General features: G+C 60.0%; 59 protein-coding genes, 2 tRNA genes and 3 pseudogenes (2 of these 64 only partly in view). 47 read left to right on the top strand and 17 right to left on the bottom strand.

The features are described 5' to 3' along the window. The 15 genes from ruvC to ACF8GB_RS20520 all read left to right on the top strand — a co-directional run. A protein-coding gene (ruvC, locus tag ACF8GB_RS20590; protein WP_023536229.1) for a crossover junction endodeoxyribonuclease RuvC crosses the window boundary here: on the top strand, positions 1–471 show its 3' portion. The gene continues 54 nt to the left of window position 1, outside the view; only the last 471 of its 525 coding nucleotides appear in the window; the start codon falls outside the window, past its left edge; it ends in the stop codon at positions 469–471. Positions 472–579: 108 nt separating this feature from the next. Then, positions 580–1,197, top strand: coding sequence for a Holliday junction branch migration protein RuvA (ruvA, locus tag ACF8GB_RS20585; RefSeq protein WP_058604315.1), 618 nt, complete (start codon positions 580–582; stop codon positions 1,195–1,197). After that, positions 1,194–2,240: a Holliday junction branch migration DNA helicase RuvB gene (gene ruvB, locus ACF8GB_RS20580; protein ID WP_145254979.1), complete on the top strand. Its 1,047-nt coding sequence runs from the start codon at positions 1,194–1,196 to the stop codon at positions 2,238–2,240. The genes ruvA and ruvB overlap by 4 nt, the downstream gene beginning before the upstream one ends. Positions 2,241–2,364: 124 nt before the next feature. Further along, positions 2,365–2,817, top strand: a complete 453-nt coding sequence (ybgC, locus tag ACF8GB_RS20575; protein WP_058604314.1) for a tol-pal system-associated acyl-CoA thioesterase — start codon at positions 2,365–2,367, stop codon at positions 2,815–2,817. Positions 2,818–2,819: 2 nt separating this feature from the next. Further along, positions 2,820–3,515 carry a protein TolQ gene (gene tolQ / locus ACF8GB_RS20570; RefSeq protein WP_023536305.1) on the top strand — a complete coding sequence of 232 codons (696 nt, stop codon included), beginning with the start codon at positions 2,820–2,822 and terminating at the stop codon, positions 3,513–3,515. A gap of 14 nt (positions 3,516–3,529) precedes the next feature. Next, positions 3,530–3,982 (top strand): protein TolR, encoded by a 453-nt coding sequence (gene tolR / locus ACF8GB_RS20565; protein WP_003254760.1) that lies wholly within the window; start codon positions 3,530–3,532, stop codon positions 3,980–3,982. Beyond that, the gene (tolA, locus tag ACF8GB_RS20560) at positions 3,982–5,103 is read left to right on the top strand and encodes a cell envelope integrity protein TolA (RefSeq protein ID WP_392527581.1); all 1,122 of its coding nucleotides are present in this window, start codon (positions 3,982–3,984) and stop codon (positions 5,101–5,103) included. The genes tolR and tolA overlap by 1 nt, the downstream gene beginning before the upstream one ends. 26 nt (positions 5,104–5,129) lie before the next feature. Then, positions 5,130–6,401, top strand: a complete 1,272-nt coding sequence (gene tolB, locus ACF8GB_RS20555; protein ID WP_058604312.1) for a Tol-Pal system beta propeller repeat protein TolB — start codon at positions 5,130–5,132, stop codon at positions 6,399–6,401. A 54-nt stretch (positions 6,402–6,455) separates the two neighbouring features. Then, positions 6,456–6,959 (top strand): peptidoglycan-associated lipoprotein Pal, encoded by a 504-nt coding sequence (pal, locus tag ACF8GB_RS20550; RefSeq protein WP_023536326.1) that lies wholly within the window; start codon positions 6,456–6,458, stop codon positions 6,957–6,959. 6 nt (positions 6,960–6,965) lie between these two features. Further along, complete coding sequence (ybgF, locus tag ACF8GB_RS20545) at positions 6,966–7,772, top strand: tol-pal system protein YbgF (RefSeq protein ID WP_058604311.1); 807 nt, start codon at positions 6,966–6,968, stop codon at positions 7,770–7,772. A 174-nt stretch (positions 7,773–7,946) separates the two neighbouring features. After that, the gene (queE, locus tag ACF8GB_RS20540) at positions 7,947–8,594 is read left to right on the top strand and encodes a 7-carboxy-7-deazaguanine synthase QueE (RefSeq protein WP_023536244.1); all 648 of its coding nucleotides are present in this window, start codon (positions 7,947–7,949) and stop codon (positions 8,592–8,594) included. A 15-nt stretch (positions 8,595–8,609) separates the two neighbouring features. Further along, positions 8,610–9,284, top strand: a complete 675-nt coding sequence (gene queC, locus ACF8GB_RS20535) for a 7-cyano-7-deazaguanine synthase QueC (protein ID WP_145254988.1) — start codon at positions 8,610–8,612, stop codon at positions 9,282–9,284. Positions 9,285–9,345: 61 nt separating this feature from the next. Then, positions 9,346–9,421 (top strand) — tRNA-Lys (locus tag ACF8GB_RS20530). A 427-nt stretch (positions 9,422–9,848) separates the two neighbouring features. Then, a complete protein-coding gene (locus ACF8GB_RS20525) occupies positions 9,849–10,316 on the top strand; it encodes a hypothetical protein (RefSeq protein WP_392527580.1) in 468 nt (155 codons plus the stop codon). A 22-nt stretch (positions 10,317–10,338) separates the two neighbouring features. Beyond that, complete coding sequence (locus tag ACF8GB_RS20520) at positions 10,339–10,716, top strand: hypothetical protein (RefSeq protein ID WP_058638501.1); 378 nt, start codon at positions 10,339–10,341, stop codon at positions 10,714–10,716. A 66-nt stretch (positions 10,717–10,782) separates the two neighbouring features. Here ACF8GB_RS20520 and ACF8GB_RS20515 read toward each other — a convergent pair whose 3' ends face one another. Continuing rightward, positions 10,783–11,556, bottom strand: a complete 774-nt coding sequence (locus tag ACF8GB_RS20515) for an alpha/beta fold hydrolase (RefSeq protein WP_058638500.1) — start codon at positions 11,554–11,556, stop codon at positions 10,783–10,785. Between the two features lie 225 nt (positions 11,557–11,781). Between ACF8GB_RS20515 and ACF8GB_RS20510 the strand changes: the two genes are divergently transcribed. Next, on the top strand, positions 11,782–12,567 hold the full coding sequence (locus ACF8GB_RS20510) for an EAL domain-containing protein (protein ID WP_058638499.1): 786 nt from the start codon (positions 11,782–11,784) through the stop codon (positions 12,565–12,567). Positions 12,568–12,577: 10 nt separating this feature from the next. Here the strand turns inward: ACF8GB_RS20510 and ACF8GB_RS20505 are convergent, their stop codons facing one another. Together ACF8GB_RS20505 and ACF8GB_RS20500 are read right to left on the bottom strand one after the other, a co-directional pair. After that, on the bottom strand, positions 12,578–13,537 hold the full coding sequence (locus ACF8GB_RS20505; protein ID WP_145254991.1) for a cation diffusion facilitator family transporter: 960 nt from the start codon (positions 13,535–13,537) through the stop codon (positions 12,578–12,580). A gap of 12 nt (positions 13,538–13,549) precedes the next feature. Beyond that, entirely contained in the window at positions 13,550–14,905 is a 1,356-nt protein-coding gene (locus ACF8GB_RS20500) for an APC family permease (RefSeq protein ID WP_392515659.1), read from the bottom strand. A gap of 431 nt (positions 14,906–15,336) precedes the next feature. On the opposite strand from ACF8GB_RS20500, the gene ACF8GB_RS20495 reads away from it, so the two are divergent. Together ACF8GB_RS20495 and nadA are read left to right on the top strand one after the other, a co-directional pair. Continuing rightward, a complete protein-coding gene (locus ACF8GB_RS20495; RefSeq protein WP_392527579.1) occupies positions 15,337–16,848 on the top strand; it encodes a YdgA family protein in 1,512 nt (503 codons plus the stop codon). 225 nt (positions 16,849–17,073) lie between these two features. After that, a complete protein-coding gene (nadA, locus tag ACF8GB_RS20490; RefSeq protein WP_058604303.1) occupies positions 17,074–18,132 on the top strand; it encodes a quinolinate synthase NadA in 1,059 nt (352 codons plus the stop codon). Between the two features lie 248 nt (positions 18,133–18,380). On the opposite strand, the gene ACF8GB_RS20485 is transcribed toward nadA, so the two are convergent. Further along, a complete protein-coding gene (locus tag ACF8GB_RS20485) occupies positions 18,381–19,817 on the bottom strand; it encodes a M48 family metalloprotease (RefSeq protein ID WP_392527578.1) in 1,437 nt (478 codons plus the stop codon). A gap of 121 nt (positions 19,818–19,938) precedes the next feature. On the opposite strand from ACF8GB_RS20485, the gene ACF8GB_RS20480 reads away from it, so the two are divergent. Then, on the top strand, positions 19,939–20,178 hold the full coding sequence (locus ACF8GB_RS20480; protein WP_058638494.1) for a sulfurtransferase TusA family protein: 240 nt from the start codon (positions 19,939–19,941) through the stop codon (positions 20,176–20,178). Positions 20,179–20,196: 18 nt separating this feature from the next. Next, on the top strand, positions 20,197–21,267 hold the full coding sequence (locus ACF8GB_RS20475) for an AI-2E family transporter (protein ID WP_058638493.1): 1,071 nt from the start codon (positions 20,197–20,199) through the stop codon (positions 21,265–21,267). Between the two features lie 42 nt (positions 21,268–21,309). Here the strand turns inward: ACF8GB_RS20475 and ACF8GB_RS20470 are convergent, their stop codons facing one another. Continuing rightward, complete coding sequence (locus ACF8GB_RS20470) at positions 21,310–21,783, bottom strand: peroxiredoxin (protein WP_078478139.1); 474 nt, start codon at positions 21,781–21,783, stop codon at positions 21,310–21,312. Positions 21,784–21,793: 10 nt separating this feature from the next. Then, a complete protein-coding gene (locus ACF8GB_RS20465) occupies positions 21,794–22,354 on the bottom strand; it encodes a glycine cleavage system protein R (protein WP_023536329.1) in 561 nt (186 codons plus the stop codon). Positions 22,355–22,613: 259 nt separating this feature from the next. On the opposite strand from ACF8GB_RS20465, the gene dapA reads away from it, so the two are divergent. The 5 genes from dapA to ACF8GB_RS20440 all read left to right on the top strand — a co-directional run bounded on the left by dapA (position 22,614) and on the right by ACF8GB_RS20440 (position 26,319). Further along, positions 22,614–23,501, top strand: coding sequence for a 4-hydroxy-tetrahydrodipicolinate synthase (dapA, locus tag ACF8GB_RS20460; RefSeq protein ID WP_058638491.1), 888 nt, complete (start codon positions 22,614–22,616; stop codon positions 23,499–23,501). Positions 23,502–23,516: 15 nt separating this feature from the next. Then, entirely contained in the window at positions 23,517–24,638 is a 1,122-nt protein-coding gene (gene bamC, locus ACF8GB_RS20455; protein WP_058638490.1) for an outer membrane protein assembly factor BamC, read from the top strand. Then, complete coding sequence (locus ACF8GB_RS20450) at positions 24,639–25,397, top strand: MBL fold metallo-hydrolase (protein WP_392527575.1); 759 nt, start codon at positions 24,639–24,641, stop codon at positions 25,395–25,397. A 29-nt stretch (positions 25,398–25,426) separates the two neighbouring features. Continuing rightward, the gene (gene purC, locus ACF8GB_RS20445) at positions 25,427–26,137 is read left to right on the top strand and encodes a phosphoribosylaminoimidazolesuccinocarboxamide synthase (protein ID WP_016498342.1); all 711 of its coding nucleotides are present in this window, start codon (positions 25,427–25,429) and stop codon (positions 26,135–26,137) included. Positions 26,138–26,229: 92 nt separating this feature from the next. Next, positions 26,230–26,319 (top strand) — tRNA-Ser (locus ACF8GB_RS20440). Between the two features lie 80 nt (positions 26,320–26,399). Here the strand turns inward: ACF8GB_RS20440 and ACF8GB_RS20435 are convergent. Then, positions 26,400–27,256 (bottom strand): annotated as a pseudogene (locus ACF8GB_RS20435) (IS5 family transposase). A 259-nt stretch (positions 27,257–27,515) separates the two neighbouring features. Between ACF8GB_RS20435 and ACF8GB_RS20430 the strand changes: the two are divergent. Continuing rightward, positions 27,516–28,685, top strand: a complete 1,170-nt coding sequence (locus tag ACF8GB_RS20430) for an AAA family ATPase (RefSeq protein ID WP_392527574.1) — start codon at positions 27,516–27,518, stop codon at positions 28,683–28,685. A gap of 60 nt (positions 28,686–28,745) precedes the next feature. Here the strand turns inward: ACF8GB_RS20430 and ACF8GB_RS20425 are convergent. Then, positions 28,746–29,012 (bottom strand): annotated as a pseudogene (locus tag ACF8GB_RS20425) (hypothetical protein); the annotation flags it as partial. Positions 29,013–29,016: 4 nt separating this feature from the next. Here ACF8GB_RS20425 and ACF8GB_RS20420 point away from each other — a divergent pair. From ACF8GB_RS20420 to ACF8GB_RS20355, 14 genes and pseudogenes are all read left to right on the top strand, one after another. Continuing rightward, positions 29,017–29,370, top strand: a pseudogene (locus ACF8GB_RS20420) (phage tail protein); the annotation flags it as partial. Then, positions 29,345–29,551, top strand: a complete 207-nt coding sequence (locus tag ACF8GB_RS20415) for a tail protein X (protein ID WP_392527573.1) — start codon at positions 29,345–29,347, stop codon at positions 29,549–29,551. The pseudogene ACF8GB_RS20420 and the gene ACF8GB_RS20415, both read left to right, overlap by 26 nt. A 58-nt stretch (positions 29,552–29,609) precedes the next feature. Next, a complete protein-coding gene (locus tag ACF8GB_RS20410; protein ID WP_392527571.1) occupies positions 29,610–30,653 on the top strand; it encodes a phage late control D family protein in 1,044 nt (347 codons plus the stop codon). A gap of 34 nt (positions 30,654–30,687) precedes the next feature. Beyond that, entirely contained in the window at positions 30,688–31,227 is a 540-nt protein-coding gene (locus ACF8GB_RS20405; protein ID WP_392527569.1) for a glycoside hydrolase family 19 protein, read from the top strand. Then, the gene (locus tag ACF8GB_RS20400; protein WP_392527568.1) at positions 31,224–31,784 is read left to right on the top strand and encodes a lysis protein; all 561 of its coding nucleotides are present in this window, start codon (positions 31,224–31,226) and stop codon (positions 31,782–31,784) included. Before ACF8GB_RS20405 ends, ACF8GB_RS20400 begins: the two co-directional genes overlap by 4 nt. Positions 31,785–31,937: 153 nt before the next feature. Beyond that, positions 31,938–32,732, top strand: a complete 795-nt coding sequence (locus ACF8GB_RS20395) for a DNA adenine methylase (protein ID WP_279925241.1) — start codon at positions 31,938–31,940, stop codon at positions 32,730–32,732. Between the two features lie 85 nt (positions 32,733–32,817). After that, entirely contained in the window at positions 32,818–33,057 is a 240-nt protein-coding gene (locus ACF8GB_RS20390) for a hypothetical protein (protein ID WP_279925240.1), read from the top strand. Positions 33,058–33,264: 207 nt separating this feature from the next. Then, entirely contained in the window at positions 33,265–33,540 is a 276-nt protein-coding gene (locus ACF8GB_RS20385; RefSeq protein ID WP_392527566.1) for a hypothetical protein, read from the top strand. Beyond that, entirely contained in the window at positions 33,540–33,860 is a 321-nt protein-coding gene (locus tag ACF8GB_RS20380; RefSeq protein WP_392527565.1) for a hypothetical protein, read from the top strand. The genes ACF8GB_RS20385 and ACF8GB_RS20380 overlap by 1 nt, the downstream gene beginning before the upstream one ends. Further along, positions 33,853–34,107 (top strand): hypothetical protein, encoded by a 255-nt coding sequence (locus ACF8GB_RS20375; protein WP_392527564.1) that lies wholly within the window; start codon positions 33,853–33,855, stop codon positions 34,105–34,107. Before ACF8GB_RS20380 ends, ACF8GB_RS20375 begins: the two co-directional genes overlap by 8 nt. Beyond that, positions 34,104–34,355 (top strand): hypothetical protein, encoded by a 252-nt coding sequence (locus ACF8GB_RS20370; RefSeq protein ID WP_392527562.1) that lies wholly within the window; start codon positions 34,104–34,106, stop codon positions 34,353–34,355. The genes ACF8GB_RS20375 and ACF8GB_RS20370 overlap by 4 nt, the downstream gene beginning before the upstream one ends. 295 nt (positions 34,356–34,650) lie before the next feature. Beyond that, the gene (locus tag ACF8GB_RS20365) at positions 34,651–35,568 is read left to right on the top strand and encodes a hypothetical protein (RefSeq protein ID WP_392527560.1); all 918 of its coding nucleotides are present in this window, start codon (positions 34,651–34,653) and stop codon (positions 35,566–35,568) included. A gap of 153 nt (positions 35,569–35,721) precedes the next feature. Continuing rightward, the gene (locus ACF8GB_RS20360; RefSeq protein WP_392527558.1) at positions 35,722–36,720 is read left to right on the top strand and encodes a hypothetical protein; all 999 of its coding nucleotides are present in this window, start codon (positions 35,722–35,724) and stop codon (positions 36,718–36,720) included. Between the two features lie 214 nt (positions 36,721–36,934). Beyond that, on the top strand, positions 36,935–37,480 hold the full coding sequence (locus ACF8GB_RS20355; RefSeq protein WP_392527557.1) for a hypothetical protein: 546 nt from the start codon (positions 36,935–36,937) through the stop codon (positions 37,478–37,480). A gap of 665 nt (positions 37,481–38,145) precedes the next feature. Here the strand turns inward: ACF8GB_RS20355 and ACF8GB_RS20350 are convergent. Beyond that, entirely contained in the window at positions 38,146–38,583 is a 438-nt protein-coding gene (locus tag ACF8GB_RS20350) for a GNAT family N-acetyltransferase (RefSeq protein ID WP_058638488.1), read from the bottom strand. Positions 38,584–39,340: 757 nt separating this feature from the next. Between ACF8GB_RS20350 and ACF8GB_RS20345 the strand changes: the two genes are divergently transcribed. From ACF8GB_RS20345 to ACF8GB_RS20335, 3 genes are read left to right on the top strand one after another with little or no spacing between them, the layout of a single operon-like run. After that, on the top strand, positions 39,341–40,201 hold the full coding sequence (locus ACF8GB_RS20345) for an SH3 domain-containing protein (protein WP_392527556.1): 861 nt from the start codon (positions 39,341–39,343) through the stop codon (positions 40,199–40,201). 8 nt (positions 40,202–40,209) lie between these two features. Beyond that, a complete protein-coding gene (locus ACF8GB_RS20340; protein WP_392527555.1) occupies positions 40,210–42,072 on the top strand; it encodes a hypothetical protein in 1,863 nt (620 codons plus the stop codon). A gap of 10 nt (positions 42,073–42,082) precedes the next feature. Beyond that, positions 42,083–43,297: a hypothetical protein gene (locus ACF8GB_RS20335; protein ID WP_392527554.1), complete on the top strand. Its 1,215-nt coding sequence runs from the start codon at positions 42,083–42,085 to the stop codon at positions 43,295–43,297. Between the two features lie 154 nt (positions 43,298–43,451). Here the strand turns inward: ACF8GB_RS20335 and ACF8GB_RS20330 are convergent, their stop codons facing one another. The 5 genes from ACF8GB_RS20330 to ACF8GB_RS20310 are packed head-to-tail and all read right to left on the bottom strand — an operon-like array spanning position 43,452 to position 46,151. Continuing rightward, the gene (locus ACF8GB_RS20330) at positions 43,452–43,886 is read right to left on the bottom strand and encodes a hypothetical protein (protein WP_182139794.1); all 435 of its coding nucleotides are present in this window, start codon (positions 43,884–43,886) and stop codon (positions 43,452–43,454) included. Positions 43,887–43,941: 55 nt separating this feature from the next. Next, complete coding sequence (locus ACF8GB_RS20325) at positions 43,942–44,262, bottom strand: AzlD domain-containing protein (protein ID WP_023536306.1); 321 nt, start codon at positions 44,260–44,262, stop codon at positions 43,942–43,944. Continuing rightward, positions 44,241–44,942: an AzlC family ABC transporter permease gene (locus ACF8GB_RS20320; RefSeq protein WP_027914243.1), complete on the bottom strand. Its 702-nt coding sequence runs from the start codon at positions 44,940–44,942 to the stop codon at positions 44,241–44,243. Before ACF8GB_RS20320 ends, ACF8GB_RS20325 begins: the two co-directional genes overlap by 22 nt. Continuing rightward, positions 44,939–45,421 carry an N-acetyltransferase gene (locus ACF8GB_RS20315; RefSeq protein ID WP_145129942.1) on the bottom strand — a complete coding sequence of 161 codons (483 nt, stop codon included), beginning with the start codon at positions 45,419–45,421 and terminating at the stop codon, positions 44,939–44,941. The genes ACF8GB_RS20320 and ACF8GB_RS20315 overlap by 4 nt, the downstream gene beginning before the upstream one ends. Next, a complete protein-coding gene (locus ACF8GB_RS20310; protein ID WP_392527551.1) occupies positions 45,405–46,151 on the bottom strand; it encodes a 2OG-Fe dioxygenase family protein in 747 nt (248 codons plus the stop codon). The genes ACF8GB_RS20315 and ACF8GB_RS20310 overlap by 17 nt, the downstream gene beginning before the upstream one ends. Before the next feature lie 195 nt (positions 46,152–46,346). Between ACF8GB_RS20310 and ACF8GB_RS20305 the strand changes: the two genes are divergently transcribed. Further along, entirely contained in the window at positions 46,347–47,207 is an 861-nt protein-coding gene (locus ACF8GB_RS20305) for a LysR family transcriptional regulator (RefSeq protein WP_144967166.1), read from the top strand. A gap of 239 nt (positions 47,208–47,446) precedes the next feature. Next, positions 47,447–49,087 carry a malate dehydrogenase (quinone) gene (mqo, locus tag ACF8GB_RS20300; protein WP_392527549.1) on the top strand — a complete coding sequence of 547 codons (1,641 nt, stop codon included), beginning with the start codon at positions 47,447–47,449 and terminating at the stop codon, positions 49,085–49,087. A 165-nt stretch (positions 49,088–49,252) separates the two neighbouring features. Here mqo and ACF8GB_RS20295 read toward each other — a convergent pair whose 3' ends face one another. Next, positions 49,253–49,588 (bottom strand): helix-turn-helix transcriptional regulator, encoded by a 336-nt coding sequence (locus ACF8GB_RS20295; protein WP_078478144.1) that lies wholly within the window; start codon positions 49,586–49,588, stop codon positions 49,253–49,255. A 48-nt stretch (positions 49,589–49,636) separates the two neighbouring features. Here ACF8GB_RS20295 and xenA point away from each other — a divergent pair, with 48 nt between their 5' ends. Then, the gene (xenA, locus tag ACF8GB_RS20290; RefSeq protein WP_027914248.1) at positions 49,637–50,728 is read left to right on the top strand and encodes a xenobiotic reductase XenA; all 1,092 of its coding nucleotides are present in this window, start codon (positions 49,637–49,639) and stop codon (positions 50,726–50,728) included. Between the two features lie 9 nt (positions 50,729–50,737). Here xenA and ACF8GB_RS20285 read toward each other — a convergent pair whose 3' ends face one another. Beyond that, positions 50,738–51,625 (bottom strand): LysR family transcriptional regulator, encoded by an 888-nt coding sequence (locus ACF8GB_RS20285; protein ID WP_392527548.1) that lies wholly within the window; start codon positions 51,623–51,625, stop codon positions 50,738–50,740. A gap of 141 nt (positions 51,626–51,766) precedes the next feature. Between ACF8GB_RS20285 and moaB the strand changes: the two genes are divergently transcribed. Next, the gene (gene moaB / locus ACF8GB_RS20280) at positions 51,767–52,282 is read left to right on the top strand and encodes a molybdenum cofactor biosynthesis protein B (RefSeq protein ID WP_078478147.1); all 516 of its coding nucleotides are present in this window, start codon (positions 51,767–51,769) and stop codon (positions 52,280–52,282) included. A 132-nt stretch (positions 52,283–52,414) separates the two neighbouring features. On the opposite strand, the gene ACF8GB_RS20275 is transcribed toward moaB, so the two are convergent. Next, on the bottom strand, positions 52,415–54,835 hold the 3' portion of the coding sequence (locus tag ACF8GB_RS20275; protein ID WP_392527547.1) for a dermonecrotic toxin domain-containing protein. 2,259 nt of this gene lie beyond the right edge of the window; the window shows 2,421 of its 4,680 coding nt (coding positions 2,260–4,680); its start codon lies off the right edge, out of view; its stop codon occupies positions 52,415–52,417.

Below are 54,835 nucleotides of genomic sequence, written 5' to 3'. Positions count from 1 at the left end.
GTCCGCCAGACCGCACGTGGTTGCGAGTACGTGGCCTCAGGCTGCATCCGCACAGGCAGTGGTGAACTGCACGAGCGCTTGCAGATCGTGTTTCGGGGGGTCAGCGAAGTCATCGGCCAGCACGGCCCGGTGACCATGGGCATCGAGCGGGTGTTCATGGCCCGCAACGCCGATTCCGCCCTCAAACTGGGACAAGCCCGAGGCGCGGCCATCGTCGCCGCGGCTGAAGCAGGCTTGGAAATCGCCGAGTACAGCGCCACTCAGGTCAAGCAGGCGGTGGCCGGTACCGGCGGGGCGAACAAGGACCAGGTGATGATGATGGTCATGCACCTGCTCAAGCTGACCCAGAAGCCCCAGATCGATGCTTCCGACGCGCTGGCCATCGCCTTGTGCCATGCCCACACCCGTTCGAGTCTGGTGCCCCATGGGCTGTCGACGGCGCGTCGGCGCGGTGGGCGCTTGCGTCTGTAAGCGCTTCATGCGCTGATACACATTTTGTGCAGGTGGAGCGTCCGCCTGCCGTATTTGCTGATAGGGTTGAGCGGCCATCGAGCAGCTCCCCGTGAAAAGGATCGAAACGTGATCGGACGTTTGCGCGGCACCCTGGCGGAAAAGCAGCCGCCGCACCTCATCATCGACGTCAATGGCGTGGGCTACGAACTGGAAGTCCCTATGACGACGCTTTATCGCCTGCCCAAGGTCGGCGAACCGGTGACAGTGCACACACACCTTGTGGTGCGCGAAGACGCCCACCTGCTCTATGGCTTTGCCGAAAAGCGCGAGCGCGAATTGTTCCGCGAACTCATTCGGCTCAACGGTGTAGGCCCCAAGCTGGCCCTGGCACTGATGTCCGGGCTCGAGATCGATGAGCTGGTGCGCTGCGTCCAGGCCCAGGACGCCTCGGTGTTGGTACGCGTACCCGGCGTAGGCAAAAAAACAGCAGAGCGCCTGCTGGTCGAGCTCAAGGACCGCTTCAAGGCCTGGGAAACGTCACCGGCCATGTTCACGCTGGTGTCCGATGGCCCACTGCCGGCCGCCAGCGAGTCCAGCGCCGAGGCGGATGCGGTCAGCGCCCTGGTATCCCTGGGCTACAAGCCTCAGGAAGCGAGCAAGGCCATCGGCGCGATCAAGGACAAGTCGGGGCTTTCCAGTGAAGAGCTGATTCGTCGCAGCCTCAAGGGGATGATTACCAAGTGATCGAAGCCGACCGCCTGATCGCTGCCAGTGGCCGCGACCGCGAAGAAGTCCAGGATCGCGCCATCCGGCCATTGCGGCTGGAGGAGTACATCGGCCAGCCCGTGGTGCGCGAGCAGATGGCGTTGTTCATCCAGGCGGCGCGTGGGCGCAGCGAGTCGCTCGACCACACCCTGATCTTCGGGCCGCCAGGCCTGGGCAAGACCACCCTGGCCAACATCATCGCCCACGAAATGGGTGTGTCGGTCAAAAGCACCTCGGGGCCGATTCTCGAGCGCCCTGGCGACTTGGCCGCCATGCTGACCAACCTTGAGCCTCATGACGTGCTCTTCATCGATGAGATCCACCGGCTGTCGCCGATCGTCGAAGAAGTGCTCTACCCAGCCATGGAAGACTTCCAGCTCGACATCATGATCGGCGAAGGCCCGGCGGCCCGCTCGATCAAGCTCGACCTGCCACCTTTCACACTGGTCGGGGCCACGACGCGCGCCGGCATGCTCACCAACCCGCTGCGCGATCGTTTCGGTATCGTGCAGCGGCTGGAGTTCTACAGCGACAAGGACCTGGCCACCATCGTCAGCCGTTCGGCCAACATCTTGGGGCTGGTCATCGAGGACCTCGGTGCCTACGAGATCGCACGCCGTGCCCGTGGCACGCCGCGCATTGCCAACCGCTTGCTGCGGCGGGTACGCGACTACGCCGAGGTGCGCGGCAAAGGCCAGATCACCAAGGCCGTGGCCGACATGGCGCTCAACCTGCTGGACGTCGATGAGCGCGGCTTCGACCATTCCGACAGGCGCCTGCTGCTGACCATGATCGAGAAGTTCGACGGTGGCCCGGTCGGTGTCGACAACCTTGCCGCCGCCATCAGCGAAGAGCGTCACACCATCGAGGACGTGCTCGAGCCCTATCTCATCCAGCAGGGCTACATCATGCGCACCCCCCGTGGCCGTGTGGTGACCCGGCACGCCTACCTGCACTTCGGCCTGAATGTTCCCGGGCGGTTGGGGGAGGGCGCGGATTTTTCCGAGCCGGGTGATGAATGACAGATCGAAACACGCTTTTCGTGGTCCTACCGCTGGCATGCAGCGGGGGCGTTGGCACCTGGACATGAATGTTGAAAAACAGTTGCCAGAGCGGATTGGCAAGCCGAGGAGTAAGCACTAGAGTATGCGCGCGCAAAAAGGCCTGGAACCGTTCACACACCGTTGTCGCGTCTATTACGAAGATACCGATGCCGGTGGCGTGGTGTATTACGTCAACTACCTGAAATTCATGGAGCGCGCGCGCACCGAACGCTTGCGGCACCTGGGCTTTTCCCAGTCGCAACTGGCTGACGACAACCTGCTGTTCGTGGTCCATTCCAGCGAAGCGCGCTACCACGCGCCGGCGCGGCTGGACGATGAATTGCGGGTGACCGCGCACGTACTTGAACTCAATCGCGCCAGCTTGCACTTCGTGCAGCAAGTGTGGCGGGAAAGGGACGACACGCTGCTCTGCGAAGGGCGGTTCCTGATAGCCGCTGTGCGCGCCGACACTTTCAAACCCCGAGCCATACCTCCCCAGCTGCGCGACGCCTTTGCGGCAGACGGCTCGGGTAATCAATCGAATGCAGGAGAATAAGCGTGGAAGCTAACGTCGTCGACCATACCTCCATGTGGAGTCTGGTCAGTAACGCCAGCGTCGTGGTGCAGCTGGTGATGCTGACCCTGGTGGCCGCCTCGGTCACCTCGTGGATCATGATTTTCCAGCGCAGCACCATGCTGCGCGCCGGTCGTCGTGCGCTCGATGCTTTCGAGGAGCGCTTCTGGTCGGGTATCGACCTGTCCAAGCTGTACCGCCAGGCCGGTAGCAACCCGGACCCGGACTCGGGTGTGGAGCAGGTCTTCCGTGCAGGCTTCAAGGAATTTTCCCGCCTGCGCCAGCAACCCGGCGTTGACCCGGATGCCGTGATGGAAGGGGTTGGCCGTGCCATGCGCGTTGCCATTTCCCGCGAAGAAGAAAAGCTCGAGCAAAGTTTGCCGTTCCTGGCGACCGTGGGTTCGACCAGCCCCTATATCGGCCTGTTCGGAACCGTATGGGGCATCATGAACTCCTTCCGCGGCCTGGCCAGCGCCCAGCAAGCCACGCTCGCCACCGTTGCACCGGGCATCGCCGAGGCGTTGATCGCCACGGCCATTGGCCTGTTCGCGGCCATCCCGGCGGTGATTGCGTACAACCGCTTCGCGGCCCGCAGCGAGACGCTGATCGGCCGTTACTACACCTTCGCCGACGAATTCCAGGCGATCCTGCACCGCAAAGTGCACACCAGCGAAGAGTAATCAGGTAGAAGCCCATGGCCCGAGTTCGCCACAAACGCAAGCCCGTCGCCGAGATGAACGTGGTGCCCTACATCGACGTGATGCTGGTGCTGCTGGTCATCTTCATGGTGACGGCGCCCATGCTCAACCAGGGCGTGAAGGTCGACCTGCCCAAGGTTTCCAGCGAAGCCTTGCCGCAGGACAACAACGTCCAGATCCTTACCATTTCCATCAAGGCCGACAAGACCTACTACTGGAACCTTGGCAGCGAAGTCGATACCGACAAGCAGATGGACAAGGCCATGACCCTGCCGGCCATGACCGACGCCGTCACCAAGATCATCGCGGCCGGCCGCGACCAGGGCAAGCAGACCCAGGTATTCATCCGCGGCGACAAGGCGGTGGACTACGGCGCGGTCATGGGCGCCATGGGCGGGCTGCAGAAAGCCGGTGTCGGTAACGTCGGCCTGATTACCGAGGCGCCCTGATGCAACAGCGCGAGCCCTCTGCCTCGGAAAGCTACTTCTGGCCCAGTATCTGGGCCATCGGCCTGCATGTGCTGGTATTCGGCATGCTGTTCGTAAGCTTTGCCATGACGCCCGAACTGCCGCCGTCCAAGCCGATCGTTCAGGCTACGCTGTATCAGCTCAAGTCCAAGAGCCAGGCCACCACTCAGACCAATCAGAAGATTGCCGGGGAAGCCAAGAAAACCGCTTCGCGCCAGACCGAGGTCGAGCAGCTTGAGCAGAAGAAGGTCGAGCAGGAAGCGGTGAAAGCTGCGGAACAAAAGAAAGCCGACGCTGCTCAAAAGGCCCAGGAGGCACGCGAGGCAGCCGAGGCCAAGAAAGCCGAGGACGCCGCCAAGGCCGCTGAAGCTGCCAAAGCCGCCGAGGCCAAGAAAGCGGCTGAAGCCAAGAAGGCCGATGAGGCGAAGAAAGCGGCCGAGAAACAGCAGGCTGACATCGCCAAGAAGAAGGCCGAGGAAGAAGCGAAGAAAAAAGCCGAAGAAGAGGCCAAGAAGCAGGCCGCTGAAGAGGCGAAAAAGCAAGCTGCCGAGGAGGCCAAGAAGAAGGCCGCCGAGGATGCGAAGAAAAAAGCGGCCGAAGACGCCAAGAAGAAGGCGGCAGCGGCCGAAGAAGCGAAGAAGAAGGCAGCCGAAGACGCCAAGAAGAAGGCCGCGGCCGATGCCCAGAAGAAAAAGGCACAGGAAGCGGCTCGCAAGGCGGCTGAAGACAAGAAGGCACAGGCCCTGGCCGAGCTCTTGTCCGACACCGCCGAGCGGCAGCAGGCGCTGGCCGATGAGCAGGGTGACCAGGTGGCCGGCGACTTCGACGACTTGATCCGCATGCGCGCGGCAGAAGGCTGGGCTCGCCCGCCATCGGCGCGTAAAGGCATGACGGTGGTGCTGCAGATCAGCATGTTGCCCGATGGCACCATCACCAGCGTCAGTGTGGCCCGGTCAAGCGGTGACGGCCCCTACGACAGCTCGGCGGTGGCAGCGGTGAAAAACATCGGTCGCCTGACTGAAATGCAGGGCATGAAGCCGAGCGATTTCAACCAATATCGCTCGTTCAAGATGACATTTACACCTGAGGATCTAGCGTTGTGATTAAACGTCTGAGAGGACTGCTGGTCATGCTGTGCTGCGTGGCAGGCATGGCCGTAGCAGAGGAAAAGAACATCCTGGTCACCAGTGGCAGTGACCGGGCAACGCCAATTGCGGTGGTGCCGTTCGCTGTTCAAGGTGGCAGTGTGCTGCCTGAAGACATGGCCGACATCATCGGCAACGACCTGCGCAACTCCGGCTACTATTCGCCTATCCCGCGCCAGAACATGATCAGCCAGCCTTCCCAGGCCAGCGAAGTCATCTTCCGCGACTGGAAGGCGCTGGGTGCCCAGTACGTGATGGTCGGCAGCATCGTGCCCTCCGGTGGGCGCTTGCAGGTGCAATACGCCCTGTTCAACGTCGCCACCGAGCAGCAGGTCCTGACCGGCAGCGTCGCTGGCAGCACCGACCAGTTGCGCGACATGTCGCACTACATCGCCGACCAGTCGTTCGAGAAGCTCACCGGTATCAAGGGTGCCTTCTCCACGCGCATGCTGTACGTAACGGCCGAGCGCTTCTCCACCAACAACACGCGCTACACCCTGCAGCGTTCGGACTATGACGGTGCCCGCGCCGTGACCCTGCTGCAGTCCCGCGAGCCCATCCTGTCGCCGCGCTTTGCGCCCGATGGCAAACGCATCGCCTATGTATCGTTCGAGCAGAAGCGCCCGCGTATTTTCGTCCAACACATCGATACCGGTCGCCGTGAACAGGTCACCAACTTCGAAGGCCTCAATGGCGCACCTGCCTGGTCGCCCGATGGTTCGCGCCTGGCCTTCGTGTTGTCCAAGGATGGCAACCCGGATATCTACGTGATGAACGTGGCTTCGCGTCAGATCAGCCGCGTGACCGCCGGCCCTGGCATCAATACCGAGCCCTTCTGGGGTAAAGACGGCAACACCCTGTACTTCACGTCCGACCGTGGCGGCAAGCCGCAGATCTACAAACAGTCGGTCAGTGGCGGCAGCGCCGAGCGCGTAACCTTCGTGGGTAACTACAACGCCAACCCTAAACTCTCGGCGGATGAAAAGACCCTGGTGATGATTCACCGCCAACAGGGTTTCACCAACTTCAAAGTTGCCGCTCAGGACTTGCAACGCGGAAGTGTAAAGATTCTCTCGGAAACAAGTCTTGATGAGTCTCCCACTGTTGCGCCCAACGGCACCATGCTAATCTACGCCACCCGCCAGCAGGGCCGGGGAGTCTTGATGCTCGTGTCGCTTAATGGCCGCGTGAGGCTCCCACTTCCTACCGCTCAAGGCGAAGTCAGAGAACCGTCCTGGTCCCCTTACCTGAACTGATTGCGGCGTAATACGTTTTGCTTAACACACTGGGGTTTCATTAGGAGTTTCACGATGGAAATGCTGAAGTTTGGTAAATTCGCTGCGCTGGCTCTGGCCATGGCTGTGGCTGTAGGTTGCTCCTCCAAGGGCGGTGACAACGCAGGTGAAGGCGCTGGCGCCGTTGACCCGAACGCTGGCTACGGTGCCAACACCGGCGCAGTCGACGGTTCCCTGAGCGAAGAAGCCGCTCTGCGCGCAATCACCACCTTCTACTTCGAATACGACAGCTCGGACCTGAAGCCAGAAGCCATGCGCGCTCTGGACGTTCACGCCAAGGACCTGAAAGCCAACGGCAACCGCGTTGTCCTGGAAGGCAACACCGACGAGCGCGGCACCCGCGAGTACAACATGGCTCTGGGTGAGCGTCGTGCCAAGGCCGTTCAGCGCTACCTGGTTCTGCAGGGCGTTTCCCCTGCTCAGCTGGAAGTGGTTTCCTACGGTGAAGAGCGTCCAGTTGCTACCGGCAACGACGAGCAGTCCTGGGCTCAAAACCGTCGCGTAGAACTGCGTAAGTAAGTTCCTATGCGCAAGTGCCGTCGTGCAGTAACCGTCCTCGCACTCAGCCTGCCCCTTTCGGCGTGGGCTGCAGTCCCTGTAGTAGATGACAACACAGGCAGCTATCCGCCTGCGGGTTATGGCACGAGCGGCGCCTATGCCGGGTCAGGGGCTTCGGCCCCTGCCTCTGCACAGGGCCAGCTGTTCATGCAGCTGCAACAGATGCAGGATCAGCTTTCCCGCCAGCAAGGCATCATCGAAGAGTTGCAAAACGATGTGTCTCGCATGAAGCAGGAAAACCTGGAGCGATACCAGGACCTGGACCGTCGCATCAACAGTGGCGCCGCGCCTGCCGCGACCCCTGACAATTCTTCCGCCGGTGGTGCCTCTGGCGCCGCCGCGGGGGCTGCAGCCGGTGCTGCTGCCCAACAACCGGCCGCCAGTAGCGAGCCCGGTGATCCGGCCAAGGAGAAGCTCTACTACGATGCTGCCTTCGACCTGATCAAGCAAAAAGACTTCGACAAAGCCAGCCAGGCGTTCAACGCCTTCCTGCGCAAGTACCCCAGCAGCCAATATGCCGGTAACGCACAGTATTGGCTGGGCGAAGTGAACCTGGCCAAGGGTGACCTGCAGGGCGCAAGCCAGGCGTTTGCCCAGGTAAGCCAGAAGTACCCCAAACACAGCAAGGTGCCAGACTCCTTGTACAAACTGGCCGACGTCGAGCGTCGTCTCGGCCACACGGACAAGGTAAAGGGCATTCTTCAGCAGGTGGTGACCCAATACCCGGGCACATCGGCTGCGCAACTGGCGCAGCGAGACCTGCAAAAGCTGTGAAGTAATGCGGCGCTTGCCCCCCGTTCGAAAGAAACCCGCGCCTGGCGCGGGTTTTTTCGTTAGAATCACCGCCCTTTTTTCGTAAACACGCTGTCACGGATAACGCTATGTCGAGTCTGTGCCAGTGCCTGACGGAGGCGGGCAGCCTGTTTTGCTGTCACGCCCGTGGCGATCATGCAAGATACATTACGCATCACCGAAGTCTTTTACTCGTTGCAGGGTGAAACACGAACGGCTGGGCTGCCCACGGTATTCGTGCGGCTCACCGGTTGCCCCCTGCGCTGCCAATACTGCGACAGCGCCTATGCCTTCAGTGGCGGCACCCTTCGCAGCCTGGATTCGATCCTTGAACAGGTGGCCGGCTTCAAGCCGCGCTATGTCTGCGTGACGGGCGGCGAGCCCCTCGCCCAGCCTAACGCCTTGCCCCTGTTGCAGCGCCTGTGCGACGCCGGTTACGAAGTCTCGCTGGAAACCAGCGGAGCGCTCGATATCGCCGGCACCGACACCCGTGTCAGCCGCGTCGTCGACCTGAAAACCCCAGGTTCGGAAGAATCGCACCGCAACCGCTATGAGAACATCGAGCACCTGACGCGCAACGACCAGGTCAAGTTCGTCATCTGCTCCCGCGAAGACTACGACTGGGCGGTGTCCAAGTTGATTCAGTACAACCTGGCCGAGCGCGCCGGCGAAGTATTGTTCTCGCCCAGCCACCACCAAGTGAGTGCCACTGATTTGGCCGACTGGATCGTTGCCGACAACTTGCCTGTGCGTTTCCAGCTTCAGCTGCACAAACTGTTGTGGAACGACGAACCTGGCCGCTGAGCAAGAGAGTGAGACATGACTGATAAACGCGCAGTAATTCTTCTGTCCGGTGGTCTGGACTCGGCCACGGTAGTGGCCATGGCCAAGGCCCAGGGCTATGCCTGCTATACCATGAGCTTCGACTACGGCCAGCGTCACCGCGCCGAGCTCAACGCCGCGGCACGGGTCGCCCAGGACCTGGGCGTGGTAGAGCACAAGGTGATCGGGCTGAACCTGGACGGCATCGGTGGCTCGGCCCTGACCGACAGCAGCATCGATGTGCCGGAAACGCCAGGGGAGGGTATCCCGGTGACCTACGTACCAGCGCGCAACACGGTGTTTCTGTCGCTGGCGCTGGGCTGGGCCGAAGTGCTGCAAGCCCGTGACATTTTCATCGGTGTCAATGCCGTGGATTATTCCGGCTACCCGGACTGCCGCCCCGAATTCGTCGAAGCCTTCGAACGCATGGCCAACCTGGCTACCAAGGCAGGGGTCGAAGGGCAGGGGTTCCGCATTCAGGCGCCCTTGCAAAACATGAGCAAAGCCCAGATCGTCCAGGCCGGCGTGGCGCATGGGGTCGACTATAGCTTGACTGTGTCGTGCTACCAGGCTGATGACGACGGGCGTGCCTGTGGCAAGTGCGACAGCTGCCGCTTGCGCGCTGACGGCTTCAAGGCAGCCGCCGTGGCGGACCCGACGCGCTATTTTTAAGAAATTTTATTGTGGGGTGTTGATTTCTCTATAGAAATCAGTATTATACGCGCCATCCAACGGGTCGTTAGCTCAGTTGGTAGAGCAGTTGGCTTTTAACCAATTGGTCGTAGGTTCGAATCCTACACGACCCACCATCTTCGCAGCGGTTGCGAATACTCAAGCTAGACCACCGGGTCAGCGTCAGGTAAAGCAATTGTATGGATCGAACAGTCAGTTCGCTTCTGTGTGAAATCTGTACGAAAAGCCCGCCCTCATCGGCGGGCTTTTTCGTTTCTGGTCAAAGTACTGGGCCGTAGTCTGTCTGCAGTGACACTGCCTCATTCATGGGCAGTGTTTCACGTGCAAGGTGGCCTCTGATGAAGTCTCAGCAGGCGACCCCTACTCCAGGTGTACTAGATAGCCCTTTGCCCACTACTGCGGATGGGAAAATGTTCCGTCTAAGTAATGGCAGAGAGATGGCCAGTCATGCGCTCCCCAGTGAAACAACTGCTGTCGCTTGCACTCCTGTTGGGTGCCTTATCCGTCCATGCGGACAATGCCCAAAAGGGCGATTACTGAGTAGTGCATCATCAAGCCAGCCTGGGCAAGAGCAAGGTGTACCTTGCAGATGGCGACCCCAGTAACATCTACGAGCGCCCCGGCGGCGCCAAATCCGTGGGCGTCTACCTGTTTGACCAGCAGCCCGGCAAGCCCGATTTCACGGTCTACGACGTCGAAGTCGATTGCAAGAACAAGCGGGCCCGTGTCACAGGGGCGCTCGACTTCAGCAGCGTGGCCAATACCTTGCGCAGGGCCAAGTTCTCCAATCAATGGCAGGGCGATCAACAAGCGTGGTTGGCGCAAAGCCGTAATTTCATCTGCAAGCCAGCTGAGCGCCAAGCGCTCAAAATGGAGCACCTGGGTGTGATGTCAGCTTCGCAGTTGAGCCGCGCTGGCCCCCAGCTATTTGAGATAACGAACCGCGAAGCGCTCAGGGCCGAGGTCATCAGGCAGATCGACCACGCCTTCACACAGATGCCTGCCAAGTAACTGGCCACCAAGGAGAGAAGCCATGATCCGTCTGCTCGTGTTTTGCCTGGGCGCTGTCCTGCTTAGCGGTTGCTCGTCACTTGAGGCAACCAGTGCGTGGAAAGGCCGCCCGGTCGGTGAGCTGATCGACTATTTCGGTGTGCCCAGGGTCATCATGGTGGCACCTGATCAGGACATGGTTGTGCTCAGGTACGTGCGCGACAGCACGTATATCTCCCGGGAGGCTGCGGGCACCTACACCGGCCCTGAAAATGGCCAATTGGTACACCGCGAGTATTGGCAGGATGTAGAGCATTCAGGCAGTTGCGAGATCAACGTCTTTGTCGACAGGGCGCACGTGGTGCAGAAAGTCAGGGCCAATGGTCGCTGTGCGGTCATCGACATGGCGCCCAAGGCGTAGCCCGGTAGTGGGAAGCAGGTACCGGGCAAAGGGGCGTTAAGCGATGACCGCTTTCGCCTCTCGTCATCACTGATTCAAAAAAGCTTCCACCACAGGCAGTAGCCATTGCGGGTGCGTTTCATGAGGTGAGTGATCAGCCAGCGCCAGGTTCAACAGCTGCGCCCCAGGCACTTGCTCTACCAGCTCCAGGGCATTGGCGCGTGAAACCAGGCGATCACGATCGCCACGCACTACCAGCAATGGCGCGGTAATGCCACCCACGCTGGCTGCGGGATAACCGTGCTCGCTGTCATCGAGCCACATCCCCCGCACGGCCTCCAGCAACCTTGCAAAGTCCGGTTGCGGGTTGATCGCCTCATAGCGAGCCACATCTTCGGCAAACAGGCCGCTCCACTTCGCGGCGGTAATACCCTCGTAGAGGGCCCGCGCAGGGTCGTTCTCGCCCAGCGCCCAGTGAGCCCCGATGGTGACGAGCCTATCGACCGTCACAGCCTGCGAGGCAGCCATGCGCAACGCGACGATTCCGCCATCGCTGTGCCCGATCAGGCTGACGCGTTCAAGGGCCAGATGCTCGATCACCCGCTCTACGTCGTGCTGCATGCGTTCATAGGTGAGTGGTGCGCTGCCCAAGGTGGACATGCCCTGGCCGCGGCTGTCGATGCCGATTACGCGCCAGCGGTGGGCTAAATGCGGAGTAATGGCGTTGAAGGTTTCGATATGTCCAAGCCCGCCATGCAGCAGGATCAGTACTGGTGCGTCAGGTGCGCCCAGCTGTTCGTAATAAAGGCGTGCATCACCGACGGTGAGGTACTCGCCGCCCCGGTGGTTGAAGACAGTCATGTCGAAGTTGTCCGTGTCGTCAGCTGTTATATCGGGCGCCAGTGTACCGAGTTGCCCGCTCAAGCCCAATGAATCCGAGCTGCCAGGCCTTTTTGTCTGGTCTTCACCTTGCGCACCGCACCTCTGGGCAAGCATGCTGTCAAAGTGCCAACAACGCTGCCCTGACGTTCTAACGATCGTGTTATTCCAGCGCTACTTTCTCTTCATCAAGCTGCCGGAGACACCATGGCTGATTTGATCTTTGCGCAGCCTTTCGAAGCTGTGGGTTGCAAGCAATGCCGTGAGATGGCGGACCTCGGCTTCGGCATCACCATGGCCTTCCAACCTATCGTTCACCAACCTTCGGGTAAACCGTACGCCTACGAGGCGCTGGTCAGAGGTGTAGCGGGGGAGGGGGCTGCGCAGGTGCTGGCCAAGGTCACACCCGATAACCTGTATCGCTTCGACCAGGCCTGCCGGGTCAAGGCCATCGAAAAAGCCTCCGAGCTTGGGCTCAATCGGGTGCAGGATTGCAAGCTCAGCATCAACTTCCTGCCCAACGCCGTGTACCGTCCCGCCACCTGTATTCGTGCAACGCTCGAGGCCTCCAGGCAGTTCGATTTTCCGGCCGACAGGCTGATCTTCGAAGTGACCGAAGGCGAACGGGTCGAGGACACCGAACACCTGAAGTCCATCTTTCGCGAGTACGACCGGCAGGGATTCACCACGGCCATTGACGATTTCGGGTCAGGCTACTCGGGCTTGAACCTGCTTGCCGAGTTTCAACCGGACCTGCTGAAGCTGGACATGGCGCTGACACGCAACCTTGGGGCCGACCCGGTGCGCCAGGTGATTGTGGCAGGCATCGTGCTGGTGGCGCAGCGGCTGAACATTCTGCTGGTCGCCGAAGGCGTGGAAACAGAAGCCGAGTGCCAGGCGTTGGCAGCCCTGGGTATCGAGCTGATGCAAGGCTACTATTTCGCCCGGCCTGAAATCGAAGCGCTGCCGCTGATCGAACGCCTGCGTGGCTGAGTGCTGATGTCTATTCGGCCCACTCGGGGTCGCCGGTAAACACCACCGTCAGCCAGCGGTTGGGCCCTTCGCCGCCGATGGCCTCGCCGATCTCGTTGCGCCAGGCATCCCACTGCTCGATGGTCTTGGCCGCCATTTGCGGCGGCACGATGAAGTACAGCTCAATCTCCCGTGAGCGCCCCACCTTGGCCACATAGGCGCGGTAGGACTGCAGGTCATGGCGTTCAACGAAAGCCTGCGCAACCACATCCACATGCTGCTTGAGATCGCCCGGCGTGACGAGAAAGATATCCGCCAACGCCTGGCGAACGACCGACATCGGCAGCGGCACGATCACCAGACAGACCAGTGCCAGCACCGCCGGGTCGATGTAGGGCGATACCCATTCAAGCGATGTACCCTGCACGGCATAGCCAAAGCAGAAGGCGATCAGCAGCGCCGCCGTGATGCTGGCGGACATCACCCAGCCCTTGACGTCCATGGCGACGAAATCAGAGCGCAGCTTGCGGTTGGCCTTGCCCTCGATCACCGCGATGGTCACGCAGGCGGTGACGGTAAGCGCCGCATAGACCATGGCGATACCGAACTCCAAGTGACGGCCACCCTCCAGCAGGCTGCTCACGGCGTTGATCAGGGCATAGATGGCGACCCCGCTGAGCAGGATGCCATTGAGTGCCAGCACCATGGGCTCCAGGTGCCAGAAGCCCATGGTGAAGCGCTCACGCAGTTTGCGCGACATCTGCAGGCTGCTGGCATGGGAGGTGATCAGCCTGACCACCATTAGCGACAGCCCGCTCATGCTGGCATCGACCAGCGAGTAGACGCCGTCGAACACGATGGAAAACGAGCCCGACGCCAAGCCAAAGGCAATGCCGATGCTGGCGATGAACAGCGTGACCGCGATCGAGGTGCGCAGCAGGCCCTGCTCAGTGGTGATGTCGAAGAAACCGGTTGTGGTTGAGCTGTGCATGGTCGGTATGCGTCATCCCTCGGCGATACAGTTGGGCGGCGCCGCACGGAACGCCTTGGTCAACCAGGCTAGGTACACCAGGCCTAGCGTGGCCCAGATCCCGCCGAACAGCAGCGAGTGCATGTTCAGGTCCAGCCACAGCGAAACGACGATACAGAAGCCAGTGGTGGGCAGTACCAGGTACTTAAGTTGGTTGGCCAGCCCTCGGCGATTGCCCTCTCGCAGGTAGCAGTGATTAATCACCGACAAGTTGACGAAGCTGAACGCTACCAATGCACCGAAGTTGATGATGGAGGTGGCGGTGACCAGATCGAAGAAGATGGCCGACAGCGAAATCACCCCTACCACGGCAATGTTCAGTACGGGTGTCTTGTAGCGCGAATGCAACCGTGCAAACACGCTCGCGGGTATGACCTTGTCACGGCCCATGACATACAGCAGGCGCGACACGCTGGTTTGCGACGCCAGCCCCGAGGCGATGGTGTTGATTACCGTGCACGCGATGAACACCGATTGGAACAGCTTGCCGCCCACGTACAGGGCGATTTCCGGCAGCGCCGCTTCCTGATCCTGAAAGCGTGCCATCGTGGGGAAATAAGCCTGGATGAAGTAGGAAACGGTGATGAATACAACGCCGCCGATCAATGCCGTGAGGAAAATGGCCCGCGGTATGGTTTTGCCCGGGTCGCGCGTTTCTTCGGACAGGCACGTGACCGCATCGAAACCCAGGAATGAGAAGCACAGAATGGTTGCGCCTGCCGCCAGGGCGCTCAGGTGGGTCTGCTGGTCGGCGAAGGGCAACAGGCTCCATGCCGTGCCCAGCCCTTCGCCCTGGTCCAGGCCGCGTATGCACAGGTAGATGAACACTGCGATGATCGCCACCTGCACGCCGACGAACAGCAGGTTGAAATGCGCAACCAGATTGACGCTGCGCATGTTGATCAGGCTGATCAGGGACACGAAGGCCACGACCCAGACCCACGGCGCCACCTCGGGAAACATGGCAGACAGGTACAGCTTGGCCAGCAAGGCGTTGACCATGGGCAGCAACAGGTAGTCCAGCAAAGAGGACCAGCCCACAAGAAAGCCCACGTGTGGATTCATGGCACGCTGGGTGTATGTGTAGGCCGAGCCCGACTGAGGAAAGCGCTTGACCAGGGTGCCATAGCTGACGGCCGTGAACAGGATCCCGGCAAGGGCCAGGATGTAGGCGCTCGGTACGTGCCCTGCGGTGATGCCTGACACGATGCCAAAGGTGTCGAACACGGTCATGGGCGTCAGGTACGCCAGGCCAATGATGATTACATGCCACAGACGCAAGGTCTTGCGCAGTTGGCCGGCTTCGGGTGCGTAGGATTCAGGCTGCATGCTGGCGTGGCTCCAAGGCGAGGGCTTGAAAGACAGGTACAGCGAAGGGCGCAAGCAGCAGCGGCGAGCGGGTGGGCTCCATATTGTTCACCTTTATGTAGGAGCAGCAGAGGCGTGACGGGATCACGCAAGTGATCAAAATAAAAAACGATAGGGTCTCGGGTGTCAAGTTAAACGTGACAAGGTGTTTCGAGGGTCCGCTTTTTATCGAGGAATCAACGCATTCGAGCGTCTCTGTAGTCTTTATTTTCACTGCTAAGGCCATAAGCGTGTTCGTAAAAATTGACATCTTTGAAGTGGGCCTGTGCAACGGGTTGCACGATTTCCTGCCTGGAACTGCCGCCAACCTGCCTGGCCTTCGGTGATATGCTGCATTTTCCTGGCTGCGCAGGCGATGTGCGAGCCTTTATGGACATCAATCGGTTTTATTCATGAAGAAGACTTCAGTAGCAATTCTGTCCGGCGTAGCGGTGGCCTTTGCCGCAGTGGTCATTGGCGGCGCCTGGTACACCGGCAAGCGACTGCCGAGTGAGCTGGACCATGCCTTGGCCCTGAGCAACGCGCAGCTGCAAAAGTCGCTGGTGAACACAGGTGGCAGCGTACGCATCGAGTTGGTATCGCTGGACCAGCGCTGGTTCAGCAGTACGGCACACTACCGTGTGATCGCTCGCGATGTGCGTGCCAGCAGCCAGCAGGTCATGAATTTTGACGTGGGCGTGACCGATCAGATCGAGCACGGCCCGTTTCCATGGTCCCGCGTCAAGACCTTCAAGCTTTTGCCAGTGCTGGCGCTGAGCAACACCACGCTGGACAAGGACGATGTCACGGCGCCCTGGTACGCAGCAGCCGGGGACCGCGTGCCGTTCAGCGCCCAGACCAGCATGGGGTACGGCGGCAGTGTCGACAGCCAGGTTCGCCTGGCGCCGGTCAAGCTCGACGATGCCAACGGCACCAGCCTGGCGTTCTCGGGCATGGAGCTTGGGGTCAGCGGGGATCGCGACGGCAAGGATTCGCGCTTCCATGGCGAAGCCGATCACTTTCTGATGAAGCTGGTGAGCGAAGACCAACCTCCCGTCATCTTCGAGCTCAATGGGCTGAAGTTGGGTGGCAAGCTGGCGGCGACTGCGCATGACAACCTGTTCTCGGGCAACGCTGACCTTTATCTGGCCGAGACCAAGATTATCCTCGGGCCCAGGCAGCAGGCGCTGGTCATCAAGGGGGGAGAGCTCAGTACCCTGCAAAGCCTCGAAGGTCCCGACACCTTTGGCGGGCGTGTCGAATACAAACTTGGGGACATCACCTGGGATGGGCGAGCGGTCGGCAAGGCCCAGATGATCGTCGGCTTCAAGTCCATTCATGCGCCCGCGCTGCAGGCGTTGAGTAACTGGTATGCGGCGCATTTGCCTGAGTTCGAGGCAGCGGCAGCTGCCGGGCAGTCGGCGCCACAGATCAACATGACCGAAGCTGAAAAGGCTAAATTCCAAGGTGACTTGCGCACGCTGCTGGCCGCAAAACCCAAGGTGGCGCTCGAAGATTTGAGCCTCAAGACCGCCAATGGCGAGAGCCACTTCAACCTGGCCATGGACTTCGACGCGCCGTCTTCCTTCGACTTGCCACAAGATCAGGCGTTGAAGCAGATGGTGACGCAGGTCACCAGCAAACTGTCCTTGTCCAAGCCAATACTAGGAGACCTGGCGACCTTGCAGGCCCTGCTCGACGGTCAGACCGATGCCCAGGCCATCGCCACGCAGTCTGGCCAGGCAGGAGAGATGGTCGGCTTGATGGGCGTGCAGAGCGGCCTGGCTACGGTGGAAGGCGATAAGGTGATCAGCTCGTTGCACTATGCCGATGGCATGGTCGATTTCAATGGCCAGAAAATGACGCTCGAAGCCTTTGCCGCGTTCGTCAATACACGGCTGGCAATGCTCTCGCCGCAACGCTGAGTGCCCGGCTTTACCTGCCCTTGAGCCGCTGGTACGAGGGCGGGTAAGGGCTGGATAAAAACCGCTTTAGAAATCTTGGGTTTCTCTGTAGCCTTCGGCCTCCATAATAATCCGCGCCCGCAGAGGGCCGTGGCGGCCTGCGCCGTCCGGCGCCCTTAGCCGATCTGCCAGGGCCGGGTGATACACTCGATTTGATGCGCGCACGCGCTTGCAGGTCCAGCGATCATGACCCAGATTTCCGAACGCCTGTTGGTACAGGCTCACCTCGACGCCAAGCAGCCCAACCCGCTGACGGACGAGCAGCAGGCCGAATACCGTGCGGCCATCGCTGCCGAGCTCAAGGCGCAGAATGCCGTGCTGGTTGCCCATTATTACTGCGACCCGGTGATCCAGGCCCTGGCGGAGGAAACCGGCGGCTGTGTGTCCGACTCGCTGGAAATGGCCCGCTTTGGCAAGCAGCACCCGGCCGAGACAGTGATCGTGGCCGGCGTGCGTTTCATGGGTGAAACCGCCAAAATTCTCACTCCTCACAAACGCGTATTGATGCCCACGCTTGAAGCGACCTGTTCGCTTGATCTGGGTTGCCCCATCGAAGAATTCTCTGCCTTCTGCGATCAGCACCCCGAGCGTACCGTGGTGGTTTACGCCAACACCTCCGCTGCCGTGAAGGCACGGGCCGATTGGGTGGTCACTTCCAGTTGCGCGCTGGAAATCGTCGAAAGCCTGATGGATAACGGCGAGACCATCATCTGGGGCCCCGATCAGCACCTGGGTCGCTACATCCAGAAGCAGACCGGTGCCGACATGCTGCTGTGGGACGGTGCCTGCATCGTTCATGAGGAGTTCAAGTCGCGTCAGCTCGCCGACATGAAGGCCCTGTACCCGGACGCCGCGGTGCTGGTCCATCCCGAGTCGCCGGAGTCGGTGATCGACCTGGCCGATGCGGTGGGCTCCACCAGCCAGTTGATCAAGGCTGCCCAGACGCTGCCTAACAAGACCTTTATCGTCGCCACCGACCGCGGCATCTTCTACAAGATGCAGCAGCTATGCCCCGACAAGGTCTTCATCGAGGCGCCCACTGCCGGCAACGGCGCGGCCTGCCGCAGCTGTGCCCACTGCCCGTGGATGGCCATGAACACCCTGGAGCGCGTGCTGCATTGCCTGCGCAGTGGCGGGGACGAGATCTTCGTCGACCCAGCCCTGGTGCCCAAGGCCATCAAGCCGCTGAACCGGATGCTGGATTTCACCCAGGCGGCCAGGTTGAAGCTTTCCGGGAACGCGTGAGGTAAGCAATGGCTGAAATGCAGGTCCTGGTGCCATGCCCGAGGCAGATGACGCTCCTACATTGCGCCGAATCGGTGAGCTAGAGGGTCTCCGTGTGGGAGCGGCCTCGCGCCGCGATGGGCCGCGTAGCGGCCCCAAGATATCAGCCCCGCATCACAGGCCGTCGCGGCCGGTCCGGCGCCCCGGCGAGACCGCTCAGGCATGTTGTTCAACATTGGAAACGGTCCCGCCCCAGACCCTGAAACGCCTCAGCGCCCCATCATCTCCCGCACCATGCGCTGCTGCTCCAGCACCTCTCGCTGGCGTTGGTCGATCTGCGAGGCCAGCGGGAAATTCCCCCCGGCGCGGCGCTTGGCGTAGTCGAGCTGCTGAATGGCCTGATCAAAGTCCCCCACCAAGGTGAAGTATTCCGCCCGCGCCCGGTGCAGGCCGATGGTATTGCCCGACAGCCCGCGCACCTCGGCCATGTCGTACCAGACGTCCGGATCATCCGGGCGGCTCTTGATCAGATCGTTCAACACCTTCTCCGCCTCGGCCGGCTTGTTCTGCTTGACCAGCAGGTCGGCGCGCACCTGCTTGAGCGGGTAATTACCTGGGTACAGCCCCTGCATGCGCTCGGCCCGCTGCTGTGCATCGGCCAGGCGATTGTTGGTGATATCCAGATCGATCTGCGCCAGGTTGTAGGTAATGTCGTTGGGCGCCTTGGCTAGCAGCGGCTTGAGCATCTCCCGTGCTTCGTTGAGCTGACCGCCCTTGATCTGCGCCAGCGCCAACCCGTAACGCGCCGCATCGAGTTTGGGGTCTTCGTCGAGCTGGGCGCGAAAACGCTTGGCCGCAAGCCCCGGCGTACCTTCATACGTCAGCGCTACCCGGGCGCGAATCAGCTGATAGCGCCGGCTGTCTTCCACACCGCCTTTTGGCGCCTGCTCGGCCCGGTTGCGGGTGTCGGCGATCCGCGACTCGGTTACCGGGTGCGTCAACAGAAATTCCGGCGGCTTGGCGTCATAACGGTACTGACGCGCCAGGCGTTCGAACATTGTCGGCATGTTGCGCGGATCGTAGCCGGCCTTTTCCAGGTTCTGAATGCCGATGCGGTCGGCTTCCTGCTCGTTTTGCCGGGAGAACCTGCGCTGCTCCTGAATCGCCGCAGCCTGGGTACCGGCAATCATGCCGATGCCGGCATCACCGGCGCCACCGGCCGCCAGCACGATACCGGTGAGCAACGCTGCCATCATCGGCAACTGCATGCGTTGCTGGGCCTCGATACCTCGGGCAAAGTGCCGTTGGGACAAGTGCGCCAGTTCGTGCGCCAGCACCGACGCGTACTCGCCTTCGGTCTGCGCATTGAGGAACAACCCGCCGTTGACACCCACGATGCCGCCTGGTGCTGCAAACGCGTTGAGTTCGCGGCTGTCGATCAGGATGAACTCCAGGCGACGATCCTGCAGCTGGCTGGTTTCGGCCAGGCGGTACACGCTGGTCTCCACGTAGTCCTTGAGCTGCGGGTCGTTGAGTTGGTTGACCTGGCCGCGCAGCAGGCTCAGCCAGGCGCGGCCAAGCTGATGTTCCTGCTGTGGCGAAACGATCGCCGAACTGGCGTCACCCAGCGACGGCAAGTCGTCAGCATGGCCAGGCAGGGCCATCAGGCAGGCCAGCGTCAGCAGGGTAGGGCGCAGTAGATTCATGCACGAAGCTCGCGTCGGTCAAAGATTGCTACTGTAGCGGGCTCACACGTTGGCGACCAGTGGCGCTATCCTAGGCGGCCGATCAGGCCGTAGGCCGGCATTGCCCTGGAGAGCCCCGTTGATGAGCACCCCCCTGACCTGTGACGCCGAACTCGATGCCAGCGGGCTGAACTGCCCGTTACCGCTGCTCAAGGCCAAGATGGCGCTCAATGGCCTGGCCAGTGGTGCCGTGCTCAAGATCATCGCGACCGACGCAGGTTCCCAACGCGACCTTCGCACCTTCGCTAAATTGGCCGGTCATAGCCTGTTGCACGAAACGGCCGAGGCCGGTACCTACACCTACTGGCTGCGCAAGGCCTGAGTCCTACAAGGATCGTTCATGTTCAAAGTGCTACGCGACTGGGTCCAGCGCTACTTCTCCGATGAAGAAGCGGTGGTGCTGGCGGTCTTGCTGTTTCTGGCGTTCACGGCGGTGCTCACGCTGGGCGGGATGCTGGCGCCAGTGTTGGCCGGCATGGTGCTGGCATTTCTCATGCAGGGGTTGGTCAACGCCCTGGAGCGTCTGCGAGTGCCTTCGAGACTGGCGGTCATGCTGGTCTTTGCCCTGTTCATGGGCGCGCTGGCGGTGTTCATGCTGGTGCTGGTGCCGCTGCTGTGGCACCAGCTGATCACCCTGTTCAACGAGCTGCCGGGCATGCTTGGCAAATGGCAGTCACTGCTGCTCCTGCTGCCAGAGCGCTACCCGCACCTGGTGTCGGACGAGCAGGTGCTGCATGCCATCGAGTCGGTCCGTGGCGAGATCGGCAAGTTCGGGCAATGGGCCCTGACGTTCTCCCTGTCCAGCCTGCCGCTGCTGGTCAACGCCATGATCTACCTGGTACTGGTGCCGATCCTGGTGTTCTTCTTCCTCAAGGACCGCGAGCTGATCGGCCGCTGGGTCAGTGGCTACCTGCCGCGTCAGCGCACCTTGCTCAACCGTGTGGGCAGCGAGATGAACCGGCAGATCGCCAACTACATCCGGGGCAAGGGCATCGAAATTCTGATCTGTGGCATTGCCACCTACATCGCATTCATCGCCCTGGGCCTGAACTACGCCGCGTTGCTGGCACTGTTGGTTGGGCTATCGGTGGTCGTGCCCTATGTAGGGGCGGTGGTGGTTACCGTGCCGGTGACACTGATCGCGTTGTTTCAATGGGGATGGGGAGACCAGTTCATCTACCTGATGACGGTCTACGCGATCATCCAGGCGCTCGATGGCAACGTGCTGGTGCCGCTGCTGTTCTCCGAGGCCGTCAGCCTGCACCCGGTAGCGATCATCTGCGCGGTCTTGCTGTTCGGTGGGCTGTGGGGGTTCTGGGGCATCTTCTTCGCCATTCCGTTGGCGACCCTGATCAAGGCCGTGCTGGATGCCTGGCCGCGTCAGGAGCCCAGTGTATCGCCCTTGCTCTGACAGCCATAGGGCTGCGCCGATGACCGACGCAGCCTGATCCGATCAGGCCTCGTTAAGGGCCTGGGCCGCTGCCAGCACGGCATCCACATGGCCAGGCACTTTCACCCCCCGCCACGCTTGGCGCAACACGCCCTCCTTATCGATCAGGAAGGTGCTGCGATCCACGCCCAGGTATTCCTTGCCGTACAGTTTTTTCAGCTTGATCACATCGAACAGCTGGCACAGGGCCTCGTCCTTGTCGCTGATCAACTCGAACGGGAAACCCTGCTTGGCCTTGAAGTTCTCGTGGGACTTCATGCCGTCGCGCGAGACGCCAAGCACCACGGTATTGGCGGCTTCGAAGGCGCCATGTTGATCGCGAAAGCCTTGGCCTTGGGTGGTGCAGCCTGGCGTGCTGTCTTTGGGGTAGAAATACACCACCACCTGGCGGCCCTTGAGCGTGGACAGGCTGACCGTCTGCCCACTGGTGGCCTGGGCGGTGAAGTCGGGGACAGGTTGGTCGAGTGCAACGGCCATGGGAACCTCCTCAGACAGGGTTTTGTGGGCGCCAGGGCTCGATCAGGGCATCGAGGTTCAGCGCGTCGGCAAAATCCAGGAACTGGTCGCGCAGCCAACTGATCTGGGTGCCGGCCGGCAGGATCACCGTGAACTGGGCATTGAGCATGCTGCTGCCAGTCTGCGGTGCCAGGTAGGTGTCGCACGTCATGGCTTCGAGCTCGACACGGTGGTCAAGGAAGAACTGGCACAGCTCGTTGATGATGTCAGGCCGGTAGGCGGCGCTGACATAGGCCACGTAGGGCAGGGCCTGCGGGCGTACTTCCTGGTCGGCGCTGCGCACCACGTCAAGGGTCAGGCCGTGCTTCTTGCCAAGGCCGGGGAGCATGGCCTCAAGGCGCGCCAGGGCATCCCAGCTGCCGCCGACCTGCAAAACCAGTGCGCTGGTCTCGCCATGGCGGCTCAGGCGCGAGGTGACCACCGCGCAGCGGTTTTCGAAGGCAGCGCGGCTCAGTACATTGGCCAGCTCCATGGGGTTGGGCCCCAAGGCGCTGATGACGAGGAATTGTTCGCGGACAGTGGGGGTGGACATGCAGCATTCCTAAAGCGATGAGCGGTCGATGCAGGACGGGCGAAAGCCTCCTGTAGGCAGCGCTCGGCACTCGCAGGCGAGGGCCGGGGCGCTGGCCGGGAGCAGGGTCTACGGCCCGGCGGGCCGTGCTGCACCGATCAAAGCATCAAGGGTAGCGAAATAAGGCGCCGAGGGGAATGCTCCGCCCGCCTGCTTCGCTTGTGCAAGGCCGATGCCCCCAGTACCATTACCGCTCTCTTTTTCCGGCAGGAGCAGATACATGATTGCGGGCAGTATGGTGGCACTGGTCACTCCCATGGATGCACAAGGGCGTGTTGACTGGGGCAGCCTCGACAAACTTGTAGACTTCCACCTGGAAAACGGCACCCACGCCATCGTCGCCGTCGGCACCACCGGTGAGTCCGCCACGCTGGATGTCGAAGAGCACATCCTGGTCATCAAGCACGTGGTCGAGCGCGTCAAGCGCAGCAAGAGCCCGATCCCGGTCATCGCCGGCACCGGTGCCAACTCCACTGCCGAAGCCGTGCACCTGACCCAGAACGCCAAGAATGCCGGCGCCGATGCCTGCCTGCTGGTCGTGCCGTACTACAACAAGCCGACCCAGGAAGGCCTGTACCAGCACTTCAAGCACGTTGCCGAGTCGGTCGACATCCCGCAGATCCTGTACAACGTGCCAGGCCGCACCTCCTGCGACATGCAGGCCGAAACCGTCATCCGCCTCTCGACGGTGCCCAACATCATCGGCATCAAGGAAGCCACCGGTGACATGGCCCGCGCCAAGGCCATCCTCGAGGGCGTTGCCAGCGACTTCATCGTGCTGTCCGGTGACGATCCAACCGCCGTCGAGCTGATCCTGATGGGCGGCAAGGGCAACATCTCCGTCACGGCCAACGTCGCCCCGCGGCAAATGGCCGACCTGTGCGAGGCCGCCCTTGAGGGCAATGCCGAGAAGGCCCGCGCAATCAACGACACGCTCATGCCGCTGCACAAAGACCTGTTCTGCGAGTCCAACCCGATCCCCGTCAAATGGGCGCTGGTCGAGATGGGCCTGATGAAAAAAGGCATTCGCCTGCCACTGACCTGGCTTAGCGAAGGCTGCCACGACAAAGTCCGTACTGCCCTGCGCCAGTCCGGCGTACTGGTTTAAGAGGAAGTACCCTGCATGAAGCGACTGGCTGGCCTTTCTGCCCTTGCCCTGATCATCTCCAGCACCAGTGGGTGCGGCTGGCTGTGGGGCGAGGATGGTTATTTCCGCGACCGCGGCAGCGATTACCTGCAGGCGCACTCGACCGCGCCCATGCAGTTGCCTTCGGACGTCAGCGGCGTCAAGCGCCTCGACCCCCTGCTGCCCATCCCGCGCAATGTTGCCGACGACAACGTCAGCGGCGAGTACGAAGTGCCGCGCCCTCAGCCGCTGACCGGCGGTGCGGGCCAGGCCAACGACTACAGCCTGCAGCGCAGCGGCAGCAGCCGTTGGGTACTGGCCCAGCACGCCCCGGCTGAAGTCTGGCCGGTGGCGCGTCAGTTCTTCGAGGACAACGGCTTCCGTATCGCTGAGGAGCGTCCGCAGACGGGCGAATTCAGCACCACCTGGCAGCGTTTCGACGAACTCTCGGCCTCCCTTGGCCAGCGCCTGGCCAGCACGGCCAGCAGCAACGACAGCGAAGTGCGCGTGCGTGTGCGCATGGAGCCCGGCGTGCAGCGCAACACCTCCGAGGTATACGTGGTCACCGTCGAGCGTCCGGCTGGCAGCAGCGCCGAACCTGACTTCCCGTCCAGCTCCACCAACACCGGCGCCGACGCCCTGCTGGTCGACGAGTTGCTCGCCAGCATGAACCGCAGCGCCGAGAAGGGCGGTTCGGTGTCGCTGCTGGCCGAACGTGATTTCGATGTGCCGAACCGCGTCAGCCTGAGCGAAGACGGCAGCGGCAACCCGGTCCTGAACGTTGGCGCCGACCTGGATCGCGCCTGGTCCAGCGTTGGCCGTGCCCTGGAGCAGGGTGGCCAGTGGCGGGTCGAGGACATCAACCGCAGCCTGGGCCTGTACTACATCAACCTGTCCGAAAAACCCGAGGACAAAGAGAACAAGCCTGGCTTCTTCGGTCGTGTGTTCGGCAGCGAGCCCACCAAGGAAGAGCGCGAAGCCCGTGCCGAGCGCTATCAGGTGCGCCTGAGCAAAGTGGGTGAAAACGTGCAGGTCACGGTCGAGAAGAACATCAACACCGTGGCTCCGGCCGATGTCGCTCGACGTGTGCTGAGTGCCATTCAGGACCACTTGGGTTAAGTGCGCTTCGCCGTACTTGGAAGCGGTAGCCAGGGAAACGGCACGCTGATCGCCAGTGGTGATACCTACATCCTGGTCGATTGCGGTTTTTCCCTGCGCGAGACCGAGCGGCGCCTGGCGCTGCTCGGTGTCTCGGCAGCCCAACTGAGCGCTGTGCTGGTCACCCACGAACATGCCGACCACGTGCATGGGGTTGGCCTGCTGTCGCGGCGCTACAATGTACCGGTCTACCTGAGCCAGGGCACTTTGCGCGGGCTGCGAAAGCCGGTGGAAGTGGCCGGTTTCCTGGCTTGCGGCCAGCGCCTGAGCGTCGGCAGCCTGGAGGTTACGGCATCGCGCGTAGAGCACGATGCCCATGAACCGTTGCAGTACGTGATCAGCGACGGCACACGCCGTTTCGGCATGCTGACGGACCTGGGCTCGTACGACGCGCGGCTGCTGGACGGCTATCGCGACCTGAATGCGCTGTTGATCGAAGCGAATCATTGCCGCGACATGCTGGCGCGTGGTCACTACCCCTACTTTCTCAAGCAGCGGGTCGGCGGCATGCGCGGGCATTTGAACAACCACCAGGCCGCGAGCCTGGTACATGAGCTGGGCTGGAATACCCTGCAGTATCTGGTGCTGGCCCACCTCAGCAGCAAGAACAACCTGCCACACCTGGCCCGCCAGTGCTTTGTCGACACCCTTGGGTGCGACCCTGACTGGCTTGAGGTGGCAAATCAGGAACACGGGCTCGACTGGCGCGCCATCGCCTAGCCCACCCCTCACGCAAGCGGAGCCCAATCATGGAAAAACGCGACGAACTCTACCGCGGCAAGGCCAAATCGGTTTACAAGACCGATGACGCCGACCGCTTGATCCTGCTGTTTCGCAACGACACGTCGGCCTTCGACGGCAAGCGCATCGAGCAGCTGGACCGCAAGGGCACGGTGAACAACAAGTTCAACGCCTTCATCATGCAGAAGCTCGAAGAAGCCGGCGTGCCGACCCAGTTCGACAAACTGCTGGGCGACAACGAGTGCCTGGTCAAGAAGCTGGACATGATCCCGGTCGAATGCGTCGTGCGTAACTACGCAGCCGGCAGCCTGGTCAAGCGCTTGGGCGTGGAGGAGGGCATCAAGCTGGAGCCGTCCACCTTCGAGCTGTTCCTGAAAAACGACGAAAAGGGCGACCCCTTCATCAACGAATCCCACGTTGTCGCCTTCGGCTGGGGCACCGCCGAGCAACTGGTCGAAATGAAGAAGCTGTCGCTCAAGGTCAACGAGGTGCTGACCAAGCTGTTCGACGACGCCGGCCTGCTGCTGGTCGACTTCAAGCTGGAGTTCGGTGTCTTCCACGGCCAGATCGTGCTGGGCGACGAGTTCAGCCCCGACGGCTGCCGCCTGTGGGACAAGGAAACCCGTAAGAAGATGGACAAGGACCGCTTCCGTCAGGGCCTGGGCGATGTGATCGAAGCCTACGAAGAAGTTGCCAAGCGTCTGGGCGTGCCGCTGTAAGGCGCCCGCACACGCAAGCGCCTGATACCACGCGGTTTTTTTGAAAATAAAGGTTTGCGTTTTCAGAATTCGCTGGTATGATGCGCGGCATTGGAGAGATGCCGGAGTGGTCGAACGGGACGGATTCGAAATCCGTTGTACTGGCAACAGTACCTAGGGTTCAAATCCCTATCTCTCCGCCATACGCGAAGTAGTCAAAGCCCCCGAAAATGTTGAAGTTTTCGGGGGCTTTGTCGTTTTCGTGGTTCGGATTAGGGCATTCTTAGGCTCTGTCTGAAAAAAGCCGTCGCATACACCGCAGGACACAAGCCAGCGAAACCATCGCGGCGTAACTTTTTGCGAGCTTGTCGAAGCGCGTGACGATCCGGCGGTTCTCTTTCAACCAGCCAAACATGCGTTCGATGATGTTGCGCTGTCGGTATTTGGGCCGGTCGAACAGTCTGGGTAAGCCAGGCTTGGGCTTGCGCTTCATCGAGCGCAGCGGGATGACGGGTTGCATTCGATATTGATCGCAGTAGCGGCGTAGCGCTTCGGCGTCGTAGCCCTTGTCGGCAAGTAGCCATTTACAGCGCTTGCGCGGACGGCCACGTCGGCTCGATGGAATGCTGACCTCGTCCAGCAGTGGTTGTGCGTAGCTGATGTCACTGGCTTGACCGCCAGAGAGGAGAAAGCGCAACGGTATCCCGTTGGCATCGCAGAGCATGTGGATTTTGGTTGTCAGGCCGCCACGACTTCGGCCTAGAGCGTGATCGGCAGGCTCGTCAGGCCCCCTTTTTTCCGCGCTCCAGATGAAGCACGGGTTGCTCTAACAGCGGTCGAATCGATCATCCAGGTGTGGGGATCAATCAAGCCTTTGTCATTGAGTCTGAGGTGCAATCGTCTGAGCATCTGATCGAACGTTCCGCGGTTTCGCCAGACTCGGAAGCGGTGATAGACAGTCGCCCAAGACCCGAAACGCTCGGGCATATCTCGCCAGGCTGCTCCTGAGCAGAGCACCTAGAGAACACCATCGAGCATCAAGCGATCACTGCTGCGGGGCCTGCCCCTGACGTGGACTGCCGTAAAGAGGTCGGCGACCACCTCCCATGCTTCATCAGAGAGCTCATAACGCTTTGCCATCACAGAATTCCTTTCCGTTGATGGTCGGCGACTGTACCGAACCCAGGCTGTTCCGCGGCCACATTTCAGTTTCTTGGGATTTCAGACAGAGCCTAGGGCAGAATCGCGCTTCGCTAGTCCGCTATAGGCCGGATTAGATCAGTTATTTTGGTCTGGTGTAGGGGCGGGTTCAAAGCGCTAGCGGAATCTATTGAAATATAGCGTTTTTTGCTAGATATTATTAGACATTGCTAGATACCAATATCCTGGAGGCGCTCAAATGGATCCCTATCGTAACCCCTTTGCACCTGGGGCGGGCAGCAGACCCCCAGAGTTAGCAGGAAGGGATGATGTCCTAGAAGCGGCGCGAATAGCTTGCGGCCGCGCAGTCGCAGGCCGTAGTGCTCGTTCAATGATGCTTCTCGGACTCCGCGGTACTGGCAAGACGGTGCTGCTGAATGAAGTAGGCAAAATCGCCTCCTCCGAAGGGCTCCTTGTATCCAAAGTGGAATCGCCTGAGAGCGAATCCTTGGCTCGCCTTCTTTATCCCGAAATGCGCAAGGTGATGAGGGCTTTGTCTACTGTAGAGGCGGCTAAACAGATCGCGTCTCGCGGCCTAAAAGGGCTACGCGGATTTGCCGCTTGCTTCAAAATCGAGGTCGCAGGCGTTGAAGTAGGGGTAGAGGCTGAGCCCGGTCTCGCTGATAGCGGGGATCTACAATACGACCTGCCCGATCTTTTCCGTGAGATCGGCAAGGCGGCGCAAGCGGCAGGGAAAGGTTGGATACTTCTCATTGACGAAGTTCAATATTTGTCTGAAGGAGATCTGAGCGCCCTGATTGTCTCGATTCACCAGATGGCACAAGATGGACTTCCAGTGTTGATGGTTGGCGCGGGTTTACCACAAGTAGCCAAGCTTGCAGGGGAAGCGAAATCGTACGCAGAAAGGCTGTTCCTCTATCCCGAGGTCAGTGCGTTAGACCCAGTTTCCGCCGCGCGCGCTGTAGAGAAACCCATTGTTGAAGAAGAGTCCTCTATCGGAGAGGCAGCCCTGCAGTCAATCGTCGACAGAACACGGGGCTATCCTTTTTTCCTACAGGAGTGGGCTTCCTTTTCTTGGAACAACGCAGATGGTCCTGAGATTACAGAAGACGACGTGGAAAGATCGTATGGTGAGACCCTGGCATCTTTAGATACAGGTTTTTTCCGGGTCCGGATTGATCGACTAACCCGTGCCGAAGTGCAATTCGTTAAGGCCATGTCGGACCTTGGAGACGGACCATATGCGATGGCAGATATTGCAAAAAGTATGGATAGATCGCAGTCTTCTTTAGGGCCTACTCGTGCAAATATTATCGCCAAAGGGATGATATATAGCACGGATCACGGTTACTTAGATTTCACTGTTCCATTATTTGCTGAATTCATGCGTCGCCAAGACGGCCGTTAACATGTAGTAAGATTTTTGCAGCAGGCTTTAAGCCTGCTGCAAATCCGACCAAAGCTTTTGCTAGTTCAGCGCGTCCATGGTGGGATTTGCTTGGTTTTGACTATTTACTTCGCCAAAGCCCATCATGTTGGAAACAACCTCCGCCATGCTTTTCGTGTCCTTAGATATCCATCGGCCGTAGTGCTTGCGCACCATGGTCGTATCGCTATGGCCGAGTTGTCGGGCAACCCATTCAATCGGAACATAGCTCGACAGCGCTTGGCTCGCGAACGTGTGGCGCGCCTGGTTAGCGCCTCGATGGCGAATGCCGGCTTTCTCCAGATGGGCGGGCACCGCCGCGTTTAACGAGCTACACCGGCAAGCGTCGTTTCGTTGGCAGGGGCAGGAGCGGTTGCGCCGGAGCACGGCGCAGCAGGCCGTGGGCCTGGGTGAGGAAAAGATCACGCTCAAAGGTGCGATCTTCCCGAACCACAAGGCCGGGCTCAAGCAGCTCAACACCTTGCGTTCCATCGGCCGCAACCTGCGCGCGCTTAACCTCGTGACGGGCTACGGCGAGGTGCTGGGCGACTGGTGCCTGATCAGTGTCGAGGAAGAACAAAGCCACCTGCTGGCAGGCGGTATCCCCCGAAAACAAGGCTTCACCCTGGAGTTTGTGAGCTATGGCAACGACCTGCAGAACGTCTGACGGGGATCTGCTCGATGTTATCTGCCAACACCATTACGGGCACCTCAACGGCACCGTCGAGGCGGTGCTCGATGCCAACCCGGATCTGGCCAGGCAGGCGCAGCCGTACCGCGCCGGCCAGCTGATCCTGCTGCCGGATCTTCCGGCGCCGGCGGTCGAGCTGCTGCAGCTGTTCGGCTAAACCGCGTTACGCGTAACGAACCCCGCCCCGTGCGGGGTTTTGCATTTCTGGAGCCTGCATGAAACCCACGTATCAAATCGTCGCGGATGGCAACGACATTACCGCGCTGATCAATGACCGCCTGTTGCTGCTGCGCACCTCGGACAAGCCCGGCATGGAGTCGGACGAGTTCGAGCTGCGCATTGACGACCGCGACCAGGCGGTTGCGCTGCCGGCACGCGGTAGCAACGTCGTGGTCATGATGGGCTACGAGGGCCAAGGGCTGACCCGCTTGGGCGCCTACACCGTCGACGAGGTGGAATTGAGCGGGCCGCCCGACACCATCGTGATACGCGGCAAGGCCAGCGACATGCGCGGCAGTGGCAAGACCGTGCGTAGCGGCAGCTGGGAGAACGTGCCAGTGTCGCAGATCGTTGGCGAAATCGCCAAGCGCAACGGCTGGGAGGTGTCTTGCCCGGTCGACACCAAGGTCGAGCGCGTCGACCAGCGCAACGAGTCGGATTACAACTTTGTCACCCGCCTGGCCAAGCAGTACGACTGCACCGCCAAGGTGGCCGAAAGCAAGCTGTTGGTCATGCCGCGCCAAGGCGGCCAAAGCACCACCGGCAAGGCGCTGGCGGTCATCACCATCAACAAGACGGACGTTTCCCGCTATCAGTTCCGCCTCGGTGATCGCAACTCGCAGAAGGCGGTGAAGACCCAGCACCAGGACCCGAAGACGGGCAAGTTGCAGGTGGTCGAGCTGGCCAACGACGAGTCGCCGGACGGCCTGCCGCCGGTGCACACCGACCGTCATGTCTACCCCAACAAAACCGCCGCCCAGCAGGCCGCCAAGGCGCGCCTGGCCGCGTTCAACCGCAGCACGGCCGGCGTGCGCCTGGAAATGCCCGGTCGCACCGATCTGTTTGCCGAACGCTCGATCAACGCCCAGGGCTTCAAGCCGGGGCTCGATGGCGAGTACCTGGTGGACGGCGTCGAGCAGGTATTCACCCAGTCCGGCTGGACTACGACCGTTGAGTGCAACGGCGGCAAGAAGGGCAAGGCCAAGGCCTCGGGCAAGAAAAAGAAAGACACCAAGCCGCTCAAGGTTGAGCAGCTGTAACCCCGGCCGCACGCGGCCATGACTGGAGACCTCAATGGGTATCTCAATTCAACAGCTTCAAAAGATCCTCCCTAACGCCGGCTCGAAAGCCGGCGTTTTCGTTCCCGGGCTCAACGCCACCATGGGTAAGTTCGCCATCATCACGCGCCTGCGTATGGCTGCGTTTCTCGCCCAGATCGGGCACGAGTCGGGGCAGCTGCAGTACGTGCGTGAGCTCGGCAATGACAAGTACTTGTCGAAGTACGACACCGGTCGCCTGGCTCAGCGCTTGGGCAACACACCTGCAGCAGACGGTGATGGCCAGCTGTATAGAGGGCGTGGGCTCATCCAGGTAACCGGTCGGTTCAATTACGAAGCTCTGTTCGGTGACAGTCGCCTGCTCAATACCCCCGAGCTGCTCGAGCATCCAGTCTACGCATCGATGTCGGCCGGTTGGTTTTGGCAGAAGGAGGGCCTGAACAGCTTGGCCGACAAGTGCGACATCCTGGCCATCACCAAGCGTATCAATGGTGGTACCAACGGCCTGGAGGATCGCAAGACCATCTACAAGCGAGCGCTCGAGGTGCTGCAGTGAGCGCCTGGACCACCCGCTTGGTCGCCGTGGTGCTGCTGCTGGCCGCCAGCGCTGGCGGCGCCCGGGTAGCCTGGATGTGGCAGGCCAACGCCTACAAGGCGCAGTTGGCTGCTCAAGCCGATGACTTCGGCAAGCAGTTGGCGGAGAAGGATCGCGCACATGGCCTGGAGCGAGAGAAGGCTGCTGCAGCAGCGCTTGATCAGCTGGCTGAAGAACAGGATGCGCGGCGCGCCCTGGAATCGCGCCTGCAGGCCCAGGCACAAACGCACTGGCAGGAGATGGAAGATGCTCAACAAACTCAAGCTCGCCTGCGTGACCGGCTTGCTACCGCTGATCTGCGGCTGTCAGTCCTTGTCGAGGCCGGAGCCCTTGCCGCCTCGAGTAGTGACGGTGGGCTGCGAGAAGCCGCCGGCCCCGGAGGCCTGGTACATGGCGCCATACGCGCCCCACTTGACCGAGCGCATGCTCAACGAATTGTCGCCATCACCGACGAAGGTGACCGGGGACTGATCGCGCTGCAGGCCTGCCAGGCCTATGTCCGCGAAGTCACCCAGTAGTAAAGAGGCGAGCCGGGACGGATGCGTCAACATCCAGCCCGGCCCACCGAACCCGCAGACCCTTCCTGCAAGTCCAGCCGTGACCTCTGCCTTGTGCACAAAGCGCGGCGAGCCTAACACCTGTTTATCTATACAGTAAAGACTTGCATACCTATGACCTCTCCAATCATCCCCTGGATGGGCGGCAAACGCCGCCTGGCCGACCGCTTGATCCCTCTCTTTCCCCCTCATGAATGCTATGTTGAAGTCTTCGCCGGCGGTGCCGCGTTGTTCTTCATGCGTCCCCAGCCCGCTCCGGTGGAGGTGCTGAACGATCTCAACGGTGACTTGGTCACCCTCTACCGCGTTGTGCAGCACCACCTGGAGGAGTTCGTCCGCCAGTTCAAATGGGCGCTCAGCTCCCGCCAGATTTTCGAGTGGCAGAAGATGACGCGGCCCGAAACCCTGACCGACATCCAGCGCGCGGCGCGGTTCTTCTATCTGCAGCAGCACGCCTTCGGCGGCAAGGTCACGGGGCAAACATTCGGTACCGCTACCACGGGTCCGGCCATCAACCTGCTGCGCATTGAGGAAAACCTGTCCGCCGCGTGGCAGCGCCTCGCCGGCACTTACGTCGAGAACTTGTCTTGGCTCGCCTGCGCCGAGCGCTATGATCGAGTGCACACGTTCTTCTACATGGATCCACCTTACTGGCAAACCGTCGGCTACGGCGTCGACTTCCCCTTTGAGGAGTACCAACGCATGGCAGACTTCATGCGGCGGTGCAAGGGCAGGGTGATGGTCAGCATCAACGATCACCCAGACATTCGGCGGGTTTTCGACGGCTTCCACTTTGAGTGCTTGGATATCCGCTACAGCACTACTAACCAGCGCCACTGCAAGGCGGACGTCACGGGTGAGCTGGTGATAATGAACTGGCAGCCGGCCTCGCTAGGCAGCTTGTTCTAAATGCCTCTTTCTAGTTGTGCGTCGGCGACTCGACTCAGTTTAAGAAGTGATTACACTGGGCCATCACCCAACAAGGAGCAAGGCCATGAGTGAAGCGCCACATGACCCACAGAACCCCTACGCCAGCATGCCCCTGCATCACTTGCTGTTTCTCAAGGTCCGTGACGGGGGTGGGCCGACCAAGGTGGCCCACTCGGTAGCGGAACTGCACGAAATCACCATTGATGAATTGAAAGCGCATTGCCGCCGCGCTGTGGACGATATTCTGGTTGATCGCGCGCTTGCCGTGTACGAAGTACCGGTGGCTGAGTGGGCGCGCCGCTAACTGTCCATAACGGATTTTCTGTTAAATAGAGGCCCCCAGTCCGCAAGGACCGGGGGCCTTTCTTTTGCCCGTGGCTCCCAAAATGACGGAAATGGGCGACCAAAACCGCTAAAGTGATTTCGGCGCACCCCAGGGCTGCCCCGCGAATCACGCGGGCTGCAGATCCCGTTGACTTAACCCCTACGCCTGAGCAAGGAATTGCCCCCCATGGCCACCTACCTTTTGCACTACTGCTATTACCAGCCTGCACCCGTTTCGGACGACTTTATGGAGCACGTGAACAATCCCAAACTACCCGTGCAGGTCCACGGGCGCTGGCTGATCGAATTGGTGAATGACCTGGAGTACGTCAGCGATGTGACTTGGATTGAAAGCTTTCTGAGTGAAGAGCACTTCAAGCAGGGCAATATCGGCTGCAGCAATTTCCAGTTGCTGGGCTGGCAGCGCTTGAGCGGCCAGAACCGCCCCGCCGAGGCCGTTTGATGACCAGTGCCGCGCTGTCCTACCGGGGGCCGGCCGACCTGACCCTGACCTATGACGCGGCGCCCGGGCTCGGCCGCACCACCGAGCGCCCGGGCGTCGACGTGGTGGTCAGCCGGCCCAGCGCCGGCGCGCCGGTGTCGGTGCTGGTCGACCGCCAGTTGGGCGTGGCCCTGCTGCTGGCCCCGGGCGTCGGCCGCGCCACCCTGGTGCTGCCCGACGGCACCGTGCTGGCCGGCGCGGTGCAGGGGGTTGCCGAGAGCGGCGACTATTTCGAGATTGCCGCCGTGTCGCAATCGACCCAGGGGAATCGTTATGCGTAACGCCGGTGAGTTCATGCCCGGGCTGGTCCTGCCGCCGGTCTACCACGGGGTGCTGCGCAAGCATCTGACGGAAATCCAGATAGCCAACAGCGCGACCAACTGCCTGATCGCCCAGGCGCGCGCCGAGGGCATGGTGGAAGCCCTGGAGCTACTGAAAGCGCTGGAGGCCGATCAGATCGAGCGCTTGTACCTGCTGATCGAGCAGGCCGCCACGGCGCGCCTGCAGGAACTGGGGCGCACCCAGTGATCGGCCAGGCGGTGGATGTGAACACCCTGCGGGTGCTGGCCAGCACCCGCCAGGTGCGCGAGGCGGTGGCCGGCCGCTGGGAAGAAGACCGCAGTCAGTGGACCCTGAGCATCCGCGTCGGCGGCCCCACGGCGCGGCTGATCCCGGTGCGCTCCAAGCGCGACGCGGTGAAGACCTGGGCCAAGGTCGATACCCTGGTGAAGTTTGCCGAAGAGGTGGGCTTAGAGGGGGTTCGCGTCGAGTTCTGAGGCAAGTTATCTGGCTCATCAAATTCGTTAATCGGTCTCTAAGCGTCAGTGGAACCTCTGGCATGATTGACCGCTATCGTCCTATCACTGCGCTTCGTGGAGGGCAGAAATGGGTCAGTGACCGGTCACTGGACAAGATGATGGCAAAGTAGTAGCTTCCTAAAGCGGGAATTATCCAGCACAATGAATTGCTAACTTTGTCCTACCACAATAATTTAGTGCAGGCTGGCACTAGCTGTCCATTTACAGGCTGGACAGTCTCAGAATTATCTAGCTAACGGCTAAAGGCCTATTAATGGAAACAACCAAAGTTAAGGGGCTACTTTCTGTTGAGGTTAAATCTCCTCCAATTGTAGCGGGCACTATTGCGACTGTGAGTTTGATTGTCAGGAATCCATTTTCTGAAAAGGTTGTAATAGAGTCTATTCAAGCACCTTCCTCAGCGCCATTACTGCCTTCGCAAGCAGTGAGGTTGGCGGATTCGGCTGGCGAAAGGAATGTTGAGCGAAGTTTAATCCAGCGATTACTTACGGGGTTTTCAAACTTTAGAGTGGCGGAGATTAGCTTTGGATCACTTACCGCTGAATTTCCCGCCCCAAGAGGAAGTAACTTTCATATAAACATGGAGCCAAAGTCAAAGCTCACTTTTAAAACCCCATTCAAACCTAACGACAACGTCCATATAAATAATGCAGAAGGTGCCGAGGTAGTGTTCGACAATCCCAATGTAGAAATGGATGGTATTAGTGAGGAGAGAGAAATTCCGCCCCACCAGGAGGATCTGGCCTCGTTCGAGCTTCAGACAGCTCACTGGCTATTTGTAAAGCCGAAGGTGCTCGATCTCTACGCGCTTATAAAGTTCCGGGTAGGTGATGAACCTCGAAGCCAAGTTGTCCCTGTGACGGTCTCTGTCCAGCCGCCAGTTAAATCAATTGTTCTTGGTGCAGTATCAGGCGGCATACTGGGATGGCTCGCACGGCAACTAAATAACGGTATTCTTTCACCGGATTTTTCAGTCGCAGCTTCTGTTGTTAGCGCGTTGGGCATAATTGTAATGGCCATGATTCTTGCTATTGTGTTATCTCGACAAGAGTCGACCAAAGGCTTTGTGACTCTTGAGGACTTTTACGGTGCGTTCGTGGTAGGGGCTATCCTCGGATATACCGGGACCGAATACTTTGAAACATCATTAAAATCCGTAGCCGGAAATTAACGCAGTGACTAATCAGGTGCCTCAGCGACTAATTTCGCTCGAGACTGGTGGGTCATGTAAATAAATTCTCCCAGGTTTTCATGGGGTTTGCGTGGTTTTGGGGTGTCACGAGTTAATTGAATTAATTAAGAGGCACCGGAGCAAGGAGAGGTTATGGAAAATCTAACAAGAAATCAACATTTCATATCTCAGTCTGAGCAGCGCAGTAATTGTATAGATGAGAGTAGGCCAAAGCATAAGAAGCGAGTCTACAAGTTTGAAGTGGTCGATCGAGAAAATGGTGTTGTTCGCCTGACTAATACTGAGGGAGTCAAGATTCAGAATAATCTGTCTTTCGATGATCTTTTCAGTTTCGATGTAAAAAGCTCATCTTTGAGAAAAAACCTGGAGGATTTCTTTCAGGCTTTTGAAGTGGATCTGGCTCCGGCTGCTGACCTCCTTATTTCCGAATCAAAGATCTATTCGGGAAGCAAGGTTTTGAAGAGTGCCGCTGAACGAGTATTCAAAGCAAAGTTTATGGGGTGGATAAGAAACCCATATTCGATTGCTAGAACAATTGATATGTTTAAAGGGCTGTTGGGGTTGTATCCAACTGATCCTCTTTTGCTGGCCAACTTTACTGACATTCGCACGGGCACTAAGCCTCACTTAGCTAAAGTTTGCGCAGAGTTCGGGGTGACGAGTGATCAGTACTTACAGTGGCTGGAAATTCTGTTTCTGGCTTTAATGACCCCACCTGGAGGCACAAAAAGTATTCTGGAAGCATCAGTCGAAAAGTTTTTTGAGCCAACGGGTCACATGGGACATGTCATAGTCTCAACATTTGACGACGTTGTAGGCTACAGAGTCGCAATACCTGATACAGGTTATCTCCAGGGGACTCAAGATCCCAATCATAATATGTTTCTTTTTAACTTAAATCGGAGTGCGTTTGTTTCATTTAACTTTTTGAACTTGTCAAAGCAGACACTTGTAGAGATTCCGTCTTATATGAAAGATCAAGTAGGGTCTTTTAGTATTAAATTTTCGGCGCAGCATCATCACAATGATATGAGGTTGCTTGAGAGATTTAATGTGCTAGCCGCGTACCAAGCCCATTCTCATATATTTTGTGCTGATCCCCAAGTCTTCGGAATTACGACTATTCAATGAGTATTACACCTTGACGTTGTGAGTCACCCACCCGAACGCTATAGACAAGGAATGCGCCAGTGGTCAGAACCGGATAGCCACTCAAAGCGAACACCCAGACGTTCAAATGCTATAGCGGTTGCGAGAGCGCGGGGAAAACTAAAACTTTCTTGAGTTCGGCGCGCCGCTCAGCGTATTCGATCTTAATTAAGAGTCAAGGAAGAGTTGAAGCGAAATGAAAGGCTATATTGAGTTCGACCGTTTTATTGATCTGGAAGCATCTCTCGAGCAAATTTTTGCTCAGATTCAGAGCGAGCCAATGAGTCCAACCTCCTGGAAGTGGGCAATCATCGCTGCTCACTCTGCCCTTCAGGCTTCTATGTGTATCGCGCTTCGAGGCAGTGTAGGCTTGGATACGTGGAAGCCGAGACACCAAAAAAAATGGTTAGAGGCGTACGAAAAAAAAGAGGATTTACCTGATCCTCACCTTGATTACTTTATGGAATTATTCAGCAAGCTTTTTGATGGCGAGTCAGGAATAGATGGGTGCGCGATTAACTGGCTAAATGAATCTAGAAACAATCTTGTACACTTTAATACCGATCACTACGCAATAGAGCGAGAGTCTGTTATTTGTGCAATAACTGTGTCAGTATCTGCGACGATAATGGCATCGACACGAAGCAAAGGGATTTTTTTCTATAACGAGCAGCAACAGCATCGTTTTAATACTCTTTGCGAGAGCATACTCGCGAGACTCAAGGTGTTAGTGAATGGCTAACAAATTGGAGCTTTCACCTTCCTGGGCGCATTCACCTGCCTCCTCTTGGCCGTCAGCCGGCCATGGTGAAGGGCAGCTTCGGATCGACTGCGGCGGCGCTCCCATGCCGGCTTTTGCGCTTGATAGAAGAATGGTGCTATGGGCATCCGCGAGCGCTAGCAGCGTTTTGGATCCCGACCATTCGATTGACCGCTAAATTTTTAGGGCGAAATTAGGGCAAATCTTAGGGCGTGTTAGGCCTTTGCAGGCCATCCGCTAAAGCCAGAGTAGCCATTTATGCTGGCCTCCGGAGGCCTATAGAGATTCTCGGGCGGGTTCAAATCCCTATCTCTCCGCCATACGCGAAGTAGTCAAAGCCCCCGAAAATGTTGAGTTTTCGGGGGCTTTTTCATTGGTGCTCGAAAATATTGGTTTTTTGGGCAATAACTTCACCCTCCAGCACGCAGCAGGCCATCTTAGGACAATGTTTTTAGACCTCTAACCGGGCTAGGGCTTCCCGGTCTCATGGTATTTATCACTAGGGCGGTGGCGGTGCTGTTGAGAGCTTTTTTAAGGCTTGCGAGACGGGCTGTACAAGCAAGTCCAGTAGGCGTCTGTCGAACACAGCTTGCGTGATCAGGCGGATGCCCGCCCAGGTATGAGATCCAGGGCACCTTTATTGGTTGTTAGCTTCGAGACTTTTCAAAGCGAACATCACCCTCAGTCAAGTTCTTCACAGGCTGCCAGCCAAGGTGCCGATAGAAGCCACATGCACGGCTCGCTTGAGCTGTCTCTAACCAGATCGTTTGATGGTGTTGAAAGAGGAACGTCTCTGCTTGCTCCATGAGTCTGCGGCCCAGCCCGTTTCCCTCAAATCCGGGTAGAACGAAAGCGGCAAACACACACCCGTCCTCGACATCGGCCATAGAAAAACCTACAGGGGCACCATTGACCTCGGCAATCCAAGCACAGGGGGCCTCTAAAATGGCCTGCCTTACCGTAATGGGGCTAATTCCCATTGCGGCTAGCTGCTCACGGGATAAGTGATTTTCGTGCACGCTGGTTCGAATATCAAAAATCGCATCAATATCCGCTAGGTTGGCGAGTCTGATTGAGTGGTTCATATTTGGTTTGAGTCTCTAAGCGGGCTTCCTTGAATTCATAGGATCCCTAAATTCCTCAGTCGGTATTCCTGTTCCCTGCACCGCTGGGTCAACCGAAGGATTGTGACAACTCATCGCTTCAACAGAGTCAGTCGGGCTGCTACAGCCTTGCTGTCAAACAAGAGGGTGGCAGCGATACGCGGGTTGACAGACCGAGGACTCCGGAGACTCAGCGCACACAAGGTGCCCTACGTACCACCGCCATAAGGGTTGCACGTGTGGGGAGAAGGGTCTGCCTGTCAAAGCCGGTCGTTGATCTGCAACGACCCGCCGAGACTAGAACGTGACCTGCTCCGTCGCAACCGTTTGAGCAGCGGAGCAGTATGTTTCGGAAACGGCCTACAAGTAAGGGGATTAATCTGAGTTCAGAGACCCAAAATTACCCATCAAAGCGATCCCCTGCCGCTCAACCCTCCGCAACATTTTGTCTTGATCTGCCATTCACCACCTGCGCTACAATGCCGGCCTCTGTTCGCCACTCACGCCCGAACAACACGCCGTAATGACTACGCGCGCCGGGCGATGAACGCTTCCTGACATGGATTCGTTGGATGCTTTGCGCTTCGCTATACCTACCCATCACTGTTCGCTCATCCGTGGCGTCGCCTTCTGCGGCTGCCACTGGCGCCCCTCTGCAAACCCACCACACCACGCCCACGCTGCTGCCCGAAGGCTGCGGTTCACGGCTGTGCGTCCACTGGAAAATGGAGTGATCCACGTGCATAAGAAATTCATCGCCTCCCTCTTGGCCGTCGCCATCGCCTCGACCACCGCCTGCGCCCAGCTTGGCATCAGCAAGGAACAGGCCGGCACCGTGATCGGCGGCTTGGCGGGTGTTGCCATCGGTTCGACCATGGGCAGCGGCAACGGCAAACTGGCGGCTGCCTTGATCGCAGGCGGCATCGGTGCCTACGTGGGTAACCGCATCGGCAACATGCTCGATGAAAAAGACCAGCAGGCCCTGGCCTTGCGCACCCAGGAAGTGCTGAGCCAGCAACAGGCCACGGCCAGTGCACAGCCGGTGACCTGGAAGTCCGACCACTCCGGCGCCACCGCGCAGATCGTGACGGGCAAGACCTACACCAAGACCAAGCAGGTCGAGGTCAAGCGTGCGCCGAAGATCCAGGCCGTTCCGTCGATGAAGCTGATCAACGAACCCTACGTGACCACCAGCGATAACCTCAATGTGCGTGCGGCGCCCAACGCCAAGGGCGAAAAAGTCGGCAGCCTGAAGAACCACACCGAATTCACGGCCGTCGGTTCAACGGGCGACTGGGTGCTGGTGGGGCGCAAAGGCGTGACGGTCGGTTACGTGCACAAGGACTACGTCGAGCCCAAGGCACAGGCCGTGGCCAAGCGCGTCCCCCCGGCGGTGAACCTGGATGAGCTGGACGTGGCGACCAGTAGCGAAACCAAAGGTTTCGACTTGGACACGCTGCAGAACCTGCCTACCCAGACCGTCGCTGCCGAAGCGGCTTGTCGCCCTGTGACGGTCAGTCTGAAGTCCAAGGAAGGCAAGACCGAACAGGAACAGAACACCTTCTGCAAACAGGCCAATGGCACCTGGGAACTGATTTGAGAACCTCCATGAAAAAGCACGCCCTTGCGCTCGCCGTGATCGGTGCTTGCGGTCTGGTACCGCAGGCTTTCGCCCACGAGCTGGCGTTTTCGAAGAAGGACAATATCAAGGTCGAAGTGCCCGGTGAGGCCGCGACCTGGTGCAAGCCTGAAGTCGAGCTGACCATCACCCGGCCTGCCTGGGACAACCCAGACATGCTTTCGGGCTTGCTGAACAAGTTGCCGTTCGTGTTCGCCAAGGACTGCTCCACGGCCAAGGTCAGTTGGAAAGCGGTCGATGACAAGGGCACGCTGTATGCCAGCGGCGCTGGCACTGCCAGCAACCTGGGCCTGATGAACCTGGCTGCCGCACCTGCCGCACCCACGGCGCCAGCCCCCCAGCAGGCTCAAACGCCAGCGCCATCATCTGCGCCAGCGCCTGCAGAGGCATCCGCACCTGCCGCTACGCCTGCGCCTGTCGAGGCCCCAGCACCGGCCGTGGCGGCTGCCCCAGCGCCGGCCAACAAGCCAGAACCGGCCGCTGTCCCCACCCCAACCCCAGCGCCCGCACCTGAACCGGCGGCAGCACCTGCCGTTGCGCCCAAGGTAGCCGGCGCATCCGTCGCGGCCGCCCCCACCTCGGACTATGGCCGCTCAGTGGTACTGAAGAACAGCAAGCTGATGCAGATCACCGATGCGGCGGGCTGCAAGTGGGTGCTCAATAGCACCATCATCAGTGAGGGCGATACCCTCACGTTCGGCACCACGCCGGCCATGCCCTGTCCGGCTTCCGGCTTTGGTGCGGGCAATTTCGAAAAGATCAGCTGGAAAGCCGAAGGCACCTACCGCGGCAACGACTGGAATCGTATCTATGTCCACCCCAGTGCCTTGATGTTCAGCAAGCGTTACGAGGCGGCGGTCAAGGACAAGTCGGTCAGCTACCTCACGGCCGAAGCGGACCAGGTGGCGTTGCTGGTGGGCGAAATTCCCGACCGGAACATGAAGGTATACCTGGCGTTCTCCCGGCCTACCTACGGCGCTGTGGGGCCTTTCCTCGCCGACCCGTACTACGTCGCCGTAACCCCGGACGACGCCTTCGCCCTGGACCCGGTGAAGTACAAGGAGACTGCGCTGCAGGTTTTCGACCTGATCAAGAACGCATCGCCGAGCACCACCGACGTGGCAGACCTGCTCATCGTCAAGGACCTGTCGGCCATTTCCAACAGAATCTGGGGCAACGATGACCAGAAGATCGTGCGCAACCGCATCGGCATGAGCCGCCAGGGCTTGTACTTCGATGTGCGCAGCGGCGCCAACTGGGCGCAGCAGCGTGAGAAGCAGCGCGTGCGGGAAGCCCGCAATCGTCAGCAGCAGTTGGCCTGGGAACACACCCGTGTGCTTGAGCGTTACCAGCAATTGCAGGAGCGCATGGGGGAATTCAAGGGGCGTGAAACCGAGGCACTGGCGCAGATGGCCGGCATCAAGGTGCGTTACCCTTCGCCGCTGCAGCAGCAGGACCCTACGTCGTCGCAGAACGTGACGCCGATGATGGTGCATGTCACCGGCAAGAAGGGCGAGTTCTACACCCTCGACTACCCAGGCGAAGGGCGTCTGGTTGCCGAGCAGCAGTACCCCGAAGGCTGGTACGTGGCCCAGGTGGCCAACGCTACCCCTTACTACCCGCTCGAAGACGGTCGCGCCATCCCTACCTACCGCGCCTACAGCGTGGGCGAGCCGAAGGCCTGCGAGCAGGAGCGCTGCGCCGACCGCGTGTCCTATGGCGCCGTGCTGGCCAAGGAATTCCCCAATGCAGGCATCGACTCCAACTGGACGCCCGAAGTCTCCCAACAGTTTGTGAACGACTGGAACAACGCGTCGGCACAGGTCCAGTGAGGCATAACCCATGATCAAGCAGATGAACGCAAAGCAGAAGTTGATTGGCGGTGTGGCGGTCGTGGCGGTAGCGCTCGGCGTCACCTATGCCGTGGTTTCGAGCAGTGGCAAGAAGCAAGCCATGGCCTACTACGAAGACTTCAAGGAACGCTACTTCCTCGAAGACGTGCTATCCGAAGGCGACATTTCGTACTCGGCACTTTCCGGTAACCTGACAGTGGCCGACCCGGAGATCCGTGTGGCCGCCGTGCAGACCAACGGCGCGCAACAGTTCATGCGCAGCATGGCCGGCTTAGTGGCCTCAATGCGGGGCATGGACATGCAGGAGGGCCTGGGCAACTGGGCCGAGTACCAGATGAACGCACTCGAATCACGCTACGTGACCGGCGTTTTTCTAAAGGCTGATGCGTTAAAACTGTCGCACAGCGGTGACAGCAAGGACGGCGAAATCCATGTCCAGTTGCTGGGCATGCAGATGGCCGATCCGTATATCGCGGCCCAGGGCCAGGACATCGTCCGTGTCTACGATGTGAGCGACGAAATCCAGCCGGGCGTCGAGCTGACGGCCAACGGGCGCGCGTCCCAGGCGAAGCTGCCTTGGGGTGTGAACCTGGCGGCGCGCCAGCCGGTCACGGGCGCTTTCCTGGTCAACAGCACGGGGCAATTCGGGACCAAGATCGATCTTGACCTCACGCTGCAGCGTTCAAGCGATGGCGAGGGCGTTATGACGTTCGTGGTCACTCACCGCAACGACGGTTCGAAGGTGGGCGAAATCGTGCGCAAGGCCACCTTGCAATCCATGCCCGAACTCGATGATGTGCAGGAACAGTTCAAGGCAGCCCTGGGCGGCCAGATTGTCGCCGCCTTCAGCCCGCCTTCTGGTCTGGCCATGTTCAGCGGCGCAGTATCGGACTTGGCGCGCAAGGCCAAGGTGGAGCGCTATGAGGTCAGCTACAGCGGGTTCAAGCCCATGCGCGTGGCATTCGAAGCCTTCCAGCACACCACGCCCAACGCCAAGTTTGCCGACTTCTGCCAAGAAGTAGGGCTTTCAACCTGGAGCAGCGATTTTGGCACCAAGGCCAAGCAGCACAGCGATTCGGAATGCGCCATTGCGCAGAAGCTGGCGGCCGGGGACGACTTCGAGGAAACCTACACCTTCAAGGAAGGCAAGAGCCTGTACGCCGCGTTGTTCGTGAGCAAGGCGTATGAGCTGGAGACGAACTAGGACGTTGTCGGGGCGGGCCTTGTGCAAACCGCAAGCATGCCGGGGCCGTTTCACGGCCCCATCGCGGCAGCCCCAGGATTGGAGCCTCGCCGCTAACATTGCCGAGACCGCGTTGCGGTCTATCGCGGCCGTTACCCCCCTGGGCGTCACTCATCTACCAAACCCGCTCATCCCCCACATCCTCAAGCACCTGCCCCAAATCCAGCTCAACAGACAATGCAATCAGACTCGCATTTCCATCCTCGCCCTCCGGCCATACCGTCACTTGGGTGTCCGCTGCCAGCAGAAGCTGGTCGCCGCTTTTCATCATCTGCTGCGTGCCATCGGCTTTGATGACCCTCAAGCCACCGGCGGTTGCGAACAAAAGCAGGTCGTTGATGGTGCTCAGCCGGGCCGCAGCGCGCAGGTGTCGGTACTCCACGATCCAGCCGTCGGCCAGAAACGTCTTGCTCAGCTGGTAGTTCAGCGAGCATTCCAGCGACAGCTCACCCAGTGCCGCGATCACCTGCTCCTGTGGCAAGCCCTTGGGCATGAGGCGGGCAAACTCGCTCAGGTTTTCCAGTGTCACGTGTTTATGAGCAGGGCTCATGCCGGTGTCCTTGTAGATTCGATGCGCTCAGGCACAGGTGCAATTGAGGTCGACGTCACGCCACAAGCGTGATGGCGACGTGCGCGGCGATGCCTGCCGCCACGCTGAAAATCAAACTCCGGGTGAAGTAGGCCACGATCACCACCGGCACTGCGGCCAGCATGTCGGCGTTCACTGCCATCAGCGAGCCGTCCTTGGCCATCAGCAACGCAGGCACGGTGATACTGGCGATGATCGCCACAGGCAGGTACTCGATGACATCGTTGAACACCTTGGGCGTGCCCTGCATTCGGAACAGCAGGGGCGTGGCCCGGGTGAAGTAGGTGATGGCCATCATCAAGGCCACCGCGCCGATCAGGTATTTTTCTTCAGGCATAGGCCTACTCCACAGCCCACGGCCGTCGCCACGAACACATTCAAAGGGGAGGGGTACAGCGCGTTGAGTAGGCAGGTCGCGGCAATCACCACCAGGGCGACGATCAGCTTGGGCCGGCTGTTGCACAGCGACACGAGCACGAAGATCATCATGGCGGTCAGCGCGTAGTCCAGCTTGAACGCGGAGAAGCGGCTCAGCGCATCGGAGGCCACGGCGCCGAGCAGGGCGCCGGCAATCCAGCTGGCATGGCACCAGGTGTTGAACTGCAGCAGATAGCCAGGCGGGGTGTACTTGCCGGCTTGTAGCCGTTGGCTGTGCAAAGCGAACGATTCGTCGGTCAGGCCAAAGGCATACATCAGCTTTTGCGACCGGGAGATGCCCAGCCCATCGCTCTGCTTGGCCATGTACATGGCCATGAGCATGTGCCGCGAATTGATCAGCAGCGTCGACAACGCGATGGTCAGCAACGGCGCACCGGAGGTGATCAACGCCAGCGCCGCAAACTGCGCGGCGCCTGCGTAGACGAACACGCACATCGCCACCGGGAGCCACAAGGGCAGCCCGGCATTGATGCACATCACGCCAAACACGAAGCTCACCACGAAGTAGCCGGTGATTACCGGCAAGGCATCGACGAAGCTTTCCCTGCGCGAGACCGGGTGCAAGGCGAGGTCGGTCATAGATCGACCTCGCAGGTGATCTCGCCGCGCGTCTGGCTGAAGCCCTGCCGGTTCCAGAAGCGCACCGCCGACGCATTGTCCTGGTCGATGAACAGAAACACCCGACGGATGCCATGCTGACGGAAGTCGTTGAGGATCGAGGTGGTCAGCGACGTGCCGATGCGGCTGTGGCGATAGTCTGGCGACACGGCCAGGTGGTTGATGGTACCGCGTGTACCCATCGCCCCTCCGGCCACGGCACCGATGATCGCCCCGCTGTGGTTTTCCGCCAGGTAGCAGAACGTGTTGTCATGGCTCAACAGGCCCTTGAGCAGGTCCTCGTTCTGCCAGTCGCAGAACGCAATCTCGTCGAACCGCTTGAGGAAGTTGACCAGGCGCGTGGCATGAAACGGCGTGGCCTTCTTGATGGTCAGGCCGTTCATGCGGTCGGGCACGGCAACGCTGCGCGTTGCCTGCTCAAGGCTATTTGACAATGTCATGTTCGGTCCCCGGCCGGGAGAAGGAGATGGCGATGATCTGCCGATAGCCCATTTCCGATTCGCTGGGGTTGGTGGCCGGTGTCACGTAGTGCTGCAGCTCGCGGTCGAGGAAATACGTGGTGTCGAGAATTTCCTGGTAGGTGCCGGAGTCGATCACGTTCGACTGTTTGTCGTAGACCTTGCTGGTGGCGCCTTCGATGTTGTGACGGCCCCAGAAGTGCACGCCGCTGAAAGGGTAGCCGTCGCAATGGATGCCTTCGGGCGTGATTTCGATTTGCTCGCCGGGTTTGACCTCGATGCGGATCTGGTGAACCTGGCACTGCCAAGGCACGTTGTGCAGTTCTTCAGGCAGCACGGCCTTGTACACGTCGAAGTCCAGCTTGATCAGGGCGCGCAGCACCGGTGAGTTGAAGACATCGCTGGACACATCGTCGAAGTGGCGCCGCATGCCGCCCACATACTGGTTATGGGCCTCGGACTGTTCATAGGCACGGTGTTCGAGCTGCTGCAGCTCGCCGGTCGCCGGGTTGAAGTCGAAATCGCTGTAGCGGCGGTAGCGGGTACCCTTGTCGGCCTGGCCGTAGTACTTGTCTACGCCCATTGTTTCCCAGCTCTTGGAAAACGCCACGAAATGGTCAAAACCGCCGTGGAGTGCAAAGTCGTTGCCCAGCACGTTGACTGTCTTGTTCAGGCGCAGTGCGTCATCAACATTCCGTTTGAGTGTAAGCATTGGCATCTCTTCCCGTTGAAATCTGGGCGCCAATCTAGCAGGCGAAATGATGGCAGAAACTTCACTTTTTTTTGTGGTGCCTCAACCGCCGCTTGTTGCCAGCCGACGTACCGAGCAGACAGCGGCGGCGGTTGTGCGTTATCCTTCCAGGCCTTGTTGCATGCGGGCTTGAGCACGTCTTGGGAGGGGTGTCGAATGGATATCAAGGTGCTGCGAAACATCGCCAATGTCGCGAGGACGGGGTCGATCACCGATGCCGCCGAGCAGGTCCACGTCACGGTGCAGGCACTGGCGGCGCAGTTGAAAAAGCTGGAGGACCATTGCGGCTTCAAGCTCTTTGACCGCACCAACAAAGGCGTGTCGTTGACGCAGGAAGGGGTCGGGATCCTGCCCCATGTGCTGGAGATCGTGCGCTGCTCCGAGCGCATGCAACTGAAAATCAAACAGCTGCGCGAGCGCCAGAGCCAGCCCTTGCGGGTCGCCCTGAACAGCACCCTGTCGATGGAAATCAACCAGCAGATCATGGCCGGTGTGGCCAGCAATCTGTCCGGGTGCAGCCCCATCTTCAGCTGTTCCGAATCCCCCGACAACCTTACCAAGCTGGCCAAGGGCGAAGCCGACATGGTGGTGATCCTGGGCGACAGCATGCCCGAGGGGTTCTACTCGGTTTCGCTCAAGGGCCTGCGCATTGAGGTGGTGGCCTGCTCGGTCAGTGCCGACACCGCCCCTTCGGTGGTCATCAAGCCGTTGCCCGAATGCCCGTACGCCTCCATTTTTTCGCGTTTCGCCAACCATCAGGGCGGCGGGCTCGAGGCTGCTACCGTGTTCCATTCCGGCAGCGAGATCGTCAGCGTGTCGATGATCAAGAGCTTCGGCGGCATGGGCGTGCTGTCGCGGGCCGTGGCCGAGACGAACGACCTGCACATCTGGGAAGGGTATTCCGAATACCTCGATGTGTACCTGGTGATGAAAGAGCCATGGATCGTGGAGGAGGAGTTTCCTCAGTTCTACCCCAAGACAGCGCCGATGCACGCCTTCGAGTCGATCAATGCCTGAAGCGCCGTCAGCCTGAGACAACCTGTCGTCTTGCGCTTGGCCGCGCAATTTGTTTGTCCTGGCATTTCGGTTACAATCGGAAAAACGATTCAGTGATGTAGGTCAATGCGACAAAAGCCTGATTCGTTTTCCGGTTCTCTGGCTGCTGAACAATGATCAATAACAAGCCTGCGCTGAAGAACACGCGTTACCTGGGTCAGCCACAGGCCCACCTCCGTTCTCCTGACTGGAATTGATCAATGTTCAAGAAAGCTGGCAAGACCTTGCTGGGTCTGGCTGTCGCTGCAACTGTCATGCACGCTCACGCCGCAGAAACCAAGAAAGTCGACGTACTGTTGGTCGGCGGCGGCATCATGAGCTCCACCCTGGCCGTCTGGCTGCACGAGCTGGAGCCAAGCTGGTCGATGGAGATGGTCGAGCGCCTGGACGGCGTGGCCGAAGAAAGCTCCAACGGCTGGAACAACGCCGGTACCGGTCACTCCGCACTGGCCGAGCTGAACTACACCCCCGAAGACAAAGACGGCAACATCAACATCTCCAAGGCCATCGAAATCAACGAAGCCTTCCAGATTTCCCGTCAGTTCTGGTCCTGGCAGGTACGCCAGGGCGTGTTGAAGAACCCGCGCGCGTTCATCAACACCACGCCGCACATGAGCTTCGTGTGGGGCGACGACAACATCAAGTTCCTGAAGAAGCGCTATGAAGCGCTGCAGGCAAGCCCGCTGTTCCGCCCCATGCAGTACTCCGAAGATCACGCGCAGATCGCCAAGTGGGTCCCGCTGATGATGGAAGGTCGTGACCCGGCCCAGAAGCTGGCTGTCACCTGGACGCCAATCGGCACCGATGTGAACTTCGGCGAAATCACCCGCCAGTTTGTCGGTCACCTGCAGACCCAAAAAGGCTTCGACCTGAAGCTGTCCAGCGAAGTGCAGGACATCAGCCGCAACAAGGACGGCTCCTGGCACGTCGAGTACAAGAACCTGAAGGACGGTAGCAAGTCGGCTACCGATGCCAAGTTCCTGTTCATCGGTGCTGGCGGTGGCGCGTTGAAGCTGCTGCAGAAGTCCGGCATTCCGGAAGCCAAGGAATATGCAGGCTTCCCTGTGGGCGGCTCGTTCCTGGTGACCGAGAACCCAACCATTGCCATGCAGCACATGGCCAAGGCCTACGGCATCGCTTCCACCGGTGCACCGCCCATGTCGGTACCCCACCTGGACACCCGCGTGCTCGACGGCAAGCGTGTGATTCTGTTTGGCCCGTTCGCGACCTTCTCGACCAAGTTCCTGAAGAACGGCTCGTACCTGGACCTGCTCAGCAGCACCACCACCCACAACCTGTGGCCAATGACCCGCGTGGGCATCGACCAGTACCCACTGGTGGAATACCTCGCAGGCCAGCTGATGCTGTCTGACGACGACCGTTTCGACGCCCTGCGCACCTACTTCCCGAATGCCAAGAAGGAAGACTGGAAACTGTGGCAAGCCGGTCAGCGCGTGCAGATCATCAAGCGTGACGAAGAGAAGGGCGGCGTGCTGAAGCTGGGCACCGAAGTGGTGGCCTCTCAGGATCGCACCATTGCCGGTCTGCTGGGCGCCTCGCCAGGTGCATCGACTGCTGCGCCGATCATGCTGAACGTGCTGGAAACCGTGTTCAAGGAAAAGGTCGCTACCCCAGAGTGGCAGGCCAAGATCAAGGAAATCATCCCGAGCTACGGCACCAAGCTGAACGACTCGGCCGCTGCTACGCAGAAAGAGTGGAACTACACCGCTGAAGTGCTGCAGTTGGCCAAGCCGCCGGTCATCGACGAACGCGTCGGCACCAGCGTCGTTGCGCCAAGCCAGCCGGTTGAAAGCAAGCCTGAGAACGACATGGCCCTGTAACTCACGGCCCTGACGTAATCGAAAGCCACGGGGGTGACCTCGTGGTTTTTTTTTGCGCGGTTAGACAGGCAGGGCTTGGCCAAGATCGCGCCCGCGCAGGCACTCGGCAGCCTTGATGGTGCGCGAGGCGATCGCTTGGGGAAACCTGGGCAGGGCGCAGGTCACTCAGGCCTGCCGCAAAATGCAGTCCAGCAACCCCGGGAAACGCTCGTCGAGCATTTTGCTGCGCAGTGAGTTCATGTGCGTGGTGCCCACGTTGCGGGTGTGTACCAGCCCGGCGTCCCTCAACACACGAAAATGGTGGGACATGCTCGACTTGGGCCGCCCTCCGTCCAGCTCGCCGCAGCTGGCCTCGGTCACCCCGGCAAGATGGCGGACGATGCCCAGGCGCACTGGGTCGCTCAAGGCGTACAGCACGCGTTCGAGAATTAGATCATCAGGATTGGGATGTTTGTAGGCTCGCATGGTCTGCATGATACCGGGGCTTTTCATTATTGCCATAGTTCGATTATGATCGAACTACAGTATTCAATGATCCTGGAGTGTTCCATGGCAGCCCTGTTCGAACCCTATACCCTCAAAGACGTCACCCTGCGCAACCGCATCGCCATCCCGCCGATGTGCCAATACCGCGCTGAAGACGGCATGATCAACGACTGGCACCACGTGCACCTGGCTGGCATGGCCCGGGGCGGTGCCGGTCTATTGGTAGTCGAGGCCACGGCAGTATCGCCCGAAGGCCGCATTACCCCAGGCTGCGCCGGTATCTGGAGCGATGCCCACGCCCAGGCGTTCGTGCCCGTGGTGCAGGCGATCAAGGCGGCGGGCTCCGTGCCAGGCATCCAGATCGCCCACGCCGGTCGCAAGGCCAGCGCCAACCGCCCATGGGAAGGCGATGATCACATCGCGGTCGATGATCCACGCGGCTGGGAAACCATCGCCCCGTCGGCCATCGCCTTCGGTGCCAACCTGCCCAAGGTGCCGCGCGCCATGACCTTGGACGACATCGCTCGGGTCAAGCAGGACTTCGTCGATGCAGCCCGCCGCGCGCGCGACGCCGGCTTTGAGTGGATCGAGCTGCACTTTGCCCACGGTTACCTGGGCCAGAGCTTCTTCTCCGAGCACTCCAACCAGCGCACCGATGCCTACGGTGGCAGCTTCGAGAACCGTAGTCGGTTCCTGCTCGAAACCCTGGCAGCGGTACGCGAAGTGTGGCCTGAGCACCTGCCGTTGACCGCTCGCTTTGGGGTGCTGGAATACGATGGTCGTGACGAGCAAACCCTGGAAGAGTCGATCGAGCTGGCGCGCCGCTTCAAGGCGGGCGGCCTGGACCTGCTCAGCGTAAGCGTGGGCTTTACCATTCCCGACACCAACATTCCATGGGGCCCAGCCTTCATGGGCCCGATTGCCGAACGCGTGCGCCGCGAAGCGGGTATCCCCGTCACCTCGGCATGGGGCTTTGGCAAACCGGAATTGGCAGAAGCGGCCGTACGTGCCGAACAACTGGACCTGGTCTCGGTCGGGCGTGCGCATCTGGCTGACCCGCACTGGGCTTATTTCGCGGCCAAGGAGCTGGGGGTGGAGAAAGCTGCATGGACCTTGCCAGCGCCCTATGCACACTGGCTTGAACGGTATCGCTAAGGGTCGCGGTCAGGGCGTTTGAAGTGCCACCTGCGCCTCGGCGAAGCACTGCTCGGCAATCGCCGAGCGGGGCTCGCTGCGGCGCAATAACAGGCCCACCGGGCTGTGGATGACAGCATCGGTGACCGGCACGATGCGCAGGTGCTCGCTAAGGCCTTCCAGGCCGCACCCCAGCGGCATGATGGCGCAGCACAGGCCAGTGGTGATGGCCTGGATCAGCTGGAAGCTGGAGTCGCTTTCCAGTACAGCGTTCGGTTCCAGGCCGCGGCTACGGAAGCTCAAGTCCAGCGACTGCCGGTAATGCATGCCCTTGCTCAACAGGCCCAGCGGCGTATCGCCCAGTTGGTCCCAGCGCAGGCTTTGGACCTCGAACTGAAAATGCCGGGTATCGTGCAGCAGGCCCATGGTAGTGGTACCCAGCTCGATGACGTCGAAAAACTGCGTGTTGACCTGGTCCAGGTAGCAGATGCCCAAGTCCAGTTGATTACGGCTCAGGCCGTCGATCACCTGCTCGGAGCTTAGGGAACTGAGTTCGAAGTGCAGGCCCGGGTACTTGGCCCGCAACGGCAACAGCAGTTGCATCGGGTTGAAACTGGCCAGCGGCACCGTGCCCAGGCGCAGGCTCCCGACCACCTGACCGCGGCAATGGGCAGCTTCGGCGTGCAAACCGTCATGGGCGGCCAGCAGGGTCCGCGCCCAGGCCAGAATGCGTTCGCCCGCCTCGGTGAACCCTTCGAACCGCTGACCGCGCTTGACCAGCACCAGGTCCAGTTCGTCTTCCAGGTTACGCAGGCGCATGGACAGCGTGGGCTGGGTGATGTGGCACAACGCAGCCGCCTGGCCAAAATGGCGAGTCTGGTCCAGGGCGATGAGAAACTTCAGTTGCTTGATATCCATGCCTGCGCCTGCTAAAGGGTTACGCCGACAGTAACGTACCGTGGCGATAGATGCCATCGATCGAGCCGTTTGCGCTATCGATTGGACGCTGGCAGCGCCTGTTACTAGCGTGGCCGTAACCCCACTGCAAGGAGCTGTGCTGTGCGTGTTCAACCCAATGCGGTTTTCGTGCCGCTCAACATCGCTGTCTTGACCGTCAGCGATACCCGCACTGTCGAGAACGACACATCAGGTGCACTGCTGGCGGATCGCTTGGTGCAGGTGGGGCACCGCCTGATTGCACGGGTTCTGCTCAAGGATGACGTCTACAAGATACGCGCCCAGGTGGCGACCTGGATTGCCGACGAGCAGGTGCAGGCAGTGTTGATCACCGGTGGAACAGGCTTTAGTGGCAGGGACAGCACCCCGGAGGCGGTCGAATGCCTGCTCGAACGGCGCGTGGACGGGTTCGGCGAGTTGTTCCGTGCGCTGTCCATTCTGGATGTCGGCGCCTCGACCGTGCACAGCCGCGCCTTGGCAGGGCTGAGCAATCGTACGCTGGTCTGTTGTCTGTCAGGTTATACCGGGGCCTGTCGTACTGCCTGGGAAGGCATTCTTGCCGAACAGCTCGACGCCCGGCATCGGCCTTGCAATTTCGTCAAGCATTTGCGGGTTTAGCAGAGCGTCGTGCCTATCAAGGCTCTCCGGCTCAGCAGCATCCACCGGCCGCTAAGCGGCTTTGCCGGGGCGCCGAACTGGCTGCGCGCTAGCCCCGATTGCTCGCAGTCGTCAAGGCACGTCGGCGACTGGTCAGTTGAAAGGAATCACCCCACGTGCCTGAGCGTAGGTCAGGTTGCCACGGTGAATACGTAACTCCTCGCCCATGGCAGCGCTTCTGACCTGTTCCCTGTAACCCAGCTTGCGCTGCCGCCACAGTTTCAGATGACCTTTGCCGAACGCCGTCGGCGCGGCACCCGCATCATTGAAGTGAAAGTGCGCGGCCCACAGCGGCTTGCCGCGCTCGCTGCCCGGCGCTTCGAGCACATCGATGCGGTATTCATCAAGATAATCTTCGGCCAGTGGCTGCCGCGGCCCCTGATAGGTCACACGTAACAGCCCTTGCTTGTGCAAGTAGTGCAAGCCTTCTGCGCTGGGAAAGCGTGTGGTGCTGTGCAGTTTGACCAGCATCTCGCGTTTACCCTCGCGCAAGCTCACCAGGGCATCGTCCAGGCGCTGCAGCAGTTCAGATTCAGCTTCGCTGTCGGCGAGCTGATCCCGCAGTGTCTGCACTTCCCCGATCTGGGCATCGAGCATTGACGTCAATGAATGGCTATCGACATCTTCTTCAACCAGCTTGCGCGCATTGGCAAGTACGTTCTGATTCTGAGCAAGCATGCCTTCAGCCAGCGCTTGTTCCTGACGCTCGCTCTCCGGTGTAGGCGCTCTGGGTGGCGATGAGGTGCCAGCAGCTGGCAATCTTTCGACCCACGTGCCACTTTCCCGGGTAAAGGTATGCAGTACAGTCTTGCTGAAGGTCCCGCGAACTTGCAGCGCAGGCCGCCCCTCTACGATCGACTCCGAACCGATCACCGTCTGGCCGTTCGCTGTTGTAGCCACTTGTAACGCCTGGCGGGGATAGACCGGCCGGGTGGTGGAGTGCTGCTGGCCGACGGCCTGCTCCCGCAATGCGGTAACCAGCGCGTCGCCCGCCATGGTCTTGAGCTCGACCATTTGCTGCCGATACGCCTCCAGGCGCCCGATATCTACAAGTTCGCTGCCCAGCTGGGCAATGCGCTGACTGTTGAGGATGGCCGCCGAATATTCATCCCAGGCACTCTGCAGAATGTCGATACGCTGAGCAGTCTGCAGATCGGCGAACATGGACAGGTGGTGAGAATTAGCGGCCACCCGCAGGCGCTCCCCAGCGAGTGCAGCCCTGAACACCGCATAGTGCGAATAGTCTTGCAAGGCTTCAAAACGCAGCGCCAGCTCAACCAAACCCATGGCCTGGAAGAACCGTATGTTTACCGTGGTAGTGGTGCGCGTTTCGATGATCTGGGCAACGGTCCTGTCCGTTTTTCGAATGCTCGGTGCCGTCATGTCCAGATCGGTAACGGCAAGCAGCCGATCAAGCGCCGCTGTATATTCAATGATCAAAGGCTGGTCGATAACCATGCTTTCAAGTACTTCACGGTACTGCTCATACGCAGCTTGCCGCTCCTGCGGCAAGGCGTCATTGAGCGCCGTGGTCAGTCGATCGTACTCGGCGAACCTGCCGGTATACAGCTGCTCTTCGATGATGAACTGCGCATAACCAATCAAATTGCGCCTTACATCTGCCAACGCCCGCCGCTGTTCTGGTGCATGGCTGTTGCTCGCCATGTAGCTACGGTCATCAAGCAGCGCAACCATGTTGCGCTCGGCCTCAAGGTAGTTCTGGAAAATGCCTACAGCGGATTCGATACGCTGGCGACGCAAGTCTTTTATCTGGACCAGCAACTCCGTTTGCCGTTTGGCAAACAGGCTGGTTGCCTGTTCGAATTGAGCATGCTGTTCAGGATCTTGCGGCGGCGGTTGCTTGAGCCGCTCCTCCACTTTCAGCCATTGTGCACGAGCAGCCTCGATGCGTTGGCGCAGGCTTTCATATTCAGCAGCGCCTCTATCGGCGTTGGCGAGGCTTTGCTCGACCGCCTGCAGCGCCGTCTGGATCCGGGTTACCAAGCGTTCGCGCAATCGCTGCCGGGTGCTTGAGCCGGGGCGGTCCCCACCGCCTCGCAGGCGTGTATCGATACGCCAACGTTGCTCATCACGCCTGATCAGCGGCCCCTGGCTGCCATCCGGCCCGACGATGCGGGTAAGACCATCGGCAGACTCGACCGCATAAACTTGTCCTTGCAGCCGCACATAGAGCCTATGCTCAAGTTCATACAACCCTGCGAGTGGCCCTTGCCCGATCGCCGGTCGGCCCTCCAGGCTTACCGAGGCCGCCATGGCTTGCAATCGCGTGCGTTGAGTCCCGGACAGCGCGTTGAAACCCTGGGCGCCGCGCCACGAAAAGTCGAGTTGAGTGGTCGCTTGGGCCTGCAGTGCCTCGACAGGAGCCACACTGCCCGGCTCAGGCAGCGGCGACGGATCGACATCGCCGCCCAGTCGGACCGAAGCTGCATCGACCGTTAGCGCAGTTGCCCCGGCATGCGGCGGCTCGGTTTTAGGCAGCTGTGCATGGATCAA

Origin of the sequence: Pseudomonas sp. xss_4 (genome assembly GCF_043104125.1) — a bacterium.
In the GTDB taxonomy this organism is placed as follows: Bacteria; Pseudomonadota; Gammaproteobacteria; order Pseudomonadales; family Pseudomonadaceae; genus Aquipseudomonas; species Aquipseudomonas parafulva_B.
This window is presented reverse-complemented; position numbering and strand designations above follow the sequence as displayed.

What these genes read in the sequence shown, in the direction of transcription:
- ACF8GB_RS20405 (WP_392527569.1), top strand. Translation starts at nt 30,688, where the DNA reads ATGGGTATCTCAATTCAACAGCTTCAAAAGATCCTCCCTAACGCCGGC.
- ACF8GB_RS20320 (WP_027914243.1), bottom strand. Translation starts at nt 44,942, where the DNA reads ATGACCGACCTCGCCTTGCACCCGGTCTCGCGCAGGGAAAGCTTCGTC.
- ACF8GB_RS20495 (WP_392527579.1), top strand. Translation starts at nt 15,337, where the DNA reads ATGAAGAAGACTTCAGTAGCAATTCTGTCCGGCGTAGCGGTGGCCTTT.
- pal (WP_023536326.1), top strand. Translation starts at nt 6,456, where the DNA reads ATGGAAATGCTGAAGTTTGGTAAATTCGCTGCGCTGGCTCTGGCCATG.
- ACF8GB_RS20475 (WP_058638493.1), top strand. Translation starts at nt 20,197, where the DNA reads ATGTTCAAAGTGCTACGCGACTGGGTCCAGCGCTACTTCTCCGATGAA.
- ACF8GB_RS20375 (WP_392527564.1), top strand. Translation starts at nt 33,853, where the DNA reads ATGCGTAACGCCGGTGAGTTCATGCCCGGGCTGGTCCTGCCGCCGGTC.
- ACF8GB_RS20480 (WP_058638494.1), top strand. Translation starts at nt 19,939, where the DNA reads ATGAGCACCCCCCTGACCTGTGACGCCGAACTCGATGCCAGCGGGCTG.
- ACF8GB_RS20390 (WP_279925240.1), top strand. Translation starts at nt 32,818, where the DNA reads ATGAGTGAAGCGCCACATGACCCACAGAACCCCTACGCCAGCATGCCC.
- ACF8GB_RS20410 (WP_392527571.1), top strand. Translation starts at nt 29,610, where the DNA reads ATGAAACCCACGTATCAAATCGTCGCGGATGGCAACGACATTACCGCG.
- nadA (WP_058604303.1), top strand. Translation starts at nt 17,074, where the DNA reads ATGACCCAGATTTCCGAACGCCTGTTGGTACAGGCTCACCTCGACGCC.
- ACF8GB_RS20485 (WP_392527578.1), bottom strand. Translation starts at nt 19,817, where the DNA reads ATGAATCTACTGCGCCCTACCCTGCTGACGCTGGCCTGCCTGATGGCC.
- ACF8GB_RS20335 (WP_392527554.1), top strand. Translation starts at nt 42,083, where the DNA reads ATGATCAAGCAGATGAACGCAAAGCAGAAGTTGATTGGCGGTGTGGCG.
- bamC (WP_058638490.1), top strand. Translation starts at nt 23,517, where the DNA reads ATGAAGCGACTGGCTGGCCTTTCTGCCCTTGCCCTGATCATCTCCAGC.
- ACF8GB_RS20325 (WP_023536306.1), bottom strand. Translation starts at nt 44,262, where the DNA reads ATGCCTGAAGAAAAATACCTGATCGGCGCGGTGGCCTTGATGATGGCC.
- ACF8GB_RS20365 (WP_392527560.1), top strand. Translation starts at nt 34,651, where the DNA reads ATGGAAACAACCAAAGTTAAGGGGCTACTTTCTGTTGAGGTTAAATCT.
- queE (WP_023536244.1), top strand. Translation starts at nt 7,947, where the DNA reads ATGCAAGATACATTACGCATCACCGAAGTCTTTTACTCGTTGCAGGGT.
- ACF8GB_RS20310 (WP_392527551.1), bottom strand. Translation starts at nt 46,151, where the DNA reads ATGCTTACACTCAAACGGAATGTTGATGACGCACTGCGCCTGAACAAG.
- tolA (WP_392527581.1), top strand. Translation starts at nt 3,982, where the DNA reads ATGCAACAGCGCGAGCCCTCTGCCTCGGAAAGCTACTTCTGGCCCAGT.
- xenA (WP_027914248.1), top strand. Translation starts at nt 49,637, where the DNA reads ATGGCAGCCCTGTTCGAACCCTATACCCTCAAAGACGTCACCCTGCGC.
- ACF8GB_RS20510 (WP_058638499.1), top strand. Translation starts at nt 11,782, where the DNA reads ATGGCTGATTTGATCTTTGCGCAGCCTTTCGAAGCTGTGGGTTGCAAG.
- ACF8GB_RS20515 (WP_058638500.1), bottom strand. Translation starts at nt 11,556, where the DNA reads ATGACTGTCTTCAACCACCGGGGCGGCGAGTACCTCACCGTCGGTGAT.
- ACF8GB_RS20380 (WP_392527565.1), top strand. Translation starts at nt 33,540, where the DNA reads ATGACCAGTGCCGCGCTGTCCTACCGGGGGCCGGCCGACCTGACCCTG.
- ACF8GB_RS20415 (WP_392527573.1), top strand. Translation starts at nt 29,345, where the DNA reads ATGGCAACGACCTGCAGAACGTCTGACGGGGATCTGCTCGATGTTATC.
- ACF8GB_RS20295 (WP_078478144.1), bottom strand. Translation starts at nt 49,588, where the DNA reads ATGGCAATAATGAAAAGCCCCGGTATCATGCAGACCATGCGAGCCTAC.
- ACF8GB_RS20355 (WP_392527557.1), top strand. Translation starts at nt 36,935, where the DNA reads ATGAAAGGCTATATTGAGTTCGACCGTTTTATTGATCTGGAAGCATCT.
- ACF8GB_RS20305 (WP_144967166.1), top strand. Translation starts at nt 46,347, where the DNA reads ATGGATATCAAGGTGCTGCGAAACATCGCCAATGTCGCGAGGACGGGG.
- mqo (WP_392527549.1), top strand. Translation starts at nt 47,447, where the DNA reads ATGTTCAAGAAAGCTGGCAAGACCTTGCTGGGTCTGGCTGTCGCTGCA.
- purC (WP_016498342.1), top strand. Translation starts at nt 25,427, where the DNA reads ATGGAAAAACGCGACGAACTCTACCGCGGCAAGGCCAAATCGGTTTAC.
- ACF8GB_RS20315 (WP_145129942.1), bottom strand. Translation starts at nt 45,421, where the DNA reads ATGACATTGTCAAATAGCCTTGAGCAGGCAACGCGCAGCGTTGCCGTG.
- ACF8GB_RS20520 (WP_058638501.1), top strand. Translation starts at nt 10,339, where the DNA reads ATGATCCGTCTGCTCGTGTTTTGCCTGGGCGCTGTCCTGCTTAGCGGT.
- dapA (WP_058638491.1), top strand. Translation starts at nt 22,614, where the DNA reads ATGATTGCGGGCAGTATGGTGGCACTGGTCACTCCCATGGATGCACAA.
- ybgF (WP_058604311.1), top strand. Translation starts at nt 6,966, where the DNA reads ATGCGCAAGTGCCGTCGTGCAGTAACCGTCCTCGCACTCAGCCTGCCC.
- ACF8GB_RS20505 (WP_145254991.1), bottom strand. Translation starts at nt 13,537, where the DNA reads ATGCACAGCTCAACCACAACCGGTTTCTTCGACATCACCACTGAGCAG.
- ACF8GB_RS20430 (WP_392527574.1), top strand. Translation starts at nt 27,516, where the DNA reads ATGGATCCCTATCGTAACCCCTTTGCACCTGGGGCGGGCAGCAGACCC.
- ACF8GB_RS20350 (WP_058638488.1), bottom strand. Translation starts at nt 38,583, where the DNA reads ATGAACCACTCAATCAGACTCGCCAACCTAGCGGATATTGATGCGATT.
- ACF8GB_RS20285 (WP_392527548.1), bottom strand. Translation starts at nt 51,625, where the DNA reads ATGGATATCAAGCAACTGAAGTTTCTCATCGCCCTGGACCAGACTCGC.
- ACF8GB_RS20395 (WP_279925241.1), top strand. Translation starts at nt 31,938, where the DNA reads ATGACCTCTCCAATCATCCCCTGGATGGGCGGCAAACGCCGCCTGGCC.
- ACF8GB_RS20470 (WP_078478139.1), bottom strand. Translation starts at nt 21,783, where the DNA reads ATGGCCGTTGCACTCGACCAACCTGTCCCCGACTTCACCGCCCAGGCC.
- queC (WP_145254988.1), top strand. Translation starts at nt 8,610, where the DNA reads ATGACTGATAAACGCGCAGTAATTCTTCTGTCCGGTGGTCTGGACTCG.
- ACF8GB_RS20340 (WP_392527555.1), top strand. Translation starts at nt 40,210, where the DNA reads ATGAAAAAGCACGCCCTTGCGCTCGCCGTGATCGGTGCTTGCGGTCTG.
- tolB (WP_058604312.1), top strand. Translation starts at nt 5,130, where the DNA reads ATGCTGTGCTGCGTGGCAGGCATGGCCGTAGCAGAGGAAAAGAACATC.
- ACF8GB_RS20500 (WP_392515659.1), bottom strand. Translation starts at nt 14,905, where the DNA reads ATGCAGCCTGAATCCTACGCACCCGAAGCCGGCCAACTGCGCAAGACC.
- ACF8GB_RS20360 (WP_392527558.1), top strand. Translation starts at nt 35,722, where the DNA reads ATGGAAAATCTAACAAGAAATCAACATTTCATATCTCAGTCTGAGCAG.
- tolR (WP_003254760.1), top strand. Translation starts at nt 3,530, where the DNA reads ATGGCCCGAGTTCGCCACAAACGCAAGCCCGTCGCCGAGATGAACGTG.
- ybgC (WP_058604314.1), top strand. Translation starts at nt 2,365, where the DNA reads ATGCGCGCGCAAAAAGGCCTGGAACCGTTCACACACCGTTGTCGCGTC.
- ACF8GB_RS20385 (WP_392527566.1), top strand. Translation starts at nt 33,265, where the DNA reads ATGGCCACCTACCTTTTGCACTACTGCTATTACCAGCCTGCACCCGTT.
- ACF8GB_RS20465 (WP_023536329.1), bottom strand. Translation starts at nt 22,354, where the DNA reads ATGTCCACCCCCACTGTCCGCGAACAATTCCTCGTCATCAGCGCCTTG.
- ACF8GB_RS20330 (WP_182139794.1), bottom strand. Translation starts at nt 43,886, where the DNA reads ATGAGCCCTGCTCATAAACACGTGACACTGGAAAACCTGAGCGAGTTT.